The 54,247-nt window shown below is 71.6% G+C and carries 53 protein-coding genes (2 of these 53 running past the window's edge); 31 read left to right on the forward strand and 22 right to left on the reverse strand.

Annotated features, from left to right (window positions below; genetic code table 11):
• The 4 genes from ACLF3M_RS08045 to ACLF3M_RS08060 form a co-directional block, all read right to left on the reverse strand.
• On the reverse strand, window positions 1-395 hold the 5' end (the start) of the coding sequence (locus tag ACLF3M_RS08045; protein WP_430656371.1) for an ABC transporter ATP-binding protein. It extends 553 nt beyond the left edge of the window; 395 of the gene's 948 nt are visible here — the first part of the coding sequence; it begins with the start codon at window positions 393-395; its stop codon lies off the left edge, out of view.
• Window positions 392-1,333: an HlyD family secretion protein gene (locus tag ACLF3M_RS08050; protein WP_430656372.1), complete on the reverse strand. Its 942-nt coding sequence runs from the start codon at window positions 1,331-1,333 to the stop codon at window positions 392-394. The genes ACLF3M_RS08045 and ACLF3M_RS08050 overlap by 4 nt, the downstream gene beginning before the upstream one ends.
• Window positions 1,330-1,959 (reverse strand): TetR/AcrR family transcriptional regulator, encoded by a 630-nt coding sequence (locus ACLF3M_RS08055; RefSeq protein ID WP_430656373.1) that lies wholly within the window; start codon window positions 1,957-1,959, stop codon window positions 1,330-1,332. Before ACLF3M_RS08055 ends, ACLF3M_RS08050 begins: the two co-directional genes overlap by 4 nt.
• Before the next feature lie 81 nt (window positions 1,960-2,040).
• A complete protein-coding gene (locus ACLF3M_RS08060) occupies window positions 2,041-2,379 on the reverse strand; it encodes a HesB/IscA family protein (protein WP_430656374.1) in 339 nt (112 codons plus the stop codon).
• An 85-nt stretch (window positions 2,380-2,464) separates the two neighbouring features.
• Here ACLF3M_RS08060 and ACLF3M_RS08065 point away from each other — a divergent pair, with 85 nt between their 5' ends.
• Window positions 2,465-3,634 (forward strand): deoxyguanosinetriphosphate triphosphohydrolase, encoded by a 1,170-nt coding sequence (locus ACLF3M_RS08065; RefSeq protein ID WP_430656375.1) that lies wholly within the window; start codon window positions 2,465-2,467, stop codon window positions 3,632-3,634.
• 182 nt (window positions 3,635-3,816) lie between these two features.
• Here the strand turns inward: ACLF3M_RS08065 and ACLF3M_RS08070 are convergent, their stop codons facing one another.
• The 5 genes from ACLF3M_RS08070 to ACLF3M_RS08090 form a co-directional block, all read right to left on the reverse strand.
• Window positions 3,817-4,785, reverse strand: a complete 969-nt coding sequence (locus ACLF3M_RS08070; RefSeq protein ID WP_430656376.1) for a Bug family tripartite tricarboxylate transporter substrate binding protein — start codon at window positions 4,783-4,785, stop codon at window positions 3,817-3,819.
• Between the two features lie 233 nt (window positions 4,786-5,018).
• Entirely contained in the window at window positions 5,019-6,827 is a 1,809-nt protein-coding gene (locus tag ACLF3M_RS08075) for a hypothetical protein (protein WP_430656377.1), read from the reverse strand.
• 467 nt (window positions 6,828-7,294) lie between these two features.
• Window positions 7,295-8,056: an SDR family NAD(P)-dependent oxidoreductase gene (locus ACLF3M_RS08080; protein WP_430656378.1), complete on the reverse strand. Its 762-nt coding sequence runs from the start codon at window positions 8,054-8,056 to the stop codon at window positions 7,295-7,297.
• Between the two features lie 73 nt (window positions 8,057-8,129).
• Window positions 8,130-9,800 (reverse strand): benzoate-CoA ligase family protein, encoded by a 1,671-nt coding sequence (locus tag ACLF3M_RS08085; RefSeq protein WP_430656379.1) that lies wholly within the window; start codon window positions 9,798-9,800, stop codon window positions 8,130-8,132.
• Window positions 9,797-10,927, reverse strand: coding sequence for an FAD-dependent monooxygenase (locus ACLF3M_RS08090; RefSeq protein ID WP_430656380.1), 1,131 nt, complete (start codon window positions 10,925-10,927; stop codon window positions 9,797-9,799). Before ACLF3M_RS08090 ends, ACLF3M_RS08085 begins: the two co-directional genes overlap by 4 nt.
• Before the next feature lie 93 nt (window positions 10,928-11,020).
• On the opposite strand from ACLF3M_RS08090, the gene argS reads away from it, so the two are divergent.
• The 11 genes from argS to serS all read left to right on the forward strand — a co-directional run bounded on the left by argS (window position 11,021) and on the right by serS (window position 21,255).
• Window positions 11,021-12,802, forward strand: a complete 1,782-nt coding sequence (gene argS, locus ACLF3M_RS08095; protein ID WP_430656381.1) for an arginine--tRNA ligase — start codon at window positions 11,021-11,023, stop codon at window positions 12,800-12,802.
• Window positions 12,799-13,545 carry an SPOR domain-containing protein gene (locus ACLF3M_RS08100; RefSeq protein ID WP_430656382.1) on the forward strand — a complete coding sequence of 249 codons (747 nt, stop codon included), beginning with the start codon at window positions 12,799-12,801 and terminating at the stop codon, window positions 13,543-13,545. Before argS ends, ACLF3M_RS08100 begins: the two co-directional genes overlap by 4 nt.
• A gap of 67 nt (window positions 13,546-13,612) precedes the next feature.
• Window positions 13,613-14,560 (forward strand): beta-N-acetylhexosaminidase, encoded by a 948-nt coding sequence (nagZ, locus tag ACLF3M_RS08105; RefSeq protein ID WP_430656383.1) that lies wholly within the window; start codon window positions 13,613-13,615, stop codon window positions 14,558-14,560.
• A 2-nt stretch (window positions 14,561-14,562) separates the two neighbouring features.
• Window positions 14,563-15,261 carry a site-2 protease family protein gene (locus tag ACLF3M_RS08110; RefSeq protein ID WP_430656384.1) on the forward strand — a complete coding sequence of 233 codons (699 nt, stop codon included), beginning with the start codon at window positions 14,563-14,565 and terminating at the stop codon, window positions 15,259-15,261.
• Window positions 15,258-16,067 carry a segregation and condensation protein A gene (locus tag ACLF3M_RS08115; protein WP_430656385.1) on the forward strand — a complete coding sequence of 270 codons (810 nt, stop codon included), beginning with the start codon at window positions 15,258-15,260 and terminating at the stop codon, window positions 16,065-16,067. Before ACLF3M_RS08110 ends, ACLF3M_RS08115 begins: the two co-directional genes overlap by 4 nt.
• On the forward strand, window positions 16,051-16,809 hold the full coding sequence (gene scpB / locus ACLF3M_RS08120; protein ID WP_430656386.1) for an SMC-Scp complex subunit ScpB: 759 nt from the start codon (window positions 16,051-16,053) through the stop codon (window positions 16,807-16,809). Before ACLF3M_RS08115 ends, scpB begins: the two co-directional genes overlap by 17 nt.
• A 147-nt stretch (window positions 16,810-16,956) precedes the next feature.
• Entirely contained in the window at window positions 16,957-18,027 is a 1,071-nt protein-coding gene (locus tag ACLF3M_RS08125; protein WP_430656387.1) for an ABC transporter ATP-binding protein, read from the forward strand.
• Window positions 18,028-18,111: 84 nt separating this feature from the next.
• Window positions 18,112-18,684, forward strand: a complete 573-nt coding sequence (gene tatB, locus ACLF3M_RS08130; RefSeq protein ID WP_430656388.1) for a Sec-independent protein translocase protein TatB — start codon at window positions 18,112-18,114, stop codon at window positions 18,682-18,684.
• An 18-nt stretch (window positions 18,685-18,702) separates the two neighbouring features.
• Window positions 18,703-19,497: a twin-arginine translocase subunit TatC gene (tatC, locus tag ACLF3M_RS08135; RefSeq protein ID WP_430656389.1), complete on the forward strand. Its 795-nt coding sequence runs from the start codon at window positions 18,703-18,705 to the stop codon at window positions 19,495-19,497.
• Window positions 19,484-19,927 carry a hypothetical protein gene (locus tag ACLF3M_RS08140; RefSeq protein WP_430656390.1) on the forward strand — a complete coding sequence of 148 codons (444 nt, stop codon included), beginning with the start codon at window positions 19,484-19,486 and terminating at the stop codon, window positions 19,925-19,927. Before tatC ends, ACLF3M_RS08140 begins: the two co-directional genes overlap by 14 nt.
• 50 nt (window positions 19,928-19,977) lie before the next feature.
• Window positions 19,978-21,255, forward strand: a complete 1,278-nt coding sequence (serS, locus tag ACLF3M_RS08145; RefSeq protein ID WP_430656391.1) for a serine--tRNA ligase — start codon at window positions 19,978-19,980, stop codon at window positions 21,253-21,255.
• Window positions 21,256-21,312: 57 nt separating this feature from the next.
• Here the strand turns inward: serS and ACLF3M_RS08150 are convergent, their stop codons facing one another.
• Together ACLF3M_RS08150 and ACLF3M_RS08155 are read right to left on the reverse strand one after the other, a co-directional pair.
• A complete protein-coding gene (locus ACLF3M_RS08150) occupies window positions 21,313-21,558 on the reverse strand; it encodes a hypothetical protein (RefSeq protein ID WP_430656392.1) in 246 nt (81 codons plus the stop codon).
• Between the two features lie 141 nt (window positions 21,559-21,699).
• Window positions 21,700-22,506 (reverse strand): ATP-binding protein, encoded by an 807-nt coding sequence (locus ACLF3M_RS08155; RefSeq protein ID WP_430656458.1) that lies wholly within the window; start codon window positions 22,504-22,506, stop codon window positions 21,700-21,702.
• A 153-nt stretch (window positions 22,507-22,659) separates the two neighbouring features.
• Between ACLF3M_RS08155 and yajC the strand changes: the two genes are divergently transcribed.
• Window positions 22,660-23,016, forward strand: a complete 357-nt coding sequence (yajC, locus tag ACLF3M_RS08160) for a preprotein translocase subunit YajC (protein ID WP_430656393.1) — start codon at window positions 22,660-22,662, stop codon at window positions 23,014-23,016.
• Window positions 23,017-23,097: 81 nt separating this feature from the next.
• Here yajC and ACLF3M_RS08165 read toward each other — a convergent pair whose 3' ends face one another.
• The gene (locus tag ACLF3M_RS08165) at window positions 23,098-23,739 is read right to left on the reverse strand and encodes a superoxide dismutase (RefSeq protein ID WP_430656395.1); all 642 of its coding nucleotides are present in this window, start codon (window positions 23,737-23,739) and stop codon (window positions 23,098-23,100) included.
• Between the two features lie 108 nt (window positions 23,740-23,847).
• Here ACLF3M_RS08165 and ACLF3M_RS08170 point away from each other — a divergent pair, with 108 nt between their 5' ends.
• Complete coding sequence (locus ACLF3M_RS08170) at window positions 23,848-24,660, forward strand: squalene/phytoene synthase family protein (RefSeq protein ID WP_430656396.1); 813 nt, start codon at window positions 23,848-23,850, stop codon at window positions 24,658-24,660.
• Between the two features lie 63 nt (window positions 24,661-24,723).
• Here ACLF3M_RS08170 and ACLF3M_RS08175 read toward each other — a convergent pair whose 3' ends face one another.
• Entirely contained in the window at window positions 24,724-25,413 is a 690-nt protein-coding gene (locus ACLF3M_RS08175) for a response regulator transcription factor (protein WP_430656397.1), read from the reverse strand.
• A 98-nt stretch (window positions 25,414-25,511) separates the two neighbouring features.
• Here ACLF3M_RS08175 and ACLF3M_RS08180 point away from each other — a divergent pair, with 98 nt between their 5' ends.
• Complete coding sequence (locus ACLF3M_RS08180) at window positions 25,512-26,942, forward strand: sensor histidine kinase (protein WP_430656398.1); 1,431 nt, start codon at window positions 25,512-25,514, stop codon at window positions 26,940-26,942.
• Between the two features lie 30 nt (window positions 26,943-26,972).
• On the opposite strand, the gene ACLF3M_RS08185 is transcribed toward ACLF3M_RS08180, so the two are convergent.
• Window positions 26,973-28,277, reverse strand: coding sequence for an efflux RND transporter periplasmic adaptor subunit (locus ACLF3M_RS08185; protein WP_430656399.1), 1,305 nt, complete (start codon window positions 28,275-28,277; stop codon window positions 26,973-26,975).
• A 260-nt stretch (window positions 28,278-28,537) separates the two neighbouring features.
• On the opposite strand from ACLF3M_RS08185, the gene ACLF3M_RS08190 reads away from it, so the two are divergent.
• Window positions 28,538-31,666 (forward strand): efflux RND transporter permease subunit, encoded by a 3,129-nt coding sequence (locus ACLF3M_RS08190; protein WP_430656400.1) that lies wholly within the window; start codon window positions 28,538-28,540, stop codon window positions 31,664-31,666.
• Between the two features lie 11 nt (window positions 31,667-31,677).
• Window positions 31,678-33,099 carry a TolC family protein gene (locus tag ACLF3M_RS08195; protein ID WP_430656401.1) on the forward strand — a complete coding sequence of 474 codons (1,422 nt, stop codon included), beginning with the start codon at window positions 31,678-31,680 and terminating at the stop codon, window positions 33,097-33,099.
• Between the two features lie 7 nt (window positions 33,100-33,106).
• On the opposite strand, the gene ACLF3M_RS08200 is transcribed toward ACLF3M_RS08195, so the two are convergent.
• Both ACLF3M_RS08200 and ACLF3M_RS08205 read right to left on the reverse strand, forming a co-directional pair.
• Window positions 33,107-34,189, reverse strand: coding sequence for a glycosyltransferase family 29 protein (locus tag ACLF3M_RS08200; RefSeq protein WP_430656402.1), 1,083 nt, complete (start codon window positions 34,187-34,189; stop codon window positions 33,107-33,109).
• Window positions 34,186-34,920 carry a cytidylyltransferase domain-containing protein gene (locus tag ACLF3M_RS08205; RefSeq protein WP_430656403.1) on the reverse strand — a complete coding sequence of 245 codons (735 nt, stop codon included), beginning with the start codon at window positions 34,918-34,920 and terminating at the stop codon, window positions 34,186-34,188. The genes ACLF3M_RS08200 and ACLF3M_RS08205 overlap by 4 nt, the downstream gene beginning before the upstream one ends.
• Before the next feature lie 150 nt (window positions 34,921-35,070).
• On the opposite strand from ACLF3M_RS08205, the gene ACLF3M_RS08210 reads away from it, so the two are divergent.
• The 4 genes from ACLF3M_RS08210 (at window position 35,071) to ACLF3M_RS08225 (ending at window position 38,211) form a co-directional block, all read left to right on the forward strand.
• Entirely contained in the window at window positions 35,071-35,889 is an 819-nt protein-coding gene (locus ACLF3M_RS08210) for a methyltransferase domain-containing protein (protein WP_430656404.1), read from the forward strand.
• Between the two features lie 301 nt (window positions 35,890-36,190).
• The gene (locus ACLF3M_RS08215) at window positions 36,191-36,937 is read left to right on the forward strand and encodes a molybdate ABC transporter substrate-binding protein (protein WP_430656405.1); all 747 of its coding nucleotides are present in this window, start codon (window positions 36,191-36,193) and stop codon (window positions 36,935-36,937) included.
• Window positions 36,934-37,725: a hypothetical protein gene (locus ACLF3M_RS08220; protein ID WP_430656406.1), complete on the forward strand. Its 792-nt coding sequence runs from the start codon at window positions 36,934-36,936 to the stop codon at window positions 37,723-37,725. Before ACLF3M_RS08215 ends, ACLF3M_RS08220 begins: the two co-directional genes overlap by 4 nt.
• A gap of 345 nt (window positions 37,726-38,070) precedes the next feature.
• Window positions 38,071-38,211: a hypothetical protein gene (locus ACLF3M_RS08225; RefSeq protein ID WP_430656407.1), complete on the forward strand. Its 141-nt coding sequence runs from the start codon at window positions 38,071-38,073 to the stop codon at window positions 38,209-38,211.
• Here the strand turns inward: ACLF3M_RS08225 and uvrA are convergent.
• Window positions 38,189-41,065: an excinuclease ABC subunit UvrA gene (gene uvrA, locus ACLF3M_RS08230; protein WP_430656408.1), complete on the reverse strand. Its 2,877-nt coding sequence runs from the start codon at window positions 41,063-41,065 to the stop codon at window positions 38,189-38,191. The genes ACLF3M_RS08225 and uvrA overlap by 23 nt on opposite strands.
• Before the next feature lie 207 nt (window positions 41,066-41,272).
• Between uvrA and ssb the strand changes: the two genes are divergently transcribed.
• Window positions 41,273-41,809, forward strand: a complete 537-nt coding sequence (ssb, locus tag ACLF3M_RS08235) for a single-stranded DNA-binding protein (RefSeq protein WP_430656409.1) — start codon at window positions 41,273-41,275, stop codon at window positions 41,807-41,809.
• On the opposite strand, the gene ACLF3M_RS08240 is transcribed toward ssb, so the two are convergent.
• On the reverse strand, window positions 41,806-42,396 hold the full coding sequence (locus ACLF3M_RS08240; protein ID WP_430656410.1) for a TetR/AcrR family transcriptional regulator: 591 nt from the start codon (window positions 42,394-42,396) through the stop codon (window positions 41,806-41,808). The two genes, ssb and ACLF3M_RS08240, sit on opposite strands and share 4 nt — an antisense overlap.
• Window positions 42,397-42,534: 138 nt before the next feature.
• On the opposite strand from ACLF3M_RS08240, the gene ACLF3M_RS08245 reads away from it, so the two are divergent.
• From ACLF3M_RS08245 to ACLF3M_RS08270, 6 genes are read left to right on the forward strand one after another with little or no spacing between them, the layout of a single operon-like run.
• Entirely contained in the window at window positions 42,535-43,407 is an 873-nt protein-coding gene (locus ACLF3M_RS08245; protein ID WP_430656411.1) for an FAD binding domain-containing protein, read from the forward strand.
• Entirely contained in the window at window positions 43,404-43,865 is a 462-nt protein-coding gene (locus ACLF3M_RS08250) for a (2Fe-2S)-binding protein (RefSeq protein ID WP_430656412.1), read from the forward strand. The genes ACLF3M_RS08245 and ACLF3M_RS08250 overlap by 4 nt, the downstream gene beginning before the upstream one ends.
• A complete protein-coding gene (locus ACLF3M_RS08255) occupies window positions 43,862-46,258 on the forward strand; it encodes a xanthine dehydrogenase family protein molybdopterin-binding subunit (protein ID WP_430656413.1) in 2,397 nt (798 codons plus the stop codon). The genes ACLF3M_RS08250 and ACLF3M_RS08255 overlap by 4 nt, the downstream gene beginning before the upstream one ends.
• A 23-nt stretch (window positions 46,259-46,281) precedes the next feature.
• Window positions 46,282-47,355, forward strand: coding sequence for a C4-dicarboxylate TRAP transporter substrate-binding protein (locus ACLF3M_RS08260; protein ID WP_430656414.1), 1,074 nt, complete (start codon window positions 46,282-46,284; stop codon window positions 47,353-47,355).
• A 21-nt stretch (window positions 47,356-47,376) separates the two neighbouring features.
• Window positions 47,377-47,931: a TRAP transporter small permease subunit gene (locus ACLF3M_RS08265; protein WP_430656415.1), complete on the forward strand. Its 555-nt coding sequence runs from the start codon at window positions 47,377-47,379 to the stop codon at window positions 47,929-47,931.
• Window positions 47,932-47,934: 3 nt separating this feature from the next.
• Window positions 47,935-49,251, forward strand: coding sequence for a TRAP transporter large permease (locus ACLF3M_RS08270; protein WP_430656416.1), 1,317 nt, complete (start codon window positions 47,935-47,937; stop codon window positions 49,249-49,251).
• Between the two features lie 19 nt (window positions 49,252-49,270).
• On the opposite strand, the gene ACLF3M_RS08275 is transcribed toward ACLF3M_RS08270, so the two are convergent.
• From ACLF3M_RS08275 to ACLF3M_RS08290, 4 genes are read right to left on the reverse strand one after another with little or no spacing between them, the layout of a single operon-like run.
• Window positions 49,271-50,227, reverse strand: a complete 957-nt coding sequence (locus ACLF3M_RS08275; RefSeq protein WP_430656417.1) for a branched-chain amino acid ABC transporter permease — start codon at window positions 50,225-50,227, stop codon at window positions 49,271-49,273.
• Window positions 50,227-51,147: a branched-chain amino acid ABC transporter permease gene (locus ACLF3M_RS08280; protein ID WP_430656418.1), complete on the reverse strand. Its 921-nt coding sequence runs from the start codon at window positions 51,145-51,147 to the stop codon at window positions 50,227-50,229. Before ACLF3M_RS08280 ends, ACLF3M_RS08275 begins: the two co-directional genes overlap by 1 nt.
• Window positions 51,147-51,863, reverse strand: coding sequence for an ABC transporter ATP-binding protein (locus tag ACLF3M_RS08285; protein ID WP_430656419.1), 717 nt, complete (start codon window positions 51,861-51,863; stop codon window positions 51,147-51,149). The genes ACLF3M_RS08280 and ACLF3M_RS08285 overlap by 1 nt, the downstream gene beginning before the upstream one ends.
• Window positions 51,860-52,600 (reverse strand): ABC transporter ATP-binding protein, encoded by a 741-nt coding sequence (locus tag ACLF3M_RS08290; RefSeq protein ID WP_430656459.1) that lies wholly within the window; start codon window positions 52,598-52,600, stop codon window positions 51,860-51,862. Before ACLF3M_RS08290 ends, ACLF3M_RS08285 begins: the two co-directional genes overlap by 4 nt.
• 121 nt (window positions 52,601-52,721) lie before the next feature.
• On the opposite strand from ACLF3M_RS08290, the gene ACLF3M_RS08295 reads away from it, so the two are divergent.
• The 3 genes in view from ACLF3M_RS08295 to ACLF3M_RS08305 are tightly spaced (each overlapping or abutting the next) and all read left to right on the forward strand, a layout consistent with a single transcriptional unit that may run on beyond the window.
• The gene (locus tag ACLF3M_RS08295; RefSeq protein ID WP_430656420.1) at window positions 52,722-53,057 is read left to right on the forward strand and encodes a TIGR04076 family protein; all 336 of its coding nucleotides are present in this window, start codon (window positions 52,722-52,724) and stop codon (window positions 53,055-53,057) included.
• Window positions 53,054-54,091: an aldo/keto reductase gene (locus ACLF3M_RS08300; protein ID WP_430656421.1), complete on the forward strand. Its 1,038-nt coding sequence runs from the start codon at window positions 53,054-53,056 to the stop codon at window positions 54,089-54,091. Before ACLF3M_RS08295 ends, ACLF3M_RS08300 begins: the two co-directional genes overlap by 4 nt.
• On the forward strand, window positions 54,084-54,247 hold the 5' end (the start) of the coding sequence (locus tag ACLF3M_RS08305; RefSeq protein WP_430656422.1) for a hypothetical protein. Its footprint extends 241 nt past the window's final position; 164 of the gene's 405 nt are visible here — the first part of the coding sequence; it begins with the start codon at window positions 54,084-54,086; its stop codon lies beyond the right edge, outside the window. The genes ACLF3M_RS08300 and ACLF3M_RS08305 overlap by 8 nt, the downstream gene beginning before the upstream one ends.

The raw sequence follows: 54,247 nt of genomic DNA on the forward strand, positions 1-54,247 counted from the left end.
AGCTGGCCCGCGCGGTCGGTCAGCCCGAGCCGCTTCAGCGCCGCATCCACCTGCGCGCGCCGGTCCTTCAGCGCATAGAGGCGGGCGACGAAGTCCAGGTTCTCCCGGATCGTCAGGTCCTCGTAGAGCGAAAAGCGCTGCGTCATGTAGCCCACGCGCTGCTTGATCGCCCAGGCGTCGCGCCGGATGTCGAGGCCGAGGCAGGTGCCCTCCCCGGCATCGGGCACCAGCAGCCCGCAGAGCATGCGGATCGTCGTGGTCTTGCCGCTGCCGTTCGGCCCGAGGAAGCCGTGGATCTGCCCGCGAGAGACCTCGAGGTCCACGCCGTCCACCACGGTGCGCGACCCGAAGCGCTTGGTCAGGCCGCGCACGGCGATGACCGGCCCCTCCGTCACGGGATGCGCACCGTCACGGGCTGGCCCGGCGTCGGCGCGCCCGGGATGCGTTCCACGCTCGCCTCCATGCGCCAGACCAGCTTGGCGCGGGTCTCGCGGCTGTAGATGACGGGCGGCGTGTATTCCGCGTCGGTCGCGATGCGGCTGATGCGCGCCGACAGGTTCGGCGGGCACCCTGTGCAGGAGACGGCGACGCGGTCGCCGGGATGCAGCGCGGCGCGGCGGGCCTCGGGGACGAAGAAGATCACCTTGGTCGCGCCGTCGGGCAGCAGACTGACGACGGTCCCGCTCGCCGGCACCCATTCGCCGGCGCGCCGCACCACGTCGTCCACGACGCCCGCGGCGGGGCTCGCGATGGCGCGCTGGGAGAGGCGCCATTGCGCCTGGTCGAGATTGGCGCGCGCGGCCTCGACATTCGCCTCGGCCGCCGCGATGCGCTCGCGCCTGGCGGGCAGGCGCGCGACGGCGAGGTCGGCGCGGATGCGGTCGCGCCTTGCCTCGGCCTGCTGCGCGGCGGCCCGCGCCTGGTCGAGCTGCGCCTGCGCGGCGACGCGGGTGCGGACCAGTTCCTCCTGGCGCTCCAGCGTCAGCTGCGACAGGCGCAGATTCGCTTCCGCCTCCGACAGCTGCGCCTCTATCGAGGCGATCTCGTCGGGGCGCAGCCCGGTCAGCAGGTCGGCATACTGCCCCTCGGCCTGGGCGAGGGCGGCGCGGGCTTCCGCGGCGGCCGCGCGCTCGCGCGTCGCGTCGAGGGTGAAGAGCGGCACGCCGGCCTCGACGCGCTGGCCCTTGGCGACCGCGATCTCCTGCACCCAGCCGGCTTCCGGTGCGGCGATGCGCAGGTACTCGCCTTCGGCATAGCCCTGGAACCCGTCTTCGGGCGGCTTGTCGCAGGCCAGCAGCGCCAGCAGCAGCAGGGCAGGGGTCCAGCGCCTCATCGCGCACCGTCCCGCGCCATGCCGCGCAGCCAGGTCTCGAGGTGCTGCTCGACGACCTTCGCGGGCGGGACCGGGTGGTCCTCCACCGGCGCGAAGGTCGCCTGCCACAAGGCCGTGACCAGCACGGGGAAGACGAAGAGGCGCGCGGCGATCTCGGGATCGGTGTCGCGGAACTCGCCGGCCGCGATCCCGCGCCGGATGACGCCGGCGATGAGCGCGAGCGCGCGGGCGACGACGGCCTCGCGGTAGAAGCGGGCGAGTTCGGGGAAGTTGCCGGCCTCGGCGAGAACCATCTTCGGCACGCCGACCAGGCGCGCATCGGCCATGACCTGGGACGCCATGCCGGCGATCAGGCGCAGCGTCGCGCCGGCGGGGAGGGGGGAGGCGGCCGCGGCGGCCTCGACCCTGTCGAGATTGGGGAGCAGGCGGTCCCGCACCAGCGCCTCGAAGATCGCCTCCTTGGAGGGGTAGTAGAGGTAGATCGTCCCCTTGGAGACGCCGGCGCGCGCGGCGATGTCGTCCATCCGCGTGGCCGCGAAGCCCTTGGCGCGGAAGGTGTCGAGCGCGGCTTCCAGCAGCTCGGCCGGGCGGTCTTCCTTGCGACGGGTGCGGGACGGGCGCGGCATGGCCCGGGATCCTTACTGACTGACCAGTCAGTAATTAGTCCCGCGGAAGCGCAAAGGCAAGCACCGCGTAACGGTACCGGTTCAACCGACGGAGAAGGACGTCCCGCAGCCGCAGGCGCTGACGGCCTGCGGGTTGCGCACCGCGAAATGGGCGCCGATCAGTGCCTCGGCCCAGTCGAGCTCGGCGCCGGCGAGGAGCTCCAGGCTGACGGGGTCCACGAAGACCTTGCCCGCGCCTTCCTCGACCACGAGGTCGTCGGGGGCGGGCGCGTCCTCCAGCCCGAAGCGGTACTGGAAGCCGGAGCAGCCGCCAGCATCCACGGCGAGCCGAAGGCCGGCGCCGGGCTTGCCTTCCCGGGCGGCGATCTCGGCTACCTGCGCGGCGGCGCGGGGGGTGACGCGGAAGGCGGTGGATTCCATGCCCTCAAGATAGAGGACCGCGCCGGTCCTTTAAAGGCCGCGCTGTGTTGCGGCGTCGCCGGGCACGGTGCTAGGCCCTTGATCCATGGACCCCTTGCGGTTGCCGGACGGCCTCGCGCCCTGGGCAGTGCGGGCTAGCGAATCCCGGGGCCGGCTGTTCCCCGAGCCGGCGGGCGGCGCGCGCTCGCCCTATCAGCGCGACAGGGACCGGATCATCCACTCCACGGCCTTCCGGCGGCTGCAGTACAAGACGCAGGTCTTCGTCTACCACGAGGGCGACCATTTCCGGACGCGCCTGACGCATAGCCTGGAAGTCGCGCAGCTCGCCCGCTCCATGGCGCGCGAGCTCGCGCTGGACGAGGACCTGGCGGAGGCGCTGGCGCTGGCGCATGACCTCGGCCACCCGCCCTTCGGCCACGCCGGCGAGGACGCGCTCGACGCGATGATGAAGCCGCATGGCGGCTTCGACCACAACGCGCAGTCCCTAAAGGCCGTGACGGTGCTGGAGACGCGCTACGCCGGCTTCGACGGGCTGAACCTGACCTGGGAGACGCTGGAGGGCCTGGCCAAGCACAACGGCCCGCTGCGCCGTCCCGCGCCCTACATCGCGGAATACGACCGGCGGCACCCGCTGCAGCTGACCACCCATGCGAGCGCGGAGGCGCAGGTCGCGGCGATCGCGGACGACATCGCCTACAACAACCACGACCTCGACGACGGCGTGCGGGCCGGGATGTTCACGCTGGAGGAGGCGGCGGAGCTGCCGATGGTCGGCCAGGCGCTGGACCAGGCGCGCGCCGCGCATGCCGACCTGGCGCGCGACCGCGCGACGAGCGAGACGGTGCGCCGCGTGATCAACGCCATGGTCAACGACGTCGTGGCGGAGACGCGGCGGCGGATCGAGCGGCTCGATCCGAAATCGGCCGACGACATCCGCGCTGCCGACCGGCCGGTCGTCGCCTTCTCGGACGGCATGATGGAGGCGAACAACCAGCTCCGCGCCTTCCTCTTCGCCCGGATGTACCGGCACTGGCGGGTCAACCGGACGACGCAGAAATGCAAGCGGGCGCTGCAGATGCTCTTCACGCTGCTGCATGGCGAGCCGCGGCAGCTGCCGCCCTGGTGGCAGAAGCGGGCGGGGGAGCCGGGATCCCGCGAGGCGGCGGCGGCGGTCTGCGACTACCTCGCGGGCATGACGGACCGCTACGCGCTGGAGGAGCACCGGCGCCTGACGGATCCCACGATTCCGGGATAGTGTGGGAATTTAGTCACTTTACGGTTTTGGCCTTTTGGCCCTCAAACGGGAAGCCTAGCGCCCACTGCATTGCCTGACCGGTTGCTCAGCGAACGGATCGACAGCTTGAAAGAACGGCTGTCCCGCACAAGGACAGAGTTCCTATTCTGCTCCGGCGGGGACAGCACTGTCCAGGCTTTCCGCTACTCCGCCCGGATGTTCGCCGCGCGCACCACCTCGCGCCATCGCGCAATCTCGGCCTCCTGGAAACGGCGGTAATCCTCGGGGCTGTTGGCCACGACCTCCAGGCCGATCGCGCCGAGCCGCTGCACCGTCTCGGGGTGGCGCAGCGCCTCGGCCACCGCGGCGTGCACGCGGGCCTGCAGCGCCGGGGCCATGCCGCCCGGCGCCATCACCGCCTGCCAGGACGTCACGACGAAATCGGCCAGGCCCTGTTCGACCGCGGTCGGCACGTCGGGCAGCAGCGCGTTGCGCCGTTCCGAGGTCACCGCGACGGCGCGCAGCCGCCCGCCCTGGATATGGCCGGCCACCGTGCCGAGGTTCTGGAAGCTCAGCTGGACGTTGCCCGCGATCAGGTCGGTCGCCGCCGCCGCGCCGCCCTGGTAGGGCACGTGCTCGGGGTCCGTCCCGGTGCGCTGCTTGAAGAGCTCCATCGTCAGGTGGTCCGACGAGCCGACGCCGGAGGTCGAGTAGCTGGTCCGGCCGGGGTTGCGCCGCAGCCATTCCGTCAGCTCCGCCAGGCTTTGCACCGGCACGCGATCGGGGTTCACCACCAGCAGGTTCGGCGTGGTGACGGCGAGCGTGATCGGCGTGAGGTCGCGCAGCGGGTCGTAGCCGAGGTTCGGCCGAAGCGCGGCATTGATGGCGAAGACGCCGATCGAGCCGACGAAGAGGAGGTAGCCATCGGCCGGGGCGCGCGCCACGGCGCGGGCCGCGACCTCTCCGTTCGCGCCCGGGCGGTTCTCCGCCACCACGGGCTGGGAGACCGGCATGCGCGCGGCGATGGCGCGCGCGACGATGTCGGAGGGGCCGCCGGCGACGAAGGGGACGAGGATGCTGACGGGCCGCGTGGGCCAGTCGGCCTGCGCGCGCGCGGCGGTCGGCAGCAGCGGCGCGGCGGCGAGCGCGCGCATCAGGGTGCGGCGGTGCATGGCGGTTCCTCCCGGGCGGTTGGAGGGAGGATGCCGCCTGCGCCGCCTGGTTGGAAGGGTCGGACGCCGAGCCAGAATGGAGACGGAGCGGCCAGGATGTTAGCCGCTGACCATGCGAATGCCTGTTCGAGACCTTTTCAGCCAGGGCGAAGACGACGTGAACGACGGCTCGCTGCCGGTCCCGCCAAATGGCCCGGCCGGCGCCTGACCCGCAGGCGCCGGCCGACCGAGGCTCAGACTGTCACGCGGGTGCCGTCGAAACGCGTGAAGCTGAAGCCGTCGAAGGCCTCGCGGTAGGTGGCGTGCTCGTCGCGCAGCAGGCTGATCACCACCTCCTCGCCGAGGACCATGGAGGCCGCCATGTCCGACCACCAGTGGATGCCCATCCAGTTCCGCCCCATGGCAAGGTTCGCCGCCAGCTTGTTCAGCTCCCCGCCGACCGTCAGCGGCGGCCCGGCGTAGGGCACCAGCCGCGTCGGGTCGCGCGGGTCGGGCTGCATCGGGTTCTCAACCACGCGCGCCTCGTCGAAGAAGGCCTTCAGCACGGTCGCGGCGGCGCCCGCGACGCTCGCGCCGCCTCCAGGGTAGGCCGAGAAGACGGGCGAGCCGTCAGGCGAGTTCTGCGACAGCAGGCACGTGCCCTGCTTGGCCCGTGTGCGGCGGAGCGCCTCCGACTGCAGGAAGTCGTCATTCAGCGGGTAGTCGTCCACGCCGTTGACCACCCGATGGTGCGCCAGCCCGCCGTAGGCCTCCGGCCGCAGCGTGCGGTGGACGAACCACTTCTGCCAGTAGGCGGCGCGGGGTGCGAAGTTGCATCCCTCCGCCATCACCGCCTGCAGCGGTGACAGCCCGAAGCTGGCGTTGCCCGCGCTCTGGTTTCGCGAGCGCAGGTACGGGTTCGACGGGTTCAGCGCAGGCTGCGCCAGTGGGAACATGCCGCCGTAGCGCGGATCCGGCCCGCCCGACGCCGTGGCGAGCAGCAGCGCGAGCGTCCAGGGCTGCGGCACCCCGGTGCGCACGGCCTCCGCCAGGTCCCGCCCGGTCGCGATGTAGCGCGGCGTCGCGTCGAACCGCAGCTGGCCGCGCGGCGCCTCGCCGTTCTGAACCCTCAGCCATTCGTCGTACTCGGTCAGGAACTCGCTCTCGGGCGTGGCGGTGCGGATGCGCGCGCCGATCCACTGCGCGCCGTAGGGCACGTCGCGGAGCAGGAACTGCGAGATCACCGGCCCGTCCAGCACGCCCGGCGGCGTGACGGCGCGGCCCTTCGGGTCGATCGCATCGACGTAGAGCGCGCCGCCGCGGAACAGCGTGCCGGGCGTGACGCGCCCCTGCGCCTTCGGCCCCCGGAAGCCGGGGAGACGGCTGAGCTCCTCGGCGGCCGCCAGCACATCCTGGTTGCCGGTGCCGTCGTGGAACTCGGCGAAGGGCACGTCGCGTAGCAGCGCCTGCCAGTACACCTCGGCCGCCTCGGCCGCGCGTTCAGCGCTGGCCAAGGCGGGCGCCGCCGGGATCGCGAACTGCGTCGGCGTGAGGCCGCCGAGGCTCACCGCCATCGGGCCGACCGGATTGCCCAGCCGGCGCGTGCCGCCGAGCGGTATCTTCTCGAAATCCGCCGGGTTGCCGGACTGGCAGGCCTCGAGCATGGCCAACCAGGCGGCCGGGTCCACTTCGCCGCGTGGATTGTGCGGCAGGGCCCGGGTGTCGGAGCCGATTTGGGTCGGGTAGCGCGTCTCGTCGGCGTTGGTGGGGTGCGGGGCGATGGGGGCCTCGCCGATCCTTCGCGCGCCGGCGTCGCGCACTTCGACGGCGCGCCGGCGCATCGCGGCGTCAAGCGGGCGCGTCGGCGGGTCGGTACCCGCGGGCTGCACCGCCGGCTGGGCCGCCGCCGGGGCGATGGGGGATGTGCCCGCTGGTGCGAGCGCAGCGCCGAGCGCCACGCCGGCGCCGCCGAGCAGCCCGCGGCGGCGCACGGACGGACGGGGCGGCGGCGCCCGCGGGCCTGGTCCCGGGCCGAAATCGACTGGAATGCGGTGGCCGGCCATGGAGCTTCTCCTGTGTCGATGGAAGCGGCTTCGGCGGGAACGGGGTGTCTGCCCACCGTCACGGTGGCAGGCGAGCGTCTCACGCCCGCCTCGGGCCCAGAGACCTCAGCGCCGCGCGGCGGGTGATCCGACCGAGTGTCTGTCGCGGCTCGGCTCGCGGCTGGGTGCCGAAACCGACGCCGCACCGTGAGCCCCGGCATGCAGGAACAACAGTGTTATCGGATCAAGACGGCTTGATGAGGGAGACGTGGACGTCCAATGGACGCCGGTGATTTCGCATCAATTCCACATCGCGGCGAAAACCCGGTGCGTGTGAGTAGTCGCGACCTCCGCTTCTTCAGGTTCGTCGGCACAAGCTGTACTGGTGCCGATGGCCAAACAGCCGATCATGGTGGGCACAGCCCATCCACAAGAGATGGTCCGCTTTGGGTCAATGAGGCTGTTCCGGCTTCATTCCGAAGCGGCTTTCATATCCCGATGCTGTAGCCCCCATCCACCGTGATGCTGGACCCCGTCACGAAGTCCGATCCCGGGCCGGCGAGGAAGACCGCGATCGCCGCGAAATCATCGATGCGGCCCCAGCGCCCGGCCGGCACGCGGTCCAGGATCCTCGCGCTGAAGGCCGCGTCGTCCTGCCGGCGCTTCGTCATGTCGGTGTCGATCCAGCCGGGCAGGACGGCGTTGACCTGGATGTTGTCGGGCCCCCAGGCGACGGCGCAGGCGCGGGTGAAGCCCGTCAGCCCCGCCTTGCTGGCGGAATAGGCGCCCATCGTCGGCCCGGCGACCACCGCCGCGACCGAGGCGACGTTGATCACCTTGCCGCCTCCCTGCGCCTTCATCACGGGATGCGCAGCCTGCGACAGCACCATCGCGCTGGTGAGGTTCGTGTCGAGGATGGCGTGCCATTCGGCGGTGCTCATCGCCTCGGGCCGCGCGCCGGAGGGAATGCCGGCGTTGTTCACGAGTATGTCGAGCCGGCCGTGGCGCACGGCGGCATCGACGATGGCGGCGCGGCACGCGGCCTCGTCCGTGACGTCGAGCGCGATGGCCTCGGCGCGCGACAGGGCGCTCAGCGTCGCCACGGCCGCGGCGTTCTTCGCGGCGTTGCGGCCGGCGATGACCAGGGTGGCGCCTGCCTCGGCCAGGCCGCGCGCCATGCCGAGGCCGATGCCGCCATTGCCGCCGGTGACGAAGGCGACGCGGCCGGAGAGATCGAAGGGGGAGGGCATGGGGGGCGAACCTTGTGAATGCGGCGGGACGTGCCCCCACCCTAAACCTTACCCGCAAAAGCGGGGGAGGCGATCAGCGGCGCGACTTCAGCGCGACACGGTCGATCTTGCCGGTGCCGGTTTGCGGCAGGGCGTCCACGATCTCGACGAGGCGCGGATATTTGTAGGGCAGCAGCGCGGCCTTGGCGTGGGCCTGCAGCGCGGCGGGCAGCGTCGCGGGATCGGCGCCGTCCTTCGGCACCACCCAGGCCTTCAGCGTCATCCGGCGGTCCGGCAACTCGAGCGCCAGCACCGCGACCTCCTTCACCTCCGGATGGTTCGCGAGGCAAAGCTCCACCTCCATCGGGTGGACCCATTGGCCGCTGACCTTCACCAGGTCGTCGGCGCGGCCGCGGAAGAAGTGGAAGCCCTCGGCGTCGCGCACGAAGCGGTCGCCGGTGTAGATCCAGCCGGCCTCGCGCATGGTCTCGGCGGTCTTGTCGGGGCGGTTCCAGTAGCAGGGCGCGTTGGAATGGCCGCGGACCCAGAGGATGCCTTCCTCCCCGTCGCCGACGGGATTGCCGTCGGGGTCGCGCAGCACGACCTCGTAGCCCGGCACACGGCGGCCGGCCGAACCCGGGCGATGCGCCTCGGGGCTGTTGGAGAGGTAGATGTGCAGCACCTCGGTGCTGCCGAGCCCCTCGACGATGTCGAGGCCGGTGCGCTGCTTCCAGGACGTCGCGACCTCCTCCGACAACACCTCGGCGGCGGAGATGCAGAGGCGGAGCGACGAGGTGTCCGAGATCGCCGCTTCCGGCGCGTGGTGGAGCGCGTTGTAGACCGTGGGGAGGGCGAAGAGGACGGTCGGGCGGTGCGTCGCGATGGAGCCGAAGATGCGGCCCGGCACGGGACGGCCGGCGAGCAGGACGGCGGAGGCGCCGGCGGCGAAGGGGAAGGTCATCGAATTGCCGAGGCCGTAGGCGAAGAAGATCTTCGGGACGGAGAAGCAGATGTCGTCGGGCGCGAGCTTCAGGATGTGGTCGGCGTAGCTGCGCACGGTGTAGGCGATGTCGTGCTGGAGATGGACGATACCCTTGGGCCGCCCGGTGGAGCCGGTGGAGTAGAGCCAGAACGCCATGTCGTCGCGCGCGGTGTCGGCGGCAGGGAGATGGGCGGGGTGCGGGGCGAGGAAATCTGCGAGCGTCGCGACGTGAGCTTCGTTCGGGGCGCGCTCATCCTCGGACCCCCTCCCTGACCCTCCCCCGCTTGCGGGGGAGGGAAGTTCGAGGCGGGGAAGCGCATCGCCCGTCACCACGACATGCCGCAGCTTCGTCCCCGCGGTCGCTTCCTCGGACAGCGCGGGCTCCGCAAGTCCGCCCTCGATCACCGCGACCTTCGCTTCGGTGTGCGACAGATAAAAGTTCAGGAGGTCCGGCGGTGCGAGGGTGTTGATGCAGACGGGGACGAAGCCGGCCCGGATCGCGCCGAAGAAGGCGATGGGCATGGCCGGCGTGTCGTCCAGCAGCAGCAGCACGCGGTCGCTCCGCTGCAATCCCAGCGACAGCAGCGCATGGCCGAAGCGCGACGCGGCGGTGCAGAGCTCGGCATAGGTCATGGTGCCGCCGGCATGATGGATCGCCACGCGATCCGCGTTGCCGCGGTCGAGGTTGTCGTACAGGACCGACGCCGCGTTGTAGCGGTCGGGTATGGCGAAGCCGATCTCGCGCGCGCCGGGCGCATCGTCGGGGCAGGTGTCGCGGATCATGCGGCGAGCTCCGGGCGTTCCGCGCGTACCCGCGCGACGAAGGCGGGCGCGATCCTCGCCAGGCGGTTCAGGTCGACGCGGCCCGATCGCTGGATGTAGGACAGCGCGAAGTCGATGGGCGCGAGCGCCATCTGCGCCGCGAAATCCTCGTACCAGGCGGCGGAAGCGTCGGCGGCTGCTGTCAGCGTTTCCACCACCGGCCGCCGCGCGGCTTCATAGGCCGCCAGCGCTGCGGGCACGTCGCCCCAATGCACATCGAGCGCCTTGGCGAGCGCGATGGAATCTTCGAAGGCGAGCCGCGTGCCGGAGCCGATGGAGAAATGCGCGGTGCGCAGCGCGTCGCCGATCAGCACGGTGTTCCCAACGGACCAGCGCGCATTGCGCAGGATGGGAAAGCGGCGCCAGACCGAGCGGTTGGAGACCAGCGGATGGCCGTCGAGCTCCGGCGCGAATATCGCTTCCAGCGTGGCGCGGGTCGTCGCCTCGTCCATCGCGGCGAAGCCGGCGCGGTCGAAGGTCGCGGCGTCGCATTCCACGATGAAGGTGCTCATGTCGGGGGCGTAGCGGTAGTGATGCGCGTTGAAGGCGCCGAGTTCCGTCGCGCGGAAGGTCTGGGTCAGCGTGTCGAAGCGCTTCGTCGTACCGAACCAGGCGAAGCGGTTGGTCAGCTCCCGAATGGAGGTGCCAAAGGCCGCGGCGTCGCGCAGGGCGGAGTTCAGCCCGTCGGCGGCGACGACAAGGTCGAAGCCCGCGAGGTCGTCCGGAGTGACGCGCGTGCCGAAGGCGGGTTCGACGCCGAGCGCGCGGAGGCGCGCCGTCAGCAGCCGCAGCAGTTCGAGCCTGGCGATCGCGGTGAAGCCGATGCCGTCGATCACGACCTGGCCCTGCGGGTGGTTCAGCGTGATGGCGGTCCAGGATTCCAGCCGCCCGGCCAGCGCGGCATGGAGCGCGGGGTCGTCGGCGGCGAGGAAATCAAGCGCCCGGTCGGAGAAGACGACGCCGAAGCCGAAGGTCGCGCCCTCCGGGTTCTGCTCGAAGACGCGGATCTCGGCCTCGGGCCGGCGGAGGCGGAGCAGGGCGGCGAGATGGAGTCCGGCAGGACCGGCGCCGGCGATGGCGATGCGCATGAAGGCCTCCCAGGCGTCTCCCTCTGGGCGCAGGGTAGCCGGGCGTCGGCGGGCATGGCGACACCCCACTGGCTGGGCTAAACCCGGCCCGCCATGACGCACGACATCTTTGCCGCCATGCGCGCCCGCACCGTGGCGGCGCTGCGCGAGATCCTGCCGGACCTGCCGGAGGAGGCCTTCGCCAAGGTGCAGACCGAGCCGCCGCGCGACCCCTCCCATGGCGACATGGCGACCAACGGCGCCATGGTGGTCGCCAAGGCCGCCAAGGTCCCGCCGCCGAAGCTGGCGGCGGAGCTGGCGGCGAAGCTCGCCGCGCTGCCGGAGGTGGCGGAAGCCGCGCCGGCCGGCCCGGGCTTCGTCAACCTGCGGCTGAGGGAGGATCACCTTCGCGCGCTGGTGCCAGCGATCCTGGCCACCGGCCCGGCCTTCGGCGACAGCCGGATGGGGCAGGGGAAGCGGGTGAACGTCGAATACGTCTCGGCCAACCCCACGGGGCCGATGCATGTCGGGCATTGCCGCGGCGCGGTGGTGGGCGACGCGCTGGCCGGGCTGCTGGCCAAGGCCGGCTACGACGTCACGCGCGAATACTACATCAACGACGCCGGGGCGCAGGTGCTCGCCCTCGCCTACGCCGCGTATTGGCGATACCTGCAGGCCCTCGGCACCACGATGACCGAGGAGCACTACGCTCAGTCCGTGCCGGGCGGGCTGCAGTATCGCGGCGAGTATCTGATCCCTGTCGGCGCCGCGCTGAAGGAACGTCATGGCGACGCGCTCGCCGCCGCCGACGGCATCTACGGCTACGCCGCCGCCGGCCCCGACACCTGGCTCGAGATCGTGCGCGACACGACGGTCGGCCTGATGATGGACGCGATCCGCGAGGACCTGGCCGCGCTCGGCGTCCGCCAGGACGTCTTCATCAGCGAACGCCAGATCGTCGAGGAAGGCTGGCTGCAGAAGGCCGAGGCGACGCTCGCGGCCAAGGAGCTGATCTACACCGGCGTGCTGGAGCCGCCGAAGGGCAAGACGCCCGACGACTGGGAGCCTCGGCCCCAGGTGCTGTTCCGCGCGACGCTCTTCGGCGACGACGTGGACCGGCCGCTGCGGAAGTCCGACGGGTCGGGCACCTACTTCGCGAATGACGTCGCGAACCACCTGGCCAAGATCGCGCGCGGCTTCCCCGAGCTCGTGCAGGTCTGGGGCGCCGACCACGGCGGCTACGTCAAGCGCATGCAGGCCGCCGTGGCGGCGCTGTCGGACCGGCAGGTCTCGCTGGATGTGGTGCTGACGCAGATCGTGCACGTCGTGAAGAACGGCGAGCCCGTGCGGATGTCAAAGCGCGCCGGCACCTATGTCACGCTGCGAGACCTCATCGACGAAGTGGGCAAGGACGCCGTGCGCTTCACCATGCTAACGCGCAAGTCGGACGCGCAGATGGAGTTCGACCTCGACAAGGTGGTCGAGCAGTCCCGCGACAACGCCGTGTTCTACGTGCAGTACGCCCATGCGCGCTGCCGGTCGGTCCTGAGGCAGGCCGGCGATCCCGCGTTCGATGATCTCGCGGCCGCGCCGATGGAGACGATTTCCGACCCCGCGGAGATGGCGCTGATCCGTAGGATGGCCGCCTGGCCGCGCACAGTTGAGGCCGCTGCCGCAGCGCGGGAGCCGCACCGAATCGCGTTTTTTCTCCAAGACTTGGCGGCCGACTTTCATATACTCTGGAACAAGGGCCGTGACGATTCGACCCTGCGATTCATCCGGGCGGAGGAGCCGGAGGCGACCCGGGCGCGGCTGGCGCTGGTGGCCGCCACGGCGACGGTCCTCCGATCGGGCCTCGCGGTCATGGGGGTGGAGCCGGTCGAGGAGATGCGATGAGCGATGCCGTAATCCCGTCCTATCGGATCCAGCGCGAGCAGAGCTCGATGCCCTGGCGGCTGCTGGCGATCGCCGGCGCGCTGCTCGGCGTCGCCGCCATCGGCCTGGCGGGTTGGTGGGGCTGGAAGTCCTGGGGCGGGATGCGGTCCGTCCCGGTCGTGGAGGCGCCGGTCGGCCCCTACAAGGTCCGGCCCGACGATCCCGGCGGCATGCGCGTGCCCAACCAGACCGAGATGGTGCTGGAGCGCCCGAACCAGCGGAACGCGTTGGCGAACCAAGCGGCGCGGAACACCAACGTCTCGCCGGGCGCGGAGGCGCCGGACCTCGGCGGGCTGCGCGCGGCCGTGCAGCCGCCGCCGCGCCAGGTCGTGCAGCCGCCGGCGGCGGTGCCCGCGCCCGCGGCGCCGCTGGCGCCGCCGACCCCGGTCGCGGGTGCCGCGCCCGCCACCGCACCGCCCGCCCCGGCCCAGCGCGTGGCTGCGCCGAGCCCGACGGGCCGCGTCTCCGTCCAGCTCGGCGCCCTGCCGACCGAGGAAGCGGCGCGCGCCGAATGGGACCGGCTGGGGCGCCGCGCGCCCGAGCTCTTCCAGGGCCGCGGGCCGCAGGTCCTGCGGCTCGACCGCGGCGACGGCCAGGCGCCGCTCTTCCGCCTGCGCACCGGCGGAATCGCCGACCAGGAGCAGGCCACGCAGTTCTGCGAGCAGGTGCGCGCCCGCGGCGCCAATTGCGTGCCGGTGCGGTGATCGCGCGGGCGGCGCCTTCGACGCGATGCCGGGCCCGTTCTCGAAGGTGGCGGGGGGCCTGAACCGCATGCCCGCCCGGAAGGCCGCCGTCGTCGGCATCGCGGGTCCGTCTCTGACGGCCGAGGAAGCCGCGCTGCTCCGCCGACACCGCCCGCTCGGCGCGATCCTGTTCCGGCGCAACGTCGTGGACCCCGCGCAGGTCGCGACGCTCACCGCGGCGTTGCGCGACGAGCTCGGCGAGGAGGCGCCGATCCTGGTGGACCAGGAGGGCGGCCGCGTTGCGCGGCTGCGGCCGCCGCACTGGACCGAATTCCCGCCCCCCGCCGCCTTCGAGAACGGGCCCGGCGCGGCGGCCGAGGCCAATGCCGCGCTGCTTGGCGCGGAATGCGCGGCGGTCGGCCTCGACGTGGTCTGCGCGCCCTGCCTGGACCTCCGGCTGCCCGGCGCGCACGAGGTGATCGGGGACCGCGCCTTCGGCGCCGACCCCGCGGAGGTCGCGCGGCTCGGCGCGGCCTGGATCCGCGGGCTGCAATCCGCGGGCTGCATTCCCGTGATCAAGCACATCCCCGGCCATGGCCGCGCCCTGGTGGACAGCCATGAGAGCCTGCCGCGGGTCGAGGCGAGCCCAGCCGAGCTCGCCGCCGACATCGCGCCCTTCCGGGAGCTGGCGGACCTCGGGGCCTGGGCGATGACGGCGCATATCCTCTACGCCGCCTGGGATTCGGCGCGGCCGGCGACGCTGTCGGACGCCGTCATCCGCGACGTGATCCGGGGGGAGATCGGCTTCGACGGGGTGCTGGTCTCGGACGACCTGGCGATGGGGGCGATGCAGGGGCTGTCCAACGACCTCGCCGGCGCCGCCATCGAGGCGGGATGCGACATCGTCCTGCACTGCACCGGCGTTCTGGCCGAGACGGCGGCGATCCTCGGCACCTGCCCGCCGCTCTCCGACGCCGCGCTGCGCCGGCTCGGCGCCGCCCGCGCCGCCCGCCGTCCCCTTCCGGCGCTGGCCTGACCTTGTTCGGGGAAGTCGCGGCCTCCGTCCTGTCGGCGATTCTGGCGATCACGCTGCACGAGGCCGCGCATGGCTATGCCGCGAAGGCGCTGGGCGACGACACCGCGGCGCGGATGGGACGGCTCAGCCTCAATCCGATCCGGCACGTGGACCCCGTAGGGACGCTGCTGGTCCCGGGGATCCTGCTGGCGAGCCAGCTCGCCACCATCGGCCGGGTCGAGGTGATGTTCGGCTGGGCGAAGCCCGTGCCGGTGGACATCTGGAAGCTCCGGAACCCGCGCTGGGGGATGGTCCTGGTGGCCGCGGCGGGGCCCGCCATCAACTTCGGGCTTGCCTGGGCCTTCGGCTTGGCGGCCCATGGGGTTGAGGTCGTCGCCGATTCGCTGCCACAAGATGTGGTGGAGTGGGCGTACCGCTTCATCGCCCTCAGCATGCTGGTGAACGTCGTCCTGGCCTGTTTCAACCTCCTGCCGATCCCCCCGCTCGATGGTGGCCGAATTCTGGTGGGCATCCTGCCCGCGCCGGCCGCGCGCGCCGTGGCGAGGACCGAGCGGGCCGGGCTGTTCCTGGTGATCCTGCTGCTCTTCGTGCTGCCCCAGCTGACCGACGGCTTCGACCCGCTCGGCGCGCTGGTGCGCCATGTCGCGCTGCCGATCCTGCAGGCGATCTTCGTTCTCTCCGGCCATGGGACCCCGGCATGACCGCCCTTGCCCCTGCCTTCCCCGCCCCGCTCGGCAGCGCGACGCCGCAGCTGCACCTGCAGCTCGAGGGCTATGAAGGCCCGCTCGACCTCCTGTTGGACCTGGCGCGGAACCAGAAGCTCGACCTCGGGACGATCTCGATCGTCGCGCTGGTGGACCAGTACCTCACCGTGATCGAGAAGGCGCGCGGCCTGCGGCTCGAGATCCAGGCGGAATGGCTGGTTATGGCGGCCTGGCTCGCCTGGCTGAAGTCGCGCCTGCTGCTGCCGAAGGAGGAGGCTGGCGAGGACCCCGAGCAGATCGCCGGCCGCCTGACCGACCGCCTGGCGGAGCTGGAACGCATGCGGGCGGGCTCCGCCTGGCTCTCCGCCCGGCCGCAGTTGTTCCGCGACCTTTTCCCGCGCGGCGCGCCCGAAAGCCTCACGGTTCAGGACCGCTCCGGCATCCGGGCCGACCTGTCGGCGCTCTGCCAGGCCTATGTGGCGGGCCGGCGGCGCGCCCTGGCCAAGCGGCCCTACCGGCCGAAGCCGCGGCGCCTGTGGTCGGTGCAGGAGGCGATCGGGCACCTGTCCCGGGCGCTCGGCGACTTCCCCTCCTGGGCGGTGCTGCAGCGCTTCCTCCCGGAGGCGGAAATCGCCGAACTCGACACCGTGGAGCGCCGGGCGGCTCTTGCCAGCACGCTGATTGCAGGCTTGGAGATGGCGCGCGGCGGCGCGTTGGAGCTTCGCCAGGAGCGGGCCTTCGGTCCCATCATGCTCCGCCGCGCCGAGCGCGTGGAGGAGAACAAGGATGTGCGCGCCGCCTGACGAGGGCGAGACGCCGGCCGGGGAGCCGGCGGAGAGCGTGGCGGGGGTGGAGGCGGAGGCGGTGCCCGTGGAGGCCGCGCCGGCGCCTGAGCCCGAGATCGTCCCCGCGACACCCGAGGCGATCCGGATCGCGGAGGCGCTGCTCTTCGCCTCCGACCGGCCGGTCGCGCCGCAGCGCCTGCAGCAGGTGCTGCCGGAGGGCCAGCAGGCGCCGGTGGTCCTGGCCGCGCTCGGCCAGGCACTGGAGGGCAGGGGGGTCGTGCTGGCCGAGGTCGCCGGCGGTTGGGCGCTGCGCACCGCGCCGGACCTGGCGCCGGCGCTGACCCGCGTCGTCGAGGTCCCGCGCCGCCTGCCGCGCGTGGCGATGGAGACGCTGGCGGTGATCGCCTGGCACCAACCCGTGACGCGCGCGGAGGTCGAGGAGATCCGCGGCGCCGGCCTGTCCCAGGCGACGCTTGAGGCGCTGCTTGAGCATGGGCTGATCCAGCCCAAGGGGCACAAGGAGGTGCCGGGGCGGCCGACGCTGTGGGGGACGACGCAGCGCTTCCTCGAGCAGTTCGGGCTGACCTCGCTCAAGGACCTGCCGAAGCGGGAGGAGCTGGTCAGCGCGGAGGCCGCGGCGCCGCTGCTTTCGGCGGCGGAAGCGGCCGGCGAGGAGGCTGGCGCCGAGGACCCGGCCGGCGAGGGGACTGTAGAGCCCCGGCCGGAGGCGCCGGCGGAGACCGACGACGCCGTCCGGTGACCCCCGCCGCCCACGATGGCGGACCGCTTGCGGGCCGAGGCCGCGAACGAGGCCCGCGCACCACCCGCCTTGGCGACCCGCCCACCAGCCGCATGCGCGAAAGCCAAGGCCGCGGATGCGGCCGCCGGCGCCTGAGGCTCCAATAACTTGAGCATCGCCTTCGACCACGTCAGCCACAGCTACCCCGAGCGGGGGCGGGTCCTGCGCGACCTATCGCTGGCCGCCAGGCCCGGCGAGATCGTCTGCCTGCTCGGACCCTCGGGCTGCGGGAAGACGACGCTGCTGCGCCTGGCCTCGGGGCTCGAGCCCCTGCAGGCCGGGCGGATCACGCTGGACGGGCAGACCATCGCCGAGCCCGGCCGGGACGTCCCGCCGGAGCGGCGCGGCGTCGGCTATGTCTTCCAGGACTACGCGCTCTTCCCCCATCTGACCGTCGAGGACAACGTCGCCTTCGGCCTGCGCTTCGTCCCGCGCGGGCAGCGGAAGTGGCGGATCATGGACGCGCTGGCCCGCGTGGGCCTGGAGGCCTACGCGAACGCCTGGCCGCACATGCTCTCGGGCGGGCAGCAGCAGCGCGTGGCGCTGGCCCGCGCGCTCGCCCCGCGCCCCGCCGTCCTGCTGCTCGACGAGGCCTTCGCGAGCCTCGATGCAAGGCTGCGGGAACAGGTTCGCGACGACACGCTGCATGTCTTGCAGGAGGCCGGCATCGCCACCCTCATCGTCACCCATGACGCGGAGGAGGCGATGTTCATGGCCGACCGCATCGCCCTGATGAACGAGGGGCGGATCGAGCAGCTCGGCACGCCGGAGGAGCTGTATCTCTCGCCGGAGACGCGCTTCGTCGCGACCTTCCTCGGCGAGGTGAACCGGCTGCCCGCCCGGATGCGCGGCAGCCGCGCTGAGACGCCGATCGGCACGCTCGACCTCGGCAACCGGCTGCCCGCCCGCCTGCCGGGGGAGGAAGGCGCGGCGGTGGAGGTGCTGCTGCGGCCGGAGGGGCTGCGGGTGCAGGACGGCGGCGGCACCGCGGCCGAGGTCGAGGCCTGCCGGCTGCTCGGTGCGACGACGCTGGTCCACCTGGCGGTCCCGGACGGGCAGGGGGGGCTGCTGCACCTGCACGCCCGGCTTCCGCCGGGGATCCGGCTCACCCGGGGGGAGAAGGTGACGGTTTCGATGGATGCCGAGCGGGCCTTCGTATTCCCCCCGGAGTCACCCTAGATAACAGGCGCCCGCATTGGCGCGGCGCGGCCTTCCTGCTAACGGGATCGGCCCGCCGCGCATGCAGGCGGGGCAAGGGGAACGATGCTCGGTCTCGACTGGACGGAACTCGCGCTGATCGCGGTAGTCGCGGTGGTCGTCATCGGCCCCAAGGACCTGCCGGATGCCGTGCGCGGGGTCGCCAAGGGCATCCAGAAGCTCCGCCGCATGGCCGGCGAGCTGCAGACCCAGCTCGACGAGGTCGTACGCGAGGCCAAGCTCGAAGACGTGCGCAGCCAGATCAACGAGATCCGCAACTTCGACTTCCGCTCCGTCGTGGAGAAGGAGATCGACAAGGACGGATCGCTGCGGAAGACCTTCACCGAGGACCCGATCGGCAACCCGCTGCGCGACGCCTTCACCCAGCAGGCGCCGGCGCATGGCGCCGAGGTGACGCCACCACCCCAGCCCGGGACGGCATCCGACCCGGAACCGCCGCCGCCGCCCGAAGCCCCCGCCTTCGTGCCGCCCGCGGTCGCCAGCGCCGCGGCGCCTGTCGCCGCGCCGAGTGCCGAGCCGGTTGCCGTGCCCAGCGCGCCGCCCGCCACGCCCGCCGCCGCGCCGGCCCCCGCGACGGTCCCCGGGCCGACCGCGCCCGCCGGCTCCAACGCGGCCTGAGATCCGGAAGACCGCACCGTGGCGCGTGACGAGACCGATACGATCGACGACAAGCCGATGCCGTTGATCGACCACCTGATGGAGCTGCGCCAGCGGCTTCTGTGGTCGATCGGGGCGTTCATCATCGCCTTCGTCATCTGCTACTACTTCTCGAAGCAGATCTACGGCTTCCTGGCGCAGCCGCTGGCCGACATCCTGGCGCACCAGGGCGGCGGCGACCGGCGGATGATCTTCACCGCGCTCTACGAGGCCTTCTTCACCTACCTCAAGGTCGCCTTCTTCGGCGCGGTGTTCTTCAGCTTTCCGATGTGGGCGACGCAGCTCTGGCTGTTCATCGCGCCCGGCCTCTACAAGAGCGAGAAGAGGGCGATCACGCCCTTCCTCGTCGCCTCGCCCTTCCTGTTCGTCGCCGGCGCGGCGCTGGCCTACTACTTCATCTTCCCGCTGGCCTGGAAGTTCTTCATCAGCTTCGAGACGCCGTCCGATGGCGGCTTCATCCCGATCCAGCTCGAGGCGAAGGTCAGCGAATACCTGTCGCTGGTCATGCACATGATCCTGGCCTTCGGCATCGCCTTCCAGTTGCCGGTGCTGCTGACGCTGCTGGCGCGGGTCGGAATCGTGCAGGTGGAGACGCTGAAGAAGGGCAGGCGCTACGCCGTGGTCATCATGTTCATCGTCGCCGCCGTCATCACGCCGCCCGACATCATCAGCCAGATCGGCCTCGCGATCCCGCTGATGCTGCTCTACGAGATTTCGATCATCGCCGCGACGCTCATGCTGCGCGGGCAGAAGAAGGACGATGGGTCGTCATGACGCCGAGGCCGGGCTTTCGCCTCAAGAGAATGCCGTGACGGGCGGGCCGGGGCTGCGAGAGGAACAGGCCGGCTTCGGCGGCGTCGTCCGCGATGAGGACATGTACGACGTGACGAACCTCTCGACGCGCCGCACAGGACTTCGCGGAGTGGTCTATTGCTCGACGGCGCAGGGGCAGCACGGGCCGCGCGTCAAATGGTATCCGGGCCGCCCGGGGCGCGAGACTCCCTGCCTGGTCGTGACGCTGGAGAGCCCGCCGCGGACCATCAACCAGGGCCTTCCGCCCCGCGTCGCGAGGGACGCCGAGCACGCGACCATCGCCTGGGTCGAGCTGAACCGCGACGCGCTGCTCGGCTACTGGAACGACGGGCTGGGCTGGACCGAGGAGGAGCACGATGCCTTCCTTGACGGCCTTCGGAAGCTCCCCTAGCCCGGTCAGTACGCCGCGGCGCGCGGCAACGCTGCAACGGGTTCTCGATCATGCATGACATCCGTGCGCTGCGGGCCGATCCCGCGGCCTTCGACGCCGCGCTGGCGCGGCGTGGCCTGCCGCCGACAGCAGAAGAACTGCTGAAGATCGACACTGCGCTCCGGAAGGCGACCACGGAACTTCAGGCAGGTCTTGCTCGCAAGAACGCGCTGTCGAAGGCGATTGGCGCGGCTATGCGCGCTGGAAACAAGCAGGAAGCTGAACGGCTGAAGGCCGAAGCCGAAGCGATCGTCTATTGGGAAGGGCATATGAGCCCGGAATCGCTCGACGTGCTCTTGCGCAGCCAACTCGAAGAACTGCCCAACCGCCTGGATCCCGACGTGCCCGACGGCGCCGACGAAAGCGCCAATGTCGTCCTGCATGTCCATGGCGAGCCCCGCCAGCTCAACTTCCCGCCGAAGCAGCATTTCGAGATCGGCGAGGCGCTGGGGCTGATGGATTTCGCCACGGCGTCGAAGCTCGCCGGCGCGCGCTTCACCGTGCTGAAGGGCGCGCTCGCCAGGCTCGAGCGCGCGCTGGGGCAGTGGATGATCAACCTCCACACCGAGGAGCACGGCTACACGGAGGCGACCGTCCCCTACCTCGTGAACGACGCCACGATGTACGGCACGGGGCAGCTGCCGAAATTCGCCGACGACCTCTTCCGCACGACCGACGGCCGCTGGCTGATCCCGACCGCGGAGGTGCCGCTGACCAACTTCGTCCGCGGCGAGATCCTCGACCCCGCGGCGCTGCCGATCAGGCTCACCTCGCTGACGCCCTGCTTCCGGTCGGAAGCGGGTGCCGCCGGGCGCGACACGCGGGGGATGCTGCGCCAGCACCAGTTCCTGAAGGTCGAGCTCGTCTCGATCGTGGCGCCGGACCAATCGGCCGAGGAGCATGAGCGCATGACGGCCTGCGCGGAGCGCGTGCTGACGGCGCTGGGGCTGACCTGGCGGCGGATCGTGCTGTCGGCCGGCGATACCGGCTTCGGCGCGGCGAAGACCTACGACCTCGAGGTCTGGCTGCCGGGCCAGCAGGCTTGGCGCGAGATCTCCTCCTGCTCCAACTGCCGGGACTTCCAGGCGCGGCGGATGGAGGCACGCTTCCGGCCGACCGGCGGGAAGGGCACGGAGTTCCTGCATACGCTGAACGGGTCGGGCGTGGCGGTCGGCCGCGCGCTGATCGCGCTGCTGGAGACGCACCAGCAGGCCGATGGCTCGGTCGCGATCCCGGAGGTGCTGCGGCCCTTCATGGGTGGGCTCGAGGCGATCCGCCCGGCGGGCTGAACGGCGCGAAGGCGGGTTTGAACCGGAAGGGGCGCCTCGCGGCGCCCCTTCGTCGTCTCAGCCGGATTCGCCGGCGATCTCCGCCGAGCCGATATCCACCTGGCGCGGGCGGCTGTGCTCGTCGAGCCAGATCATGATGTAGGAGGAGAAGCTGATCAGGACGAACCCCACGATACCCTGGCCGATATAGAAGGCCGCGATTCCCGCGAGGCCGCTGATCGCGATGGCCGGCCAGGGCCGTGCGAAGGCCGCGCGGAAGACGACCGCCAGCGGCGAGAGGATCAGCCCGAAGATTGCGTTCATGGAGTTCCTTCCTCGGCCCGGGGCGCGCCTGGCTGGCGCACGCCGCGCAGGCGGCCACACTCCGGGGTGGAACCTTACGGCTGGCTTACGGATCGCCGGCCTGGGCTCAAGTTCATCGCCTCGCCACCCCAGACGCCGCCGTCAGGCCGCGATCCCGACGCCGAGCCGCCCGGCCAGGTCCTGGATGAACTGCCAGGCGACGCGCCCCGAGCGCCCGCCGCGGGTGACCGACCACTCGACGGCGGCGGCGTGCAGCTCCTCCGGCCCGATCGGCAGGCCGAAGGTCGCGGCATAGCCCTCGATCATCGCGAAGAACGTGTCCTGGTCGCAGTTGTGGAAACCGATCCAGAGCCCGAAGCGGTCGGACAGGCTGACCTTCTCCTCGACTGATTCGCCGGGACTGATGGCGGTGCTGCGCTCGTTCTCGATCATGTCGCGCGGCATCAGGTGGCGGCGGTTCGAGGTGGCGTAGAACAGCACATTGGCCGGCCGCCCCTCGATGCCGCCGTCGAGCACCGACTTCAGCGCCTTGTAGTCCGCATCCTCCTTCTCGAAGGACAGGTCGTCGCAGAAGACCAGGCAGCGCCGGGTTTCCTCGCGGAGGATGTTGAGGAGGTCCGGGAGGGTGCGGATGTCCTCGCGGTGGATCTCGATCAGCGCGAGGGAGCCCGGCGCCGCCGCGTTGGCCGCAGCATGCGCGGCCTTCACGAGCGACGACTTGCCCATGCCCCGCGCGCCCCAGAGCATCGCGTTGTTGGCTGGAAGCCCGCGTGCGAAGCGGAGCGTGTTGTCCAGCAGGATCTGCTTCTGCCGCTCCACCCCCTTCAGCAGGACGATGTCCACCGCCGAGACGCGCCGCACCGGCGCCAGGCGCGGCGTGGGCAGGGGATGCCAGACGAAGGCGTCCGCCGCGCCCATGTCGGGGCGCGCGGGCAGCGGCGGGGCCATGCGCTCCAGGGCTTCCGCGATGCGGGCGAGCAGGGCGGTGTCGGGTCTGTCGGACAAGGCAGGAGATCCGGGGCGGGTTGACGCGAGGGGGGCGGAAGCTAGGTTGCGGCCCCGTTCCCCGCAATCCCGACAGAGACGGACGCCGGACCGCCCATGTGGATCTCCCCCGCCTACGCCCAGGATGCCGCTGGCGGCACCGCTTCGGTGATCATGCAGCTGTTGCCGCTGATCCTGATCTTCGCGGTCTTCTACTTCCTGCTGATCCGCCCCCAGCAGAAGAAGATGAAGGAGCACCGCGAGATGCTCGCCAAGCTCAAGCGCAACGACAAGGTCGTCACCGGCGGCGGGATCGTCGGCACGATCGCCAAGGTGCGCGACGACAGCGACGAGATCGAGGTCGAGATCGCGCCGAACGTGCGCATCACCGTCCTGCGCGGCACGATCAGCAGCGTGGTGCAGCCGCCGGGCGCGGCCAATGATTCGAAGCCGGCCGACGCGGCGAAGGCCTGACCTGCGGCCGCCCGGAACGCCGGCATGGAAAAGGGCGCCGGGTTGCCCCGGCGCCCTTCCTGCTCCGCCGCAGCGAAGGCTTCAGGCGCTCTGGCCGCTCGTCAGGCCGCCCTTGGCCATGAGATCGGCCACGACGTCCCAGTTGACCAGCTTGTCCAGGAAGTTCTGCAGGTAGTTCGGGCGGACGTTGCGGAAATCCAGGTAGTAGGCGTGCTCCCACACGTCCACGCCGAGGATCGGCTTGCCCTCGCCGGTCGAGATCGGGTTGGCGCCGTTCGGCGTCTTGGTGATCTTCAGCTTGCCGTCGCTGCCGAGCACCAGCCAGGCCCAGCCCGAGCCGAACTGTGTCACGCCGGCCTGCTTGAAGTCCTCCTTGAACTTGGCGAGGCCGCCGAGGTCGCTGTCGATCTTCGACTGCAGCGCGGCGGGGACGCTCTCGCCATGCGCGCCGCCCGGCGCCATCACCTGCCAGAACAGGATATGGTTGTAGTGCTGGCCGGCCTGGTTCAGCACGGGCGCACCTTCCGCACCCGCCTTTCCTGCTTCGGCGCAGATCTGCTCGAGCGACTTGCCCGAAAGGCCCTTGCTCTCGATCAGGCCGTTCAGCGCCGTGACATACGCATTGTGGTGCTTGCCGTGATGGAGCTCCAGCGTCTCCTGGCACATGCCGTTGGCGGCAAGGGCGGAAGTCGCATAGGGCAGGGGTGGCAGGGTGAAGGGCATGGGTCTCTCCCGATGGCACGGATCGCCGCCGGCTGACCTAGGCGTGGAGGGGTGGGGCGTCAACCGCGTCGCATTCTGTCCCCCGCGCCGCCCCGCTATAGGGACGCCATGGCAGAGACCCCCGCGCTGGCCGGCTTCGTGCGCGCCCATGACCCCGACCGCTTCCTCTGCCTGCTCTTCGCGCCGGCGGCGGGGCGGGATGCGCTGCTGGCGCTGACCGCCTTCAACCACGAGCTCGCCCGCGCACGGGAAGCCGCGACGCTGCCCATCGCCGCGCTGATTCGCCTGCAATGGTGGCGCGAGGCGGTCGAGGAAGCCGCTGCCGGCAAGCCCGCCCGCCGGCACGAGGTTGCGGGCCCGCTGCACGCCGCGGTCGCGGCCGGCGCGCTCGACCCAGCGCTGCTGCTGGCGATGGTGGAGGCGCGGGAGATCGAGGCCGAGGAAGGCGCAATCGCCACCGAACAGGATTTCGTGACCTGGCTGCGCGGCACGGCGGGCGGCTGGTCGGCCGCCGCCGGGGCGGCGCTCGGCGCGACGGAGGCGCAGAGGGAGATCCTGCGCGCGCTCGGCGCGGCCTACGGGCTGGCCGGCGTGCTGCGCGCCATGCCCGCGCAGGCGAGGCGCGGCCGCTGCCTGCTGCCGCGCGACCGCCTGGCGCGCCAGGGCCTGACGGCCGAGCAGGCGGTCGCCGCGCCCGAGGCGCCGCCGCTGCGCGCCCTCGTCGCGGAGATGGCAGCGGAAGGCGCGGTCGCGCTGGCCGGGGCGGATCGCGGCCTGCCGACGGCGCTGGTCGCCGCGGCGCTCCCCGCGGTGCTGGCCCGGCGCGACCTGGCCCGGCTTGCGGCCGGCGGGATGCCGGAGGGCCGCGGGATCGCCGACCGCCTGGCGGTGACGCTGGCCGGCCTGCTGGGCAGGGCCTAGGGCCCGGCGATTCACGCTCTTCGTATGCCCGCCTGCGGCGTGCACACTCAGGGCGATCGCGGGCTAACCCGCTTCGCCGCCATCCGCGCCCGCGGCGAGGCGGTAGCCCACGCCGCGCACGGTCTGCACCACCACGCCGCTGCCCGCCGCGGAAAGCCGGGCGCGCAGGCGATGCACGCAGACCTCCACCGCATTGGGCTGCAGAGCGCGGTCGAGCCCGGCGAGCCGGTTCTCCAGCGTCTGCTTCGCGACCGGCCGCGGCGCGGCGCGGATCAGCGCCTCGAGCAGGCTGCGCTCGCGCGGCGGCGGGTCGAAGGGGGCGCCGGAGACCGTGAGGCCGCGGGTCAGCGGGTCGAAGGACAGCGCGCCGAGCCCGATCGGCGCCACGCCGCGCGGCCCGCGCCGCTGCGCGGCATTCAGGCGGGAGATCAGCTCGGCCAGCGAGACCGGCTTCACGATGTAGTCGTCGGCGCCGAGGTCGAGGCCCTGGCAGACTTCTTCCACCGTGCCGCGGGCGGTCATCACCAGCACCGGCGGCGCGCCGGGCCGGTTCCGCAGGCCGCGCACGAGGTCGAGCCCGTCGCCGTCGGGCAGGCCGCGGTCCAGCACGACCGCGTCGTAGTCGCCGGTGGCCACCGCAGCTTCCGCTTCCTCCAGCGTGCCGACGGCCTCGGCCTGCCAACCCGCGCGCCGGAGGCCTTCCGCCAGCAGCGCGGCCAGGCGATCGCTGTCCTCGACCAGCAGAACCCGCATCGTTGCCTTTTCCGAAGCGCCCGCGATGCTAGCGTGCGACGGCGGGATCGCGCCATCCCGCGTGCACAAGCCCGCCGCCTCTGGTCTAGACTGCCGGCATGCGCGGATACGCCGAACCGAAGAAGCCGAGCCTGCTGCAGCAGCTCGCGGCCATCCACCTCTTCGTCGGGCTGATCGGGCTCGTCGTGGGGGGCATCGTCCTGCACCGGACGCTCAACACCGTGGTGTGGGACCAGCATCGCCGCGCCGTGATCGAGGCCGGCCAGGCCATCATCCAGCGGCTCCGCACCGAGGGGGTGGAGGGGCTGCGCCGGCCCCTGCCGGCCGAGCCCGCCCGCCGCTTCGACGCGGCCACCGGCTCGATGCGTTATGCCGTGATCGACGAGACGGGGCGGGTCCTCGCGGTCTCGCCGGGGGCGGAGTCGCTCTTTCCGCGGCTGGAGTCCGGCCACATCCCCGACGCCTTCCAGGAAGGCGCCGACGGCTCCCGGCTGTGGGGGGTGACGGAGCCGGTGGCGACGCCGCGCGGGCACCTGCTGCTGCAGATCGGGCAGGACATGGACCGCGGCTATGTCGTGCTGGACGACGTGGCGCCCGCCGCGGTCGGGCCGATCCTGCTGGTGCTGGCCCTCGGCGGGCTGGTGCTGTTCGGCGCCAATGCGCTGCTGCTGACGCTGGCGATGCGCCCGCTGCGGCGCGCGGCGGAGGAGGCGACGCAGATCGGCCGCGGCGGGCGCCAGCGCCTGAGCGCCGAGCACCTGCCGCCGGAGGTCGAGCCGCTGATCGCCGCGGTGAATGCCGGGCTCGACCGGCTGGACGAGGCGCTGGTCTGGCACCGCGCCTTCTCCGAGGAGGTCGCGCATGAGCTGCGCACGCCGCTCGCGATCGTGCAGGTGGAACTCGACCTGCTCGATCCCGGCCCCGCGCGGGACCGGCTGCGGCGCGACATCGAGGGCCTGGCGCAGCTCGTGACGGACCTGCTCGAGGCCGCGGAGGCGTCGCGGGACGCGGCAATCGAGGCCGGCGTGTTCGACTTGGCCGCGCTGGCGCGGGAGACCGCGGAGCGGCTCGGCGGCATGGCGGAGCGCGAGGGGCATGTGGTGGTCCCGCCGCCGCCAGGTCCGCCGCAGCTCGTGCGCGGGAACCGCGACGCGATCGGCCGCGCGATCCGCAACCTCGTGGAGAATGCGCTGTCGCATTCGCCGCCCGGAGCGCCGGTCGAGGTGCTGCTGCCCGAGGCGCCGGAGGGCGAGGTGCGGGTCGCGGTCGCGGACCACGGGCCGGGCGTGCCGAAGGCGGAACGGGACAAGGTCTTCCGCCGCCACTGGCGCGCCGGCGACACGCACCGGCGCGGCTTAGGCCTCGGCCTGTCCATCGTGGAGCGGATCGTGCGCGCGCATGGCGGGCGGGTGCAGGTCGGCGACACCCCCGGCGGCGGGGCGCTCTTCGTGATCGGATTGCCCAGGGCGCAGCGAGAGACGGCGGAGGAGCCGGCGCGCGGCGCGCTCGCGCAGCCCCAGCCGGCCTGACCGCCAGTCGCCCGCGGCGACCTGGCCGGTTCAGTCGCCGGAGGCGACGCGGTCGATGAAGAGGGCGCCGCCGCTCACGATGCGGGCGTCGGCGGGCAGGCCCTCCGTGATCTGCACGAGATTGCCCTCCCGCAGGCCGGTGCGCACGCTGCGCAGCACGAAGCGGTCGTCATCCAGCGCCTGCCAGACCGCGGCCTGCGGCCCGCGATAGATCAGCGCGCCGGCGGGCACGGCGACGCTCTCCTGGTTCTCGCCCACCGCGATCCGGAAGGCCGCGAACATCTCGGGCTTCAGCACCCCGTCGGGATCGGCGACCGCGGCGCGCACGGCCAGCCGGCGCGTCGTGGCGTCGAGCGCGTTCGCGACATGCTCGATCCGTGCGGGGAACAGCCGGCCGGGCAGTGCATCCACGGTGACCTGCACCGACTGGCCGACGCGCACCATCGGCGCATCGAGCTCGCGCACCGCCGCAACGAGCCAGACGTCGGAGAGGTCGGCGATGGTGAAGACGGGATCGGCGCCGCCGGCGTTCAGCCACTGGCCCGGGCCGATGCGGCGCTGCACGACGGTGCCTGGCAGCGGCGCGCGGACCTCGATCACGGCGTTGACGCGGCGCGTGCGCTCGATCTCGGCGACGGCGGCGGCGTCGCGGCCTAGCACGCGCAGACGGTCGCGCGCGGCGGCGAGCGAGGCTTCGGCGGTGCGCTGGTCGGCCAGCGCATTGGCCAGGTCGGCCTCGGCCTGCTCCACGTCGCGGCGCGCCGCGGCGCGGACGGCGAAGAGTTCCTTCTGGCGCGTTTCGTTGCGGCGCGTGAGCTCGACCTGGTTGCGCGCCTTGGCCTGCGCGTCGAGTGCCGCGAGCAGGTCGTTGGTGGCGGCCGTCAGGTCCGTCGTCTCGATCTCGAACAGCACGTCGCCGGCCTGCACGGCCTGGCCGGGCTGGGCGGCGACGCGCACGACGCGCCCGTTGTAGGGCGGGTAGACCGGGGTGGAACGGTCCTCGTTGTAGGCGATGCGGCCTTCGGCCAGGCGCTCCGGGCGGAAGGCGCGCCGGGTGACGGGCTCGATCCGCAGCATGCGGGTCTCGTTCGCGTTCAGGCGGAAACTTCCGTCGGCGAGACGTCCCGCATTGGACGCGGCGGCGGCGGGGGCGACCACGGCAGGGGCGTCCAGCATCTCGAGCTTCCAGGCCGCGCCGCCGGCCGCGGCGGCGAGCGCCAGCGCGCCGAGCACCATGAACCGCCGACGCGAACGGAGCGGCGCCGGGGGCGCATCCGCCGTCGTCATCGGGGCGACCTCGGCGAGTGGCGCCTCGGTCTTCGGAGCCAGATGCATCGTGTCTCGACCCTTGGTGTTCGGCGGGGATTCCATCGCATTCCCGTGGCGCCGCCGGGGCGCATCCGTGGCACGGGCGCCGCCGTTGCCATGCTTGTGCCGCACGGCGCTTACGGATTGCTTACGCGCCGGGCGGGCGGCGCGCCGGCGCCAACTTACATCGCCCTTACGCCGCGATTGCGGCCTTGCCGGGCCGGCACGGCGCAGGGTTCTACTCCGCCCGCGTCGGGTAGCTCCGACATCGCAGGAGTTGTCTCGGCTTGCGCCACGTCGTCGCCTTCTCGCTGGAGCGCCGCCCGCTCGTCCTGCTGCTCTTCGCGGTCTTCCTCGTCGTCGGCGCCGCCGGGTTCCGCGCGCTCAACATCGAGGCGTATCCCGATCCCGTGCCACCCACGGTCGTGATCATCACGCAGAATCCCGGCCAGAACGCCGAGGAGATCGAGCGCACCATCACGATCCCGATCGAGGTCGCGATGTCAGGGCTGCCAAACCTGACGACGGTGCGCTCCACCTCGCTCTTCGGCCTGTCCGACGTGCGCGTGCAGTTCAACTTCAACTACACCTATGACGAGGCGGTGCAGCAGGTGCTGAACCGGCTGGGACAGCTGTCGGGGCTGCCGGAGGGCGCGCAGCCCGGGATCTCGCCGGCCTCGCCGATCGGCGAGATCATGCGCTACCGCCTGGTCGGGCCGCCGGGCTTCCCGCTGGAGGACCTCAAGACCCTGCAGGACTGGGTGCTGGACCGGCGCTTCAAGCGCGTACCCGGCGTGATCGACGTGACCACCTTCGGCGGGCTGTCGAAGACCTATTCGGTCGAGGTGGACCTCGGCCGGCTGCGCGCCTACGGGCTCGACCTGCCCCAGGTCATCGAGCAGATCCGCCGGAACTCCGTCAATGTCGGCGCGGGAACGATGAACCTCGGCCCGCAATCCGTGGTGGTGCAGGGGGTGGGGCTGATCCGCTCGCTGGATGATCTGCGCGCGGTGGTGCTGGGCAGCCAGGGCGGCGTGCCGGTGCTGCTGTCGGACGTCGCGACGGTGCAGACGGGCAACTTGCCTCGGCTCGGCATCGCGGGGCACGAGGGCGATGACGACGTGGTGCTCGGGACCGTGCTGATGCGCCGCGGCCAGCAGACCCTGCCGACCATCCACGGCGTGCAGGAGGCGGTTGCCGAGATCAACGGCGGGGGCGTGCTGCCGCCCGGCGTGCGCCTGGTGCCGCTCTATGACCGGGAGGACCTGGTCTCGACCACGACGAAGAAGGTGGTGAGGAACATCATTGAGGGCGTGCTGCTGATCCTGGTGATCCAGTGGCTTTTCCTAGGGGATTTCCGCGGCGCGCTGGTGATCGCCGCGACCATCCCCTTCGCCTTCTTCTTCGCGGTGCTGATGATGCTGGCCCGCGGCGAGAGCGCGAACCTGCTGTCGGTGGGTGCGCTGGATTTCGGCCTGCTGGTGGATGCGACCGTCATCATGGTCGAGAACATCTTCCGCCACCTCGGCCTGGCGCGGAAGGCGCGCGGCGGGCCGCATCCCGTGGTGCAGACCGTGCTGCGCGCCGCAAGCGAGGTGGCGCCCGCCATCTTCTTCTCCGCGCTCATAATCCTCGCCGCCTTCATCCCGCTCTTCACGATGGGCGGGATCGAGGGGCGGATCTTCGGCCCGATGGCCAAGACCTATGCCTATGCCATCGCCGGCGCGCTGATCGCGACCTTCACCATCACGCCCGCGCTGTCGGCGACGCTGTTCAGGGCCGACACCGAGGAACGCGACACGCTGATCATGCGCGTGATCCGCCGCGGCTTCGACGCGATCTTCGCCGCCGGCATGCGCCGGAAGCTCGTCACGCTGGGGCTGGCGGGGTTGATGGTGGTGGGCTCCATGGGCGTGCTGACGCGGCTCGGCGCGGAGTTCCTGCCGACGCTCGAGGAAGGCTCGATCTGGCTGCGCGCGACGATGCCGGCCACCATCTCGCTCGAGGAAGGCAACCCGGTCGCGAACCGCATCCGCCGCACGCTGATGGAATTCCCCGAGGTCGTCACCGTGACGTCTCAGCAGGGGCGGCCGGACGACGGCACGGACAGCGCGGGCTTCTTCAACGCGGAGTTCTTCGTCCCGCTTCGCCCGCAGGAGGAATGGCGGACCGCGGCCGACCGCGACGGGCTGGTCGCGGCGGTCAACGCCAGGCTGTCGCGCGACTTCCCGGGGGTGGAGTTCTCCTTTTCCCAGACGATCTCCGACAACGTCCAGGAAGCGGCGTCGGGCGTGAAGGGCGCGAATGCGGTGAAGGTGATCGGGCCCGATCCTGCCGTCGCGTCCCGCGTCGCCAACGCCATCGCGCGGGAGCTTGCGCGGACGCCGGGCGTCGCCGATCTCGGCGTGCTGCTCTCGGTCGGGCAGCAGACGCTGTCCGTCACCGTGGACCGCGCGCGGGCGGCGCGGCAGGGGCTCGCGGTCGGCGAGGTCAACGCCGCGCTCGCCGCCGCCGTGGGCGGGCAGGAGGCCGGGCGCTTCTACGAGCCAGGCGGCGACCGCAACTTCCCGATCGTGGTGCGCCTGTCCGAACGCTACCGCGACGGCATCGAGGCGATCGGGCGCATCCCGGTCGGCAGCAACGCGACGCTGGCCGATGTCGCGGCGATCGAGCTGCTGTCGGGGCCGTCCTACATCTACCGCGAGAACTCGTCGCGCTACGTCCCCGTGCGCTTCTCCGTCCGCGAGCGCGACCCCGCGAGCACGGTGACCGAGGCGCAGGAGCGCGTCGCCCGCAACGTTCGCCTGCCCGAAGGCTACCGGCTGGAATGGGTGGGCGAGTTCCGCAACCTGCAGATGGCGGTCGCCAGGCTGACGGTCGTCGTGCCGGTCGCGCTCGCGGTCATCGCGGTGCTGCTCTACATCGCCTTCGGGCGGCTGACGCAGACGCTGATGGTCTTCGCGATGCTGCCGCTGTCCATCTCGGGCGGCGTGCTGGCGCTGGCGGGGGCGGGGCTCAATTTCTCGGTGCCGGCCGCGATCGGCTTCCTCGCGCTGCTCGGCATTACGGTGATGGAGGCGATCATCTTCCTGACGCATTTCCAGCACCTGCTCGACCACGAGGGGCTGAGCTGGAACCGGTCACTGTTCCAGACCGGCACGGACCGGCTGCGGCCGGTGATGATGACCTGCTTCGCGTCCTTCTGCGGACTGCTGCCGATGGCGCTGGCGCATGGGATCGGCGCGGACGTGACGAAGCCGCTGGCGATCGTCGTGGTGGGCGGCATCGGCCTGGTGCCGGTCTTCATCCTGGTGGTGCTGCCCGCGGCGGTGGACCTGGTGATGCGCCCGCGCCGCGGCGGCGACGAATTCTCCGCCGCGCCACAGGGCGGCCCAGCGCCGCGCGGCGCCGCATAGCAGGGACGAGCATGCCGAGCCTCCGCCTGGCCCTTCCGCTGGCCTTCATCGTCGCGGTCTCGCCGGCCGCCTTCGCGCAGGACGCGCCCGCGCTGCCGGTCCCCGCCGTCGCCGCGCCGCTGCCGCTGTCCGCTTCGGCGCTCAGCCTGCCGGAGGCCGAGGCGCGGCTGATGGAGCGCAACCTCGCCCTGCTCGCCGCGCGGCGCGGCGTGGATTTCGCCCGCGCGCAGGTCGTGATCGCCGACACCATCCCGCCGCCCACGATCGGCTACAACCAGGTGATCGGGCAGTGGTCGGAACAGTCGCGCGGCAACGGCCAGTACGGCGCGCGCGGCGTCTCGCCGCTGAACAACGCCCAGGCCACCTTCTCGATGCTTATCGAGCTCGGCGGCAAGCGGGAGCTGCGGACCCGCGCGGCGCGGGAAGGCGTCTCGGCGGCGGAGGCGCAGCTGCTGGACGCCCTGCGGGGCGAGGTCTTCCAGCTCCGCCAGGCCTTCATCAACGGGCTGGCGGCGCGCGCCAACCTGCAGGTCGCGCTGGCCAACCGCAACGCGCTGAACGAGGCGGAGGCGCTGCTGCGCCGCCAGGTCGCCGAGGGCCAGATACCGGAGGCCGACCTGCTGCGCTTCCAGGCGAGCCGGCTGCCCTTCGAGCAGGACCTCGCGAACGCCGCGCAGGCCTATGTCGCGGCGGCGGCGCAGGTCGCGGTGCAGCTCGGCACGGATGCGCTGCGGATGCGCGCGCCGCCCGCCGGGCGCGATCCCGTCGCCGCGGTACTGGCGCCGCTGCCCTTCGACCTGCGCGGACGGCTCGACGGTCCGGCGCCCGCCCCACCCGCGCGCGAGGCGCTGGCCGGGGCGGTGGCGAACCGGCCCGACGTGCAGGCCGCCGCGCGGCTCGCCGCCCAGGCCTCGGCCAACACCGCGCTGGCGGAGGCCGGGCGGTGGCGCGACGTGACGCTGAACGGCAGCCTCGGCCGGACGGAGCTGAGCCAGGACCTGCCGAGCGGGACGCGGTCGGCCTTCGCGTCGAACCAGGTCGGCGTCGGGGTGTCCGTGCCGATCTTCACGCGCCGCCTGGCCGAGGGGAACGTCGCCGCCGCACAGGCGCAGCGCGGCCAGGCGGAGGCGCAGGCGCAGCTCGTCCTGACCCAGGCCCAGGCCGATGTCGCGATCGCCTGGGCCAGCTACCAGCAGGCGCGCGACCTGCTGGCGCTGACGACGGCGCAGGCGCTGCGCCGGGCGGAGGAAGCCTATCGCTCGACCGAAGCGGCCTATCGCGCGGGCGGGCGCACGCTGCTGGATGTACTGGATGCGCTGCGCACGCTGAACGCGACGCGCGTCGCAGCGAACCAGGCGCGGGCGCAGCTGCTGCTGTCGCTCGCGACGCTGGAGCAGGCGAGCGGCGTGGCAGGCATCCTGCCGCGCCCCTGAGCCCGCGTCAGGCCGCGCGCGCGATCGCCGGGAACAGCGCGGGCAGCGCCTGGCCGGCGAACCAGCGTTCGAACGCGACCTCGTGCATCGGCGCGGCGACGGTCCTGTCGAAGTAGTGCCCGGCGCCGCCCGGCGCGAAGAAGTCGAAGCCGTAGAGCGTCACGCGCCGCCCCAGCACCAGCGCCGCGAGCACCGTCGCGAAGAGGCCCGTCGTCGGCGTGTCGTAGGTCAGCAGCGCCACCAGCCGCTCCAGCGCGGGTGGCAGGCGCGGCGGATCGGCCGGCTTCTCCTGCCGCGGCATGCCGCGGATGCCGAAGGCCGGGACGGCGGCGAAGCCCGGCTCCCGCGCCTGGAGCCCGGCCAGGATGGGGCGCTTCGTCTCGTGGAACAGCATGAGGTCGGTGCGCCGGCCCGTATCGGCCTCGTGCCCGCTCAGCACGGGGTAGTTCAGCCGGACGACCAGATCATGCCCGTCGATCTCGCCCCCGGCGCCGCGGCCGAGCAGCACCGGGCCGTTGCCGACAATGGCGACGCGGCCGGCTTCCGCCAGGCGCCGGATCGGGGCGGGCAGGCCGGCCTCGGCGATCGGGGCGAGGAACCGCGCGATCACGCCGCACAGCGACGCGGCATCCGCCTCGCCCCGTCGCGCGAAGCGGCGCAGGCTGCGCAGCATGGCATGCGCCGGGGCGGGCTGGCCGGGCAGGGCGAGTTCCCAGTGCCGCCGCGTCTCGGCCGAAGGCGCCAGCAGTTCCGCGCGCAGCAGCATGCGCAGCCAGGCCGGGCGCGGCTCGCCCGGCGCGTCGAGCGTATCGAGCAGCAGGGCGCGCAGCGCGTCCCATTCCTCCAGCCGGTTGTGCAGCCGCGCCAGCGCCAGCGCGGCCTCGGCGCGGCTGCCGGGGTCGTGCAGCAGCCGCGTCGCAGCGCGCCGCAGCGTCTCGGGCTCGCTCACGATCAGCATCTGCGCGAGGTGCCAGCCGAAGCGCCTGGGGTAGTCGCGCAGCCCCTCCAGGTGGTTCGCCAGCGTCTCCCAGCGGGGCCTCGGCGCGGCGTCCTCCAGCGCGGCGCGGAGATCGCCGATGGTGCGGATCATGCGGGGTCGAGGTGGATGTGCCGCGCGACGACACCGGGGCGCGGCCGGCTTTCGATCAGCGCCTTGATGATCTCGAAGCCGTCGCGGTCATCCACGTCGAGGCCGGTGATGCGGGGCAGCACGATCGGATGGATTCTCTGTCCCATGAAGAGCGCGCCGCGGTCCCGCCAGCCCTGGTGGCGGAAGACCTCGAGGTTGAAGGGTTGGAAGACGCGGGGGAATTCCGACCGCCGCATCTTCGACCGCCTGGGATCCCAGATCGGCAGCAGCGGCTCGAGCCAGCCCTCCGCGTTGATCACGTGCAACCGCGCATCGGCTTCCGAGACGATGCGGACGGAATCGACCTCCGGCCGGTCGCGCAGCACGGCCAGCGCCTGTTCCACCGCGGCGACGTCGCGGAAGGGGCAGGTCGGCTTCAGCCAGACCCAGACATCGGGCATCGGGATGCCGAGCGGCGGCAGCGTGGCCTCGAGGTCGGCCAGGATGTCCTCCTCCATCGCGGTGTCGCCGCTGGCCTTGGCGCCGCGCAGCGCCGGCGCCTCGGCGCCATGGGCGCGACCGATCGCGGCATAGGCCTCGCTGTCGGTGGAGAGGATGGTGCGCTCCACCGGCAGCCTGGCCGCGAAGGCCGCGGAATAGGCCAGCAGAGGATGGCCCGCGATGGGCAGGATGTTCTTGTCGGGCAGGCCTTTCGACCCGGAGCGGGCCGGGATCAGGGCATAGGCGCGCATGGCGGTCTCCATCGTCCCCGGCTTGCGCGGGGGTGCCTCGACGCCGAGCTTAGGCCCGACGCCGGGCCGCGTCAGCGCGGCGGCAGGCCGTTGCGTTTGCGCTTGACGCCAGCCCTGCGCGCGGAGCGTGATGCGGGCGGAGGGCGCGCCATGGCAATGCTCTACGGCCCCAATGCCAGCAGCGCCTGGCGCCAGGTGGACAGCGATCCCTCGGCGGCGACCCGCTACCTCGAGCGTGCCGGCGCGGAGATCGCCGACAAGAAGGCGCAGGTCACAGCGCTGCTGCGCCTCGCCCCGGGTCAGGTCGCGCTGGAATGCGGCTGCGGGCTTGGCCGCGACACCGAGGCGATGGCCCGCGCCGTGGTCCCGGGCGGGCGCGCGATCGGCATCGACCTCAGCGCAAAGCTCGTCGCCGAGGCGGCCGCGCGCACCGCGGGGCTTGGCCTGCCGCTGTCCTTCCAGGCCGGCAGCGTCATGGCGCTGCCCTTCGCCGACGCGAGCTTCGACGCCGTGCGCATCGAGCGGACGTTGCAGCACCTGCCGGACCCCATGGGCGCGCTGGCCGAGATCCGCCGCGTCCTGCGCTTCGGCGGCCGGATCGCGGCACTCGAGCCGGATTGGGAGACGATGGCCCTGCCCGGCGATCCCGCCGAGGTCACCCGCGCCTGCGTTGCGCAGAAGGCGCTGCGGCGCATCGCGCAGGCGCGGATCGGGCGCGAATTGCCATGGCTGCTCCACCGCAGCGGCTTCCGCGGGATCGAGCCCGTCATCGGCGCGCCGCTCATCATGCGCGACCTCGACACTGCCGACTTCATTCTGAGCCTGCGGATCACCCTGGCAGAGGCGGTCGAGGCCGGGCTGACCACCGCGCAGGCCGCGGATGCGTGGTGGGCCGACCTCCTCGCCCGCGACGCCGCCGGCGTCTTCGTCGCCACTCTGTCCGGCATGATCGTGGCCGCCACCGCCTGAGCCACGCGGCGCCGTTCGCGCTCGGGCGACGATGGCGCTGCTCTCTTCGCGCAACGCCGCTGTCCCACCCGCGGGGCCGCCGGGCCCTGCGCGCGGAACCCGAAGCGGCTCGCGAGCCTCGCCTGGACCTGGAAGCCTCGCCGGACCTGGCGACCGAGGCCGGGCACACCTTGCCCGTCGCCCGCGGGTTCTGGCAATGAAAGGGCATGAACGGCAACCGCGACACCGGCACCTGCGAGGATGCGACGCGGTGCATCAATGGCGGGCTGAACGGCCTGGCCGGCCGGTCGCTCGGCATCGCATGACGCTCTCCCGCCGTCTCATCCTCGCGGCGTCACTGCTGCCGGCGGCAGCCCGCGCGGAGGCGCCGGCGATCTTCGCGGCGGGAGCGGTGAAGCATGCCGTGGAGGAACTGCGGGACAGCCTGCAGGCCGCCGGCCGGCCGGTGCCGGACGCCGCCTACGACACGGTCGGCGCGCTGCGCGACCGGATCCTGGCGGGCGAGCGGCCGGCCGTGACGCTGCTCTCGGCCGAGGCGATCGCCGCTATCGCGGCGCGCGGCCTGGCGCCGGCGGACGGCATCGCCGATGTCGGGCGGACCGGCGTCGGGCTCGGCGCGCCGGCGGGGCGGCCGGCGCCCGACATCTCCTCCGTCGAGCGGTTCCGCGCGGCGCTGCTGGCCGCGGACAGCATCGCCTATGCCGATCCCGCGCGCGGCGCGACGGCGGGGCGGCATGTGCAGGCCGTGCTGGAGCGGCTCGGCCTGCCGGAGGTGCTGCGGCCGAAGCTGCGCCTGGTGCCCTTCGGCGTGGAGGGCATCAACCTGGTCTCTCGCGGCGAGGTCGCGCTCGCCTTCAGCCAGGCGACCGAGATCATCGACCGGCCCGGCGTGCAGATGGTGGGGCTGCTGCCGGACGAGCTGCAGCTCTGGACCGTCTATCGCGCCGCCATCATCCGCGACGGGGAGGAGGCGCGGCAGCTGCTCGCGCTCTTCACCGGGGATGCGGCAAAGGCGGCCTTCGCCAGGATCGGGTTCCGGCCGGCATGAACGCGATCCTGGCAGCCTTCCCGCGCCGGCCGCTGGCGCTGAAGCCGGCGCGCGGCGCCTGGCGCGGCTGGCTCGCGCTGCTCCTCGGCCTGGTGCTGTTCGGCGGCTTCCTGGCGATGCTGGCGATCGACGTGCTGCCCGGCATCCGCGACGACTTCGCGATCCGCGACGCCGCGAGGCCGGCGGTGGGCGCCCGCATCACGGAGGGGCGCTGCCGGTCGCGGCTGTTCCTGTTCCAGAGCTGCGAGCTGACGCTGAGCTTCCGCGGCAAGGAAAGGGTGTGGAACCGCAAGCTCTCCTACCTCTTCGTCGAGCCGCACATGGGCAACTGGTCGGCGGTGCCGATGGCCGATCCGGCGCGGCCGGAGCTGGTCAGCACCGATATCGGGCTCGACCGGCTGTGGAACCGCGTCGCGACGCTGGCGGGATCGGGCGTTGTCGGGCTGCTGCTGATCGGCGGCCTCGCGCTTGCCGTGCGGAAGCAGGGCGGTGCCGGGAAGGCGCTGAAAGCGCTGTCGGGGCGGATGCTGGTGCCGGTGCCGGTGCTCTTCGAAGGCTGGGGCGAGGGGCCGAGCTGGAAGGTGCTGGACGAGCATGGCGCCCGCCATGAATGGCCGGCGGCACGCGGCAGCAAGCCCTTCATCCTCGATCCGCAGCGCGGCCTGGTGCTGGCGCTGCGCGATCCCGCGGGCGGGCCTGCCTACCCGCTCGACGAGAAGCTGCGCCTGGTGGTGCTGACGCCGGAGGAACGCGCCGCGGTGCTGGCCGCCGCCGCGGCGCGGGGCTGAGGCGCCCCGTCGCTTAGACGCGCGCGATGGCGGGGATAGCCTTGGCCGCAGACTCGCGGGGGACGCCATGTGCTGGTCGATAGGCGCCTCGGTGGGCATGGTCGCGTTCGGCGGGCCTTGTGTCGCCGGCAGCACGCTCTGCGGCTAGCGGCTCTGCCTGGTGTCCGGCGAATGGCACATCGGCTGGTCGGTTCCCTACAACGGGCTGGTGCCGAACATCGAGCTGCTGCCCGGCATCGGAATTCCCTTCCCGAGCTACGTGCTGGCGGCCTTCGTCGTGCCGCTGTTCTACGGTCCTGGCGCTTCCTGCTGTTGCAGGCGCTGGGCGGGCCGATCCTCGCCTCGATGCTCACCGGCGACCCGCATCAGATGCCGGCGATCTGGTGCCTGTTCTCGATCGGCCTGCCCGTCATCGGGCTCAGCCCCTGGCTGCGCGGCCGCGTCGGCGGGCGCGGCGCGCCGCTCAGGCCCGCTTCCGTTTCCTGACGGGCTCCGGCGCCGCCACCGCGCCGTCGCGCGCCAGGATCGGCCCGAGGAAGCGGCCGGTGTGGCTTTCAGGGACGCGCGCCACGTCTTCCGGCGTGCCGGCAGCGACGATGCGGCCCCCGCCCTCGCCTCCCTCCGGGCCGAGATCGAGGATCCAGTCGGCGGTCTTGATGACCTCGAGGTTGTGCTCGATCACCACCACGGTGTTGCCCTGCTTCACCAGGGTATGCAGCACCTCGAGCAGCTTGCGAACGTCCTCGAAATGCAGGCCGGTCGTGGGCTCGTCCAGGATGTAGAGCGTGCGGCCGGTAGCGCGGCGAGAAAGCTCCTTCGACAGCTTGATGCGTTGCGCCTCGCCGCCGCTCAGCGTCGTCGCCTGCTGGCCGAGATGGATGTAGCCGAGGCCGACATCGCGAAGCACGACGAGCTTCTCGCGGATCGCGGGCACGGCGGAGAAGAACTCCACGCCCTCATCCACGGTCATGTCGAGCACATCGGCGATGGACTTGCCGCGGAACTTCACTTCTAGCGTCTCGCGGTTGTAGCGCTTCCCCTTGCAGGTGTCGCAGGTAACGTAGACGTCGGGCAGGAAGTGCATCTCGATCTTCAGCACGCCGTCGCCCTGGCAGGCCTCGCAGCGGCCGCCCTTGACGTTGAAGCTGAAGCGGCCGGGCGCGTACCCACGCGCGCGGCTGTCCGGCAGCTCCGCGAACCAGTCGCGGATGGGCCCGAACAGGCCGGTATAGGTCGCGGGGTTCGATCGCGGCGTGCGGCCGATCGGCGACTGGTCGATGTCGATGATCTTGTCGAGGTGCTCGAGGCCCTCGATGCGGTCATGTGGGGCGGGGACCTCGCCGCTGCCCATCAGGCGGCGGGAGGCGGCCTTGTAGAGGGTCTCCACCGTCAGCGTGGACTTGCCGCCGCCGGAGACGCCGGCGATGCAGGTGAAGGTGCCGAGCGGGATCTCCGCCGTGACGTCCTTCAGGTTGTTGCCGCGCGCGCCGACGACGCGGATGACGCGCTTCGCGTCGAACGGCCGGCGCGTCTCCGGCATCGGGATCTTGCGACGGCCGGAGAGGTACTGGCCCGTCAGGCTCGCGGGGTTGCGCTCGACCTCCGCCGGTGTGCCCTGCGCGATGACGCGGCCGCCGGCCTTCCCGGCGGCGGGGCCGATGTCGATGAGGTGGTCTGCGCTGCGGATCGCGTCCTCGTCGTGCTCGACGACGAGCACGGTGTTGCCGATGTCGCGGAGCCTTCGCAGCGTTGCCAGCAGGCGTTCGTTGTCGCGCTGGTGCAGGCCGATCGAGGGTTCGTCCAGCACGTAGAGCACGCCGGTCAGCCCGCTGCCGATCTGGGAGGCCAGGCGGATGCGTTGTGATTCACCGCCCGACAGCGTCGCCGAGGAGCGGCCGAGCGAGAGGTAGTCCAGGCCCACGTCGTTCAGGAACTGCAGCCGCTCCTCGATCTCGCGCAGGATGCGGCGCGCGATCTCCTGGCGCTGCGGGGTGAGCGTCGGCATCACGCCCTTGAACCAGTCGCGCGCGCGCTGGATCGAGAGGTCGTTGACCTCCCCGACATGGCAGCCCGCGACCTTCACGGACAGCGCCTCCGGCTTCAGGCGGAAGCCGTGGCAGGCGGGGCAGGGGCGGTCGGCCTGGTATCGCGTGAGCTCCTCGCGCGTCCAGGGATTGTCGGTCTCGCGGAAGCGGCGCTCGAGATTCGGGATCACGCCCTCGAACGCCTTCTTCACGTCATAGGCGCGGAGCCCGTCCTTGTAGCGCAGGGTCACGACTTCGGACCCCGTGCCGTTGAGGATGACCTGGCGGACGGCCTTCGGCAGGTCCTGCCAGGGCGTGGTCATCGCGACCTTGAAGTGCCGCGCCAGGCTTTCGAGCGTCTGGTCGTAATAGGGCGAGGAGGCGCCGGCCCAGGGCGCGATGGCGCCGTCCTTCAGGCTGCGCGTGTCGTCGGGCACGACGAGCTGCGGGTCGAAGAAGCTCTGCGTGCCGAGGCCGTCGCAGGTCGGGCAGGCGCCCTGCGGGGAGTTGAAGCTGAAGAGCCGCGGCTCGATCTCCTCGATGGTGAAGCCGGAGACGGGGCAGGCGAATTTCTGGCTGAAGACGGTGCGTTCCTGCGTGTCCGCGTTCTCGGCATAGGCGATGCCCTCGGCCAGCCCCAGCGCGGTCTCCAGGCTGTCGGCCAGGCGGGACTGGATGTCAGCGCGGACGACGATGCGGTCCACCACGACCTCGATGTCGTGCTTGAACTTCTTGTCGAGCTTCGGGGCCTCGGCGATCTGGTGGAGCTTGCCGTCGATCTTCACGCGCTCGAAGCCGCGGCGCTGCCATTCCGCGAGCTCCTTGCGGTACTCGCCCTTCTTGCCGCGGACGACGGGGGCGAGGAGGAGCAGCCGCGTGCCCTCCTCCATCGCCATGATGCGGTCCACCATCTGGGAGACCGTCTGCGCCTCGATCGGCAGCCCGGTGGCCGGCGAATAGGGCACGCCGACGCGCGCCCAGAGCAGGCGCATGTAGTCGTGGATCTCGGTCACGGTGCCGACGGTGGAGCGCGGGTTGTGGCTGGTGGTCTTCTGCTCGATGGAGATGGCGGGCGAGAGGCCCTCGATGCTGTCCACGTCGGGCTTCTGCATGAGCTGCAGGAACTGGCGGGCATAGGCGCTCAGCGACTCGACGTAGCGGCGCTGGCCCTCGGCATAGATGGTGTCGAAGGCGAGCGAGGACTTGCCCGAGCCCGACAGCCCCGTGACGACCGTCAGCGTGTCGCGCGGGATGTCGAGGTCGAGGTTCTTGAGGTTGTGCTCGCGCGCGCCGCGGATGCGGATCTGGCCGCTCATGGATCACCATATGGACAGGCGGACGGGCCGCCGGGTCACGGCCGCGCGTTCGCATCTTGTTCTCAGGGGGTTTACGCCCTTATAGATGGTTCGGGAAGAGGTTTGGCCAGGGGGAGCCCACGGGTATGGGGGCATCCCTGTCTGGCTGGCCCAGGAGCCTGCCGCCGGGGTAGGGTCATGGGCGACACAGGCGAGGGATTCCGGACCATGGCCGGCGTGAACAAGGTGATCCTGCTGGGCCGGCTCGGCCGCGACCCGGAGGTGCGCAACTTCCAGAACGGCGGGCGGGTGGTGAACCTGCGGCTCGCGACGTCCGAGCGGTACAAGGACCGCGAGGGCAACATGCAGGAGCGGACCGAGTGGCACTCGGTCGCGATCTTCAACGAGAAGCTTGGCGAGATCGCCGAGAAGTACCTGCGCAAGGGCAGCGAGGTCTATGTCGAGGGCCAGCTGGAGACCCGCAAGTGGCAGGATCAGTCCGGCCAGGACCGCTATTCCACCGAGGTCGTGCTGCGCCAGTTCCGCGGCGAGATATCGCTCGTCGGCGGCCGCGGCGGCGGGGGCGGCGAGATGGGGGAGCCACCCGAGACTGGGGGCGGCTTTGGCGGCGGGCGGTCCTCGGCTTCGAATGAGCGCGGCGGCGGCGGCTGGGATCGCGGCGGGGCGGGCGGCGGCGGCGCGCGCTCCGGCGGCGGCAGCAGGGCGCCGGCGAAGAGCGACCTGGACGACGACATCCCGTTCTAGCGCCGGAGCCCGGTCAGGAAACGCTCCACCGAGCGGTCCACCACCGGGCCGTCGTCGGTCGGCGTCGGCAGTTGGTAGATGAAGCGGCGGATGCCGATGTAGACGATGCTGCCGTGCAGCGCCCACATCTCCTCCATGTCGGGGGTGCGGTAGGGGCCTGCGGCGACGATCTCCTCGCGCAGCAGCACCAGCAGGCTGTCGCCGACGCGGGAGAGGTAGCGCCGGTTCAGCGCCTCGCCTGCCAGGCCCGCCCACATGAAGATGCGCATCCATTCATAGGTGAAGATCGCCGTCGCGTATTGGCGATAGAAGCGGCGCAGCCGCGCTTCCAGCGGCTGGCTGCGGTCGCGGATCTCGTCGGCCCAGCGCGGCGACAGCCGGTCGAGGAAGACGCGCTCGAACACCGCCTCCACCAGCTCCGCCTTGCTCGCGAAGTAGCGGTAGAGCAGCGCCTGGGTGATGCCGATGCGGCGCGCCAGGTCACGCGTCGTGCCGCCGAAGCCGACCTCGGCGAAATAGCCGACGGCGGCGGCGATGATCTGCTCGCGCCGCGCCTGCGGGTCGAGGCGCCGCGGGGGTTGCGGCATGCCGTCCAAGAGGTTGTCCTCCGTTTCGTTGCGGGGTTCGCGGCCACCGCTTGACAGGCAGCGTAGTTTCCGCTGATCAGATGATCAACAAGGGATCCGGCGCGCGGCGCAACGCGCGGGCACGGAGGGAAAGACGTCATGAAATGGCCGGCCTTCGGCTATGTCCGGGCGACCACGCTGGACGATGTGTTCCGCCTGCAGGCCGAGCATGGCGACGGCGCGCGCCTGCTCGCGGGCGGGCAGACGCTGCTCGCGACGCTGGCCTTCCGGCTGTCCGAACCGGAACTGCTGGTGGACATCACCCGCGTCGCGGAACTGCGCGGCGTCGCCCTCCAGGGAGGGACCTTGCGCATCGGCGCGCTGACGCGCCATGCGGAACTCGGCCGCGATCCGCTGGTGTCGCGGCACGCGCCGCTGCTGACAGAGGCCGTGCCCTTCATCGCGCATCCCGCGATCCGCAATCGCGGCACGATCGGCGGCAGCCTGGCCTATGCCGATCCCGCGGCCGAGCTGCCGGCCTGCGTCGTCGCGCTGGACGCGACGCTGGTGCTGGTCTCGGCGCAGGGCGAGCGGCGGGTGAAGGCCGAGGCGTTCTTCACCGGCCTGCTCGAGACCGCGCTGAGGACGGGCGAGCTGATCGCGGCGGTCGAGGTCCCGGTCGCGACGCCCGCGCTGCGCAGCACGATCGTGGAGGTTGCGCGGCGATCCGGCGACTACGCGATGGCGGGGCTGGCGGCCTGTGTCGCGCTGGAGGGATCGCGCGTCGCCGCTGCGCGGCTGGCCTATTTCGGCGTCGGCAACGGGCCGGTGCTCGCGCGCGGCGCGATGGCGGCGCTGCAGGGCCAGGTGCTGGGCGCGGCCGGCATCGCGCAGGCCCAGGCCGCGCTGGCGCGCGACCTCGATCCGCCGTCGGACCTGCATGGCCCGCCCGGGATGAAGCGCCACCTCGCCCGCGTGCTGACGCAGCGCGCGCTCTCCCGCTTCCTGCCCGCCAACGAGGCCGCCGCATGAGGATCACCCTGACCGTCAACGGCGAGCGCGTGACGCGGGACGTTGAGCCGCGCCGCCACCTCATCGACTTCCTCCGCCTCGACCTCGGCCTGACGGGATCGCATGCGGGCTGCGAGCACGGCGTCTGCGGCGCCTGCACGCTGCGCGTGGATGGCGAGATCGTGCGCGGCTGCCTGGTGCTGGCCGCGAGCCTTGACGGCGCCGAGGTCACGACAATAGAGGGCCTGTCCGACAGCGGCGAGATGGCCGATCTGCAGGACGCCTTCATCGCGCGCAACGCCGCGCAATGCGGCTTCTGCACGCCAGGAATGATCATGGCCGCGGCCGACATCGTGCGGAATCACCCCGGCGCGACGCGTGCGGAGATCCGCGAGCACCTCTCCGGCAACTACTGCCGCTGCACGGGCTACCAGGCGATCGTGGACGCGGTCGAAGCGACGCTGGAGGCACGGCGATGAACGACATCCCGACCCCGGCCTCCATCGGCCTCTCGCGCGAGGACCTGCCGAATTCCTATATCGGCCGGTCGATGCCGCGGCCGAACCTGCCGAAGCTCGTTCAGGGGCGCGCAACCTATACCGACGACGTCCAGCCACCGCGCCTGGTCCATGCCGCCTTCCTGCGCAGCCCCCATGCCCATGCGCGCATCGTCTCGGTGGATACCTCTGCCGCGATGCAGGTGCCGGGCGTGGTGCGCGTCTTCACCGGCGCCGACCTCGCCAAGGTCTGCGCGCCCTGGGTGGCGACGCTCGATCACCTCAAGGGCATGAAATCCGCCCCGCAGCATGCGCTGCCGCTGGAGCGCGCGACCTGGCAGGGCGAGCCGGTGGTCGCCGTCGTCGCGGACAGCCGCGCCGCGGCCGAGGACGGCGTCGCCGAGCTGCACGTTGAATGGGAGCCGTTGCCCGCGCAGCTGGATATCGAGACCGCGCTCGATCCCGGCGCGGTGGTGATCCATCCCTCGCTCGGCGACAACCTCTGCTTCGCCCGCACCGCCGAGAAGGGCGACGTCGCCGCCGCCTTCGCCGCCGCGCACAAGGTGGTGGAGGCGACCTTCGTCACTGCGCGCCACACCGGCGTGACGCTGGAAGGGCGCAGCATCCTGGCCGACTACAACAAGGCCGAGGGCACGCTGACGGTCCACCACTCCACCCAGGCGCCGCACATGATGCAGGGCGTCTTCGCCAAGCAGCTCGGCCTGGAGGAAGGCGCCGTCCGCGTGATCTGCCGGGACGTCGGCGGCAGCTTCGGCATCAAGGTGCATGTCTACCCCGACGAGGTCGCCGTCGCCGCCATGGCGAAGGCGATGGGCCGGCCCGTGAAGTTCGTGGCCGACCGCTTCGAGAGCTTCGTCTCCGACATCCACGCGCGCGACCACCGCATCAAGGGCCGCATTGCGGTGGATGCCGAGGGGAAGATCCTCGCCTTCGACATCGACGACCGCACCGGCATCGGCCCCTATTCCGTCTATCCCCGCACGAGCGCGATCGAGGGCAACCAGGTGGTCAACCTCTGCGGCGGGCCCTACGACTTCACGAACTATCGCTGCACGACCACCGTCGTCTTTCAGAACAAGACGCCGACCTGCCAGTACCGCGCCGTCGGCCACCCCATCGCGACCGCGGTGACGGAAGGCCTGGTGGATCTAGCGGCCGAGGCGCTCGGCATGGACCCCATCGAGATCCGCCGACGCAACCTGATCCGCGACGACGCCTATCCCTACACCTCGCCACCCGGGATGCGCTTCGAAGGGCTGTCGCATCACGCGGCACTCGCGAAGCTGCTGGAGATGGTCCCGCTGGACCGCATCCGTGCCGACCAGGCGGAGCAGCGGAAGCGCGGCGTGTATCGGGGCCTTGGCTTCGCGAGCTTCATCGAGCTCACGAATCCCTCGCCCTTCATGTATGGCATCGGCGGCGCGCGCATCTCTGCCCAGGACGGCGCGACGGTGCGCATGGACCCCGACGGCTCCGTCGTCGTGCTGTCGGGCGTGACGGAGCAGGGCCAGGGCACCGAGGGCATCCTGCGCCAGATCGTGGCGCATGGCGTCGGCGTCCCGCTGGAGCGCGTGAAGGTCATCACCGGCGACACCCAGACCACGCCCTATGGCGGCGGCACCTGGGCCTGCCGAGGCGCCGGCATCGGCGGCGAGGCCGCGCTGCAATCCGCCATCGCGCTGAAGCAGCAGATTCTGGTCGTCGCTGGCGCGATGCTGCAGGCCGCACCGGAGAGCCTCGACATCCTGCTCGGCAAGGTCGTGGACAGGGAGACAGGGCGGGAACGCATGCCGCTCGGCGAGCTCGGCCGCATCGTCTACTACCGCGGCGACACGCTGCCGAAGGACCTGCCAAGGGAGCTCGTGCAGACCCGCCACTTCATCACCAAGGACTACCCCTTCGCCTTCACCAACGGCATCCAGGCGAGCTGGGTGGAGGTGGACACCGACACGGGGATGGTGAAGCTGCTGGAGCATTGGTGCGTCGAGGATTGCGGCCGCGTCATCAACCCGTTGCTGGTGGACGAACAGGTGCGCGGCGGCATCGTGCAGGGCCTCGGCGGCGCGCTGTACGAGCAATGCGTCTATGACGAGCAGGGCAACCTGCTGACGACGACCATGGCCGACTACCTCGTGCCGATGTCGGCGGAGATGCCGGAGATGCACATCGGCCACGTCGAGACGCCCACGGGCGAGAGCCTGCTCGGCGCCAAAGGCGCAGGCGAGGCCGGCACCGCCGGCGCGCCGGCCGCGCTGATGAACGCGATCAACGACGCGCTGCGCCCGCTGGGCGCGCGCGTCACCGAACAGCCCTTCACGCCGGCGCGCATCCTGCGCGCGCTCGGCACGATCTGACCAAGCAGGGAGGAGAGAGAAAGATGCCCATCCGTCGCCGCAGCCTGCTGGCCGGCAGCGCCGCGCTGCCGATCTTCGCCGCGCACACCGCGACCGCGCAGTCCGCGGTGAACATCACCATCGCGGCCAGCCACCCCGTCCAGAATTTCTGGATCCACATCATGAAGAACGTGTTCCAGCCGGAGGTGGACAAGTTCCTCCGCGATAACGGGAACACGCATCGCGTGAACTGGCGCGAGGCCTATGGCGGCACGCTCTATCGCTTCCAGGACACGATGGAGGCGGTGCGCGACAACATCACCGACATCGGCTATGTCGGCACGCTGTGGGAGGGCAGCACCATGCCCCTCCAGAACGTCACCTACTTCACGCCATTCTCGACCGGTGACCACGCGCTCGTCGCCAACACCTTCGAGCAGATGAACGAGACGGTGCCGGCGATCCGGCAGAACTGGTCCTCGCTGAAGATCATCCCGGTCTCGTCCTACATCACTGACACCTACCACATCTGGTCGAACTTCCCGATCCGCACGCTGGACGACCTGCGCAACCGCAAGCTCGCGGCACCCGGCACCAGCGCGGGCTGGCTCTCCGGCACTGGCGCGACGCCGGTGGATGGCGCGTTGACGACCTACTACACCGACATCCAGACCGGGGTGATTGAAGGAGCGCTGTCCTTCTATGTCGGCATCCTGCCGACCCGCGTCTACGAGGTCGCGAAATACGTCACGGAATGCGACATCGGCGCGATGTATGTCGGCGGCATCGGCATCAACAGCGACCGCTTCGCGCGCTGGCCGGAGGTCGTGCGCCGCGCGATGGTCGCGTCCGGCAAGGCCGCGACCGCCGCGCATATCCGCGATGTGTCGGACCGCGTCGCCTCGGCCAAGGCCGAGATGATCCAGAAGGGCGCAGTCGTCACGACGCTGCCGGCCGCCGAGCGCGAGCGCTGGATCCGCGGCCTGCCGAACCTGGCGAAGACCTGGGCCGACAGCTCCGGCCCCGCCTCGCGCGAGGTGCTCTCCACCTACTTCAACGCGATCCGCGCGGCGGGCCAGACGCCCGGCCGCAACTGGGACCGCGAGCTGACCTCGTAAAGCGTCCGGAGGGGCGCCGCCATGGCCGACGACATCGACATGGCGGCGCTCGACGCCGCCGCCGCCCCGCAGGGCTTCGACCCCATCCGCCTGGTGCTGGACGCGCTGGCCGCGATCGGCACGATCTGGACCTTCGGGCTGATGTGCCTGATCTGCGCCGACGTGATCGGGCGCAGCTTCCTCAACGCGCCGATCACCGGGGTGGCGGAGATCGCCGCCAATTCCGTGGTCGGCATCGTCTTCCTGCAGATCGGCGCGACGATCTACAACCGCCGCATGACCCGCGCGGACTTCCTGATCGATCGCCTGCACCGTTCCGTCCCGCGCCTGGCGCGGACGATCGAGATCGTCTTCATGCTGTTCGGCGCCGCGGTGATGGGCTTCATCGCGCAGGCGGCCTGGCCGGGGATGTGGAATTCGATGGCGGCGCGCGAGTTCTTCGGCGTGCAGGGCGTCTACACCGTGCCGACCTGGCCGTTCCGCGCGCTGATCGTGCTCGGCGGCACCGCCGGCGCGGTTGGCTATCTCGCGCTGCTGGTCGCCGAGGCCCGGCGCCTCCTCGCTGGCCGGAGCTGAGCGATGGAGGACATCACCATCGGCTTCGCGCTGATCGGCGCGATGGTCGCGCTGATCGTGCTGGGCATGCCGATCGGCCTTTCGCTGATCTCGACCGGCGCGGCCGGCGTGTGGCTGATCCGGGAGAACCCGGACCTCGCCTTCCGCTTCACCGCCATGGCGACCTATTCCGGCATCCAGGACTATGTGTTCGCGACGATCCCGCTGTTTGTCCTGATGGGGCTGCTGGTCAGCATCTCCGATATCGGCAAGGACACCTTCGAGGTCGCGCAGGCCATGCTGCGGCGGGTGCGCGGCGGGCTCGGGATGGCGACCGTCGGCGCCAATGCGGTCTTCGCCGCCGTCACCGGCGTCTCCATCGCCTCGGCCGCGGTCTTCACGAAGGTGGCGGTGCCGGAGATGGTGCGCCACGGCTACACCATGCGCTTCGCCGCGGGCACCGTCGCGGGATCCTCGATCCTCGGCATGCTGATCCCGCCATCCCTGCTGATGATCGTCTACGGCGTGCTGGCCGAGGTCTCGATCGGCAAGATGTTCATCGCGGGCGTCATCCCCGGCATCATCATCGCGCTGGGCTTCGCGCTGATGATCTGGGTCTATGCCGCCTTCTTCCCCGACCGCATCATGGCGCGCGCGACCGAGCCCGAGCTCAGCCAGCGCGCCATGCCAGGCGGCGAGATGGCGCTGAAGTCCGTGCCGATCATGGCGCTGGTCGTGCTGATCCTGGGCGGGCTCTACACCGGCTTCTTCACGCCGACCGAGGCCGGGGCCGTGGGCGCGGCGGGCGCGCTGACGCTGGCGGTGCTGCGGCGCCGGCTGGACGGCCCGAAATTCTGGCGCGTGCTGCGGGAGACGGGGCTGGTCTCCGCCTCCATCCTCTTCCTGCTGATCGCGGCCGGTCTCTATTCGCGCATGCTCTCCCTCGCCGGTGTGCCGCAGGCGATCGGCGAGATGGTGGAGCATCTCGGCCTCGGGCCCTATGGCTTCCTGCTGGTCTTCGTCGTGATCATCCTGCTGATGGGCATGATCCTGGACAGCACCTCGATCCTGCTGATCATGGTCCCGATCGGCGCCCCGATCGCGTCGGCCATGGGCTTCGACCTGATCCATTTCGGAATCGTGGTCATCATCGCGGTGGAGATGGGCCTGCTGACGCCGCCCTTCGGCATCTCCGTCTTCACGGTGAAGGCGACGCTCGCCGATCCCAGGGTCAGCATCGAGACGATCTTCGCGGGTTCCATGCCCTTCGTCGCGGTGATGGGAGCGGCGCTGCTGGCCATCGCGCTGATCCCCTGGCTGGCGACCGCGCTGGTGAACTGATCCCGCGTCGCGGCCGGCGTCAGTCGCCCTTTGCGTGGCGCGACACGGTCGCGCGCTCACCGAGGATGCCGCGCGGGCGCAGCACCAGCACGGCCGCGATCATCACGCCGATCAGCACGACCTGCAGCGCCGCGCCGCGCGCCTGCTCGGCCGGCGGCAGGATGCCGCGCACCAGGTTGCCGCCGGCGCTCCAGATCGCCCAGACCAGCACCGCGCCAAGCACCGCGCCGGCGTTCCGCCCGGACCCGCCGACGATCAGCATCGCCCAGACCTGGAAGGTGAGGATCGGCAGGAAGTCCTCCGGCGCGATGTAGCCCACGAAATGCGCGTAGAGCGCGCCGGCGAGGCCCATCAGCATGCAGCCCAGCACGAAGGCCTGCAGCCGGAAGGCGCTGGCGCGCTTGCCAAGTGAGGCGGCCGCCAACTCGTCCTCGCGGATCGCGCGCAGGACGCGGCCCCAGGGGCTGGCGACCAGGCGATCGAGGGCCCACCAGGCCGCACCCAGCACCAGCAGCACCAGGCCGAGATAACCGAGGTTCCACGCCAGGCCCGTGCCGAGCGCGTCCCGAAATGGCTTCGGGATGGACTGGATGCCGAAGGGCCCGCCGGTGACCGAGACCGCGTTCAGCGCGACGAGCTGGATCACGGTCGCGATGCCGAAGGTGGTGATGGCCAGGTAGTCCTCCCGCAGGCGGAGCGCGGCGAGGCCCACGACCAGCGCGGCGAGGCCCGAGAAGGCCATCGCGCCGAGCCAACCCAGCACGACCGGCAGCCCGAAGCCGCCGAGACGGTCGGGATCGGGCGGCCCGGTCAGGATCGCGGAGGCATAGGCGCCGACCGCGACGAAGCCCGCGACGCCCACGTTGAACAAGCCGCAGAAGCCCCATTGCAGGTTGAGCCCCAGCGCCATCAGCGCGAAGACGCCGGCGAAGACAAGGAAGAAGGCGGCGTAGTTGAGGACGGGCAGCAGCTCCATCACGCGCGCTCCCCGAACAGGCCGCGCGGGCGGACCAGCAGTATCGCGATCAGCACGACAAAGGCGGTGGCGAGGCGATACTCCGCGCCGACCAGGGGGACGGAGAAGCTTTCGGCGAGGCCCACGATGAAGCCGCCGGCGACGGCGCCGCGCACGCTGCCGATACCGCCCAGGATCGCCGCGGCGAAGAGCGGCAGCAGCAGCTCCATCCCGAGCCCCGGGCGTATCTGGCCGACCAGCCCGGCCATCACGCCGGCGATGGCGGCGAGCCCGGCGCCGATCACCCAGGTCGCGCGGATCACGGCATCGGTGTCCACGCCCGCCACGCGCGCCAGCGCCGGGTTCTGCGCGGTGGCCCGCATCGCGCGGCCCAGCGTCGTGCGGGACAGCAGGATCTGCAGGCCGATCATCAGCGCGACCGTCGTGCTGATGACCAGCATCTGGTCCGGCGTGATGCGCAGGCCCCCAAGCGTATCGCGCGGCACCAGGCGGATCGCGATCTGGATCTCGCGCGAATAGTATTCCGGCAGCGTGCCGTAGAGGAACTGCACGAGGTTGCGCAGCGCCAGCGCCGCGCCGAAGCTCGCGATGACCAGCGTGATGGCGTTGCCCTTGCGCAGCCGGCGGAACAGCAGCCAGTCCACCGCCAGCGCCAGCGCCGCGGTCAGCGCGGCCGCGGCCACCATGGCGACGACGAGCTGCCAGCCGAAGGAGAAGGGGCCGAGCGGCTCCATCACGCCGCCGCCGGTGACGGCCAGCACGACGGCGAGCGACGAGACCGCGAGATAGGCGCCCCAGGTCATGAACTCGCCCTGGCCGAAATTGGCGAAGCGCAGGATCGAATAGGTCAGCGTCAGCCCGACCGCGCCGAGCGCGATCACGCTGCCCACGACGAGCCCGTCGGCGAGAAGCTGCAGCATCAGGCGGCGTGCCCGAGATAGAGCGCGGCCATGCGCGGATCGTCGGAGAGCTCGCGCGCCGGGCCTTCCAGCCGCTCGCGCCCCTCGACCAGGACCACGCCGCGGTCTGCGATCGCGAGCGCGGCCTTCACGTTCTGCTCGACCAGCAGGATGGTCACGCCGGTGTCGCGCACGGCGCGCAGCCTTTCGAACACCACGCCGACCAGCTTGGGCGACAGGCCCGCCGAGGGTTCGTCCAGCATCAGCACCGAAGGCGAGGCGACCAGCGCGCGGGCCACCGCCAGCATCTGCCGCTGCCCGCCCGACAGGCGCCCGGCCGCGAGTCGCCGCTGGCGGTCCAGGTCCGGAAACAGAGTGAACATTTCATCGATCGGCTTGCGGCGCGGCCTGGCGATCAGGGCGGCGGCGAGTTGCAGGTTCTCGAGCACGGAGAGGTTGGCGAAGACGTTCTCGGTCTGCGGGACGAAGCCCAGGCCCTCATGCACCATGCGGTGCGCGGGCAGGCCGGTGATGTCCCGGTCGCCGAGATACACGCGCCCCGACCAGACCGGCACCAGCCCCGACGCGGCCTTGACCAGCGTGGACTTGCCCGCGCCGTTCGGGCCGAGCAGCGCCACGATCTCGCCCGGCGCGACGCTCACGGACGCGCCGCGCAGGATCGGCAGGCCCGGCTCGTAGCCGCCCTCGATGCCGTCGAGGCGAAGGGCAGGGGTCATCCGAGATAGGCTTCCACCACGCGCGGATCGCGCTTCACTTCCTCCGGGTCGCCTTCCAGCAGCAGCCGCCCCTGCGCCAGCACCAGCACGGGCCGGCACAGCGACATCACGAGGTCCATGTTGTGCTCGATGACGAGGAAGGTGATGCCGCGCGCGTTCAGCTCCGCGATCTTCTCCATGATGATGGCCAGCAGCGGCGGCGCGACGCCAGCGCCGGGCTCGTCCAGCAGGATCAGGCGGGGTTCGGCCACCAGCACGCGGGCGAGTTCCAGCAGCTTGCGCTGGCCGCCCGACAGCACGCTGGCGGGCTGCGCGGCGAGCTTCGCCAGCCCCACGAAATCCAGCCAGTGCATCGCGCGCTCGCGGTTGCGGCGTTCCTCGGCGGCAACCGCACCCGGGCTGAGCCAGTTGGTCCAGAAGCGCTCGCCGCGCTGGCCCGTCGGCGCCAGCATCACGTTCTCCAGCACGGTCATGGCGGGGAAGGGGCGGGGGATCTGGAAGGTGCGGGCGAGCCCCCGCGCGAAGACCTGGTCGGGACGGAGCCCTTCGATGCGCGCGCCGTCCAGCGTCAGCGTGCCGGCGTCGTGCGAGAGGGTCGCCGCGATCAGGTTGAACAGCGTCGTCTTGCCCGCACCGTTCGGGCCGATCAGGCCGGTGATCGTGCCGCGGGCGAGCGTGAAGGACACGCCGTCAACGACGGGCGGGCCCCCGAACGCCTTGGTCAGTCCCTCGGCCACCAGCAACGCGCAGATCTCCCGCTCTTGCCGGCGGAAAGGCCGCGCGGCGGGCTTCGCGTCAAGTCCCTGGGTTGCGCCGGGGCGGCCGGCGGCCCGAGATAGCGACCACGGGAGACCGACGATGGATGAGGACGTATTCGACCTCTGGGACCTGCGGGTCGAGGTCGTGGCGCCGCCAGGCGCCAGGCTCTGGTGCGGGGCAGAGCCGGGCGATCATTTCGAGCTGCGGGGCGAGATGCTGCACCTGCCCCCCGGTCAGGGCTTCTCGATCTACTCGCTGGCGGCCGTGCTGCCGCTGCTGGCGGCAAAGCAGCGGCCGACGCATCCCATGGACTGGATGACGTCGGACGCCGAGATCGCCTGCCCCGACCCGAACTGCCCGAGCCGCTTCCGGATCACGCGGACGCAGTTGCGGCGGTTCAAGCGCTTCGAAACGACCGCGACTCAGGCGCCATGATCGTCGAGACCTACGAACTCACGCCGGGCTACCGGATCTCCCGCCTTGTCCGCGGCGGCTGGCAGCTGGCCGGTGGCCATGGCGACGTCCAGCGCGACCGCGCCATCGCCGACATGCGGGCCTTCCTCGACGCGGGCGTGACCACTTTCGACTGCGCCGACATCTACACCGGCGTCGAGGAGATGATCGGCGCCTTCCGCGCGACGCTGGCGCCGTCCGATCGCGAGCGGCTGCATGTCCACACGAAGTTCGTGCCGGACCTGTCCGCGCTGGCGACGCTGACGCCAGCCGGGATCGAGGCGATCATCGACCGCTCCCTGCAGCGGCTGCGGACGGACCGGCTCGACCTCGTCCAGTTCCACTGGTGGGACTATGCCATCCCAGGCTGGCTCGAGGCCGCGCAGCACCTGGCGCGGCTGAAGGAGAAGGGAAAGATCCGCCACGTCGCCGGCACCAACTTCGACACCCCGCACACGAGCGCGATGATCGATGCCGGCGTGCGGATCGTCTCCATGCAGGTGCAGTATTCCCCGCTCGACCGCCGCGTCGCCGGCGCGATGAGCGATCTCTGCACGCGCACCGGCATGAAGTTCCTCTGCTACGGCACGGTCGCGGGCGGCTTCCTGTCCTCGCGATGGCTCGGCAAGCCCGCGCCGGCGGAGCCGCTCGCGAACCGCAGCCTCGTGAAGTACCGGCTGATCATCGAGGAATTCGGCGGCTGGGACGCCTTCCAGGCGCTGCTGTCGCTGCTGGACGGGATCGCGCGCAGGCACGGCGTGTCCATCACCGCGGTCGCGACGCGCTGGGTTCTGGACCAGCCGCATGTCGCCGGCGCCATCGTCGGTGCGCGCTACGCCGAGCACCTGGCGGACAACCTCGCTGTGTTCCGCTTCGCGCTGGACCAGGCCGACCGCGATGCCATTGCCGCGCTGCTGGCGAGGCATCCCGGCCCGCAAGGCGATTTCTACACGCTGGAACGCGACCGCACCGGCCCGCATGGCCGCATCATGAAGTACGAGCTGAACCGTGACTGAGGCGGAAGCCTGCGCGACGGAAATCGTCTCGCTCCATCGCGTCTTCGAAGCCGTGCTCGGCGCGCCCGCGGACGACGGCACCGCCCGCTTCGAAGCGGCCTTCGCGCCGGGCTTCGCCATGGTCATGCCGAACGGCCGCCGGCTTGACCGGGCCGA

The organism is Falsiroseomonas sp. HW251 (assembly GCF_050563545.1).
Classification (GTDB): domain Bacteria; phylum Pseudomonadota; class Alphaproteobacteria; order Acetobacterales; family Acetobacteraceae; genus Falsiroseomonas.

Bases quoted from the DNA above. Each gene is read 5' to 3' on its own strand.
- ACLF3M_RS08205 (WP_430656403.1), bottom strand. From the start codon at position 34,920: ATGCGCGCCTATGCCCTGATCCCGGCCCGCTCCGGGTCGAAAGGCCTG.
- ACLF3M_RS08115 (WP_430656385.1), top strand. From the start codon at position 15,258: ATGACCGCCCTTGCCCCTGCCTTCCCCGCCCCGCTCGGCAGCGCGACG.
- ACLF3M_RS08075 (WP_430656377.1), bottom strand. From the start codon at position 6,827: ATGGCCGGCCACCGCATTCCAGTCGATTTCGGCCCGGGACCAGGCCCG.
- ACLF3M_RS08210 (WP_430656404.1), top strand. From the start codon at position 35,071: ATGGCAATGCTCTACGGCCCCAATGCCAGCAGCGCCTGGCGCCAGGTG.
- ACLF3M_RS08215 (WP_430656405.1), top strand. From the start codon at position 36,191: ATGACGCTCTCCCGCCGTCTCATCCTCGCGGCGTCACTGCTGCCGGCG.
- ACLF3M_RS08255 (WP_430656413.1), top strand. From the start codon at position 43,862: ATGAACGACATCCCGACCCCGGCCTCCATCGGCCTCTCGCGCGAGGAC.
- ACLF3M_RS08150 (WP_430656392.1), bottom strand. From the start codon at position 21,558: ATGAACGCAATCTTCGGGCTGATCCTCTCGCCGCTGGCGGTCGTCTTC.
- ssb (WP_430656409.1), top strand. From the start codon at position 41,273: ATGGCCGGCGTGAACAAGGTGATCCTGCTGGGCCGGCTCGGCCGCGAC.
- tatB (WP_430656388.1), top strand. From the start codon at position 18,112: ATGCTCGGTCTCGACTGGACGGAACTCGCGCTGATCGCGGTAGTCGCG.
- ACLF3M_RS08175 (WP_430656397.1), bottom strand. From the start codon at position 25,413: ATGCGGGTTCTGCTGGTCGAGGACAGCGATCGCCTGGCCGCGCTGCTG.
- ACLF3M_RS08060 (WP_430656374.1), bottom strand. From the start codon at position 2,379: ATGGAATCCACCGCCTTCCGCGTCACCCCCCGCGCCGCCGCGCAGGTA.
- ACLF3M_RS08100 (WP_430656382.1), top strand. From the start codon at position 12,799: ATGAGCGATGCCGTAATCCCGTCCTATCGGATCCAGCGCGAGCAGAGC.
- nagZ (WP_430656383.1), top strand. From the start codon at position 13,613: ATGCCCGCCCGGAAGGCCGCCGTCGTCGGCATCGCGGGTCCGTCTCTG.
- ACLF3M_RS08225 (WP_430656407.1), top strand. From the start codon at position 38,071: ATGCTCACCGGCGACCCGCATCAGATGCCGGCGATCTGGTGCCTGTTC.
- ACLF3M_RS08270 (WP_430656416.1), top strand. From the start codon at position 47,935: ATGGAGGACATCACCATCGGCTTCGCGCTGATCGGCGCGATGGTCGCG.
- argS (WP_430656381.1), top strand. From the start codon at position 11,021: ATGACGCACGACATCTTTGCCGCCATGCGCGCCCGCACCGTGGCGGCG.
- scpB (WP_430656386.1), top strand. From the start codon at position 16,051: ATGTGCGCGCCGCCTGACGAGGGCGAGACGCCGGCCGGGGAGCCGGCG.
- ACLF3M_RS08240 (WP_430656410.1), bottom strand. From the start codon at position 42,396: ATGCCGCAACCCCCGCGGCGCCTCGACCCGCAGGCGCGGCGCGAGCAG.
- ACLF3M_RS08055 (WP_430656373.1), bottom strand. From the start codon at position 1,959: ATGCCGCGCCCGTCCCGCACCCGTCGCAAGGAAGACCGCCCGGCCGAG.
- ACLF3M_RS08285 (WP_430656419.1), bottom strand. From the start codon at position 51,863: ATGACCCCTGCCCTTCGCCTCGACGGCATCGAGGGCGGCTACGAGCCG.
- ACLF3M_RS08200 (WP_430656402.1), bottom strand. From the start codon at position 34,189: ATGATCCGCACCATCGGCGATCTCCGCGCCGCGCTGGAGGACGCCGCG.
- ACLF3M_RS08275 (WP_430656417.1), bottom strand. From the start codon at position 50,227: ATGGAGCTGCTGCCCGTCCTCAACTACGCCGCCTTCTTCCTTGTCTTC.
- ACLF3M_RS08295 (WP_430656420.1), top strand. From the start codon at position 52,722: ATGGATGAGGACGTATTCGACCTCTGGGACCTGCGGGTCGAGGTCGTG.
- ACLF3M_RS08170 (WP_430656396.1), top strand. From the start codon at position 23,848: ATGGCAGAGACCCCCGCGCTGGCCGGCTTCGTGCGCGCCCATGACCCC.
- ACLF3M_RS08140 (WP_430656390.1), top strand. From the start codon at position 19,484: ATGGGTCGTCATGACGCCGAGGCCGGGCTTTCGCCTCAAGAGAATGCC.
- ACLF3M_RS08265 (WP_430656415.1), top strand. From the start codon at position 47,377: ATGGCCGACGACATCGACATGGCGGCGCTCGACGCCGCCGCCGCCCCG.
- ACLF3M_RS08070 (WP_430656376.1), bottom strand. From the start codon at position 4,785: ATGCACCGCCGCACCCTGATGCGCGCGCTCGCCGCCGCGCCGCTGCTG.
- ACLF3M_RS08050 (WP_430656372.1), bottom strand. From the start codon at position 1,333: ATGAGGCGCTGGACCCCTGCCCTGCTGCTGCTGGCGCTGCTGGCCTGC.
- ACLF3M_RS08300 (WP_430656421.1), top strand. From the start codon at position 53,054: ATGATCGTCGAGACCTACGAACTCACGCCGGGCTACCGGATCTCCCGC.
- ACLF3M_RS08090 (WP_430656380.1), bottom strand. From the start codon at position 10,927: ATGCGCATCGCCATCGCCGGCGCCGGTCCTGCCGGACTCCATCTCGCC.
- ACLF3M_RS08155 (WP_430656458.1), bottom strand. From the start codon at position 22,506: ATGGCCCCGCCGCTGCCCGCGCGCCCCGACATGGGCGCGGCGGACGCC.
- uvrA (WP_430656408.1), bottom strand. From the start codon at position 41,065: ATGAGCGGCCAGATCCGCATCCGCGGCGCGCGCGAGCACAACCTCAAG.
- serS (WP_430656391.1), top strand. From the start codon at position 19,978: ATGCATGACATCCGTGCGCTGCGGGCCGATCCCGCGGCCTTCGACGCC.
- yajC (WP_430656393.1), top strand. From the start codon at position 22,660: ATGTGGATCTCCCCCGCCTACGCCCAGGATGCCGCTGGCGGCACCGCT.
- ACLF3M_RS08250 (WP_430656412.1), top strand. From the start codon at position 43,404: ATGAGGATCACCCTGACCGTCAACGGCGAGCGCGTGACGCGGGACGTT.
- ACLF3M_RS08260 (WP_430656414.1), top strand. From the start codon at position 46,282: ATGCCCATCCGTCGCCGCAGCCTGCTGGCCGGCAGCGCCGCGCTGCCG.
- ACLF3M_RS08085 (WP_430656379.1), bottom strand. From the start codon at position 9,800: ATGATCCGCGACACCTGCCCCGACGATGCGCCCGGCGCGCGCGAGATC.
- ACLF3M_RS08080 (WP_430656378.1), bottom strand. From the start codon at position 8,056: ATGCCCTCCCCCTTCGATCTCTCCGGCCGCGTCGCCTTCGTCACCGGC.
- ACLF3M_RS08185 (WP_430656399.1), bottom strand. From the start codon at position 28,277: ATGCATCTGGCTCCGAAGACCGAGGCGCCACTCGCCGAGGTCGCCCCG.
- ACLF3M_RS08280 (WP_430656418.1), bottom strand. From the start codon at position 51,147: ATGCTGCAGCTTCTCGCCGACGGGCTCGTCGTGGGCAGCGTGATCGCG.
- ACLF3M_RS08065 (WP_430656375.1), top strand. From the start codon at position 2,465: ATGGACCCCTTGCGGTTGCCGGACGGCCTCGCGCCCTGGGCAGTGCGG.
- ACLF3M_RS08245 (WP_430656411.1), top strand. From the start codon at position 42,535: ATGAAATGGCCGGCCTTCGGCTATGTCCGGGCGACCACGCTGGACGAT.
- ACLF3M_RS08195 (WP_430656401.1), top strand. From the start codon at position 31,678: ATGCCGAGCCTCCGCCTGGCCCTTCCGCTGGCCTTCATCGTCGCGGTC.
- ACLF3M_RS08220 (WP_430656406.1), top strand. From the start codon at position 36,934: ATGAACGCGATCCTGGCAGCCTTCCCGCGCCGGCCGCTGGCGCTGAAG.
- ACLF3M_RS08165 (WP_430656395.1), bottom strand. From the start codon at position 23,739: ATGCCCTTCACCCTGCCACCCCTGCCCTATGCGACTTCCGCCCTTGCC.
- ACLF3M_RS08180 (WP_430656398.1), top strand. From the start codon at position 25,512: ATGCGCGGATACGCCGAACCGAAGAAGCCGAGCCTGCTGCAGCAGCTC.